This window comes from Pseudomonadota bacterium (assembly GCA_036339585.1).
In the GTDB taxonomy this organism is placed as follows: Bacteria; Pseudomonadota; Alphaproteobacteria; order UBA8366; family UBA8366; genus UBA8366.
Map to the genome: position 1 here is coordinate 1 of JAYZAS010000013.1, position 57671 is coordinate 57671.

Below are 57671 nucleotides of genomic sequence, written 5' to 3' on the forward strand. Positions count from 1 at the left end.
TTTGTTCGAATATTTCCTATTTTAGAGCAGACGCCGTCTATTTAGTACCGACAAGAGGTGCCGCACGAGACATAATCCATCAGTTACTTTGAAAACGACAAATGACGAGGCGAGTTCGACAAACATTATATTTATGGAGAAAAGGATATGGCTAAACATTTAGATTTATCTGATGCGCATTACAAAACCCATAATGTTTTTTTGCTTGAGTTGCTGAACCGTTCAACTTGTTCTTTCGCAAACCTTGGATTTAATGGAATTATTTATTCGTAAACATCCGTGTAACCGACGGTGGTACGCCACATCATACGCCGCATCGGTAATTCATAATCATGGATAGCGAGATGCTGAACCGCGCAATTATCCCACATCAAAATATCGCCCACCTGCCATTTATGTCGATAAATGAATTCTTCGCGAATAACGGTCATTGCTAGCTCGTCAATCAATGACACAGCATCCTCAGTCTCCATGCCATCAATATCAACGCACTCTCCCTTAAAAACGTAGAGCGCCTTTTTGCCCGTGTAGGGGTGGGTCCGCACAGCCGGGTGTCTTATCACCGGCACCGACTTACGTTTGTCATTATCCTGTTTACCGCTTCCTGTTTCACGACGACGGCCTAGCACGTCATGCACGACTTGCTTGCCTTTGAGGCTTTCCTTGATTTCATCGCTTAGAGACTCATAAGCCCTAACGCCGCTAGCAAATAAAGTATCACCTAAAATCGTGCCATCTTCCGTTACCGGCACTTCCTTTGCGTGCAATACAGTCGCCCGCGGCGGATTTTTTTCGAATGACATATCGGAATGCCAAACTACCCCAGCATCGGCGTGGCCAATGTCCCTGCCGTCTTCTTGAATGTTTGAGACATATAAAATTTCGGGATGACCAGGCATGGCGTAGTTATTTAGGTACAAGTTTTGGGGCTCACCATAGCGACTGGCATAAGCAACAAATGTCGTAGGATCCAAATTCTGATTGCGAATACAAATAACGGAATGCTCGTTGAAGGCTGATTCAATTGCCAAAAAGGTTTCATCAGCTAGTGGTTTGGACAGGTCAACGCCAAGCACTTCTGCGCCCAACGCATCACCGGAGGGCACAATTTCAATTAAGGTTTCTCCCACTATGATCTCCCAAGATAACGTCCTAAAAACTTGCGCATCCATAACCAGGATACCATAGAATGGTAATCAAATCGCGTTTTTTATTATGAGTGTTAACCACCTACTAGACAAAATGTACAGCGAGAAGGATGGACATATAAAGAAGAAGCCGAAAGGATATTACCTAGCGACGTGTCATTTTTTTGTAGTCGCTCTCTTTAGCCTTGCACCCGTCTTATCCAGTTTGGAAGAAGCACACTTCACCAAAATCGCCACCATCCATAAAGCTTCCAAGGTTTCCACCATGGGACAGAAATATTCATCATCTTTTGAGCTCCATAATGCCCCTGTTCTGCCGCAATTTTCCAATACTTTCTCGCCATTATTCTGTCCGTTGGAAAGTCGCCTCCTCCGAGTGCTCCAATGTAAATACCACCAAGTTTATAAGCAGCATCCTTATCACCATTATCAGCAGCAATTATAAGCTTCGCATCTGAATGACCCTGTTCAGCAGCAAGCTTGTACCACTTCATTGAAATCTTATTGTTTTTTGGTACACCGAGGCCGTGTCTGTACATTAGGCCCATTTTGCCTTCGGCAGCGGCATCTCCCTTTTCAGCAAGTGGTATCCATTCACGCAAGGCAGCAGCAAAATTACCGCTTCTATATGCATCAAGCCCTTTTTGGAAATCAGCACCTGCAGACAACCCCACACTTCCAAAAAGCACGGCAATCGTCAAACAGAGTATTGTGGCGTATTGTCCTAAGGATGATTTGTTCACAATTTCATCTCCTTCAGGCGAAGTGGACTTGGTCAACTATGTCCGCAGTCCTAAAACGAAGACTATCCACAGTGGTTACAAAAGCAACAGGAATTATGGGCTCCCATAGATGTCCTTAAGAAGGGGAGCCAGCAGGAAAACACGATGCTAAACGGCCAATTCTGGTTTATTGAACCCGAATATGAAGAAGATATTCTCACGGAACTCAGACGACGTGGGTTGAAGGTTTTAAAGAGAGATGATCTCTTTTTCTATTAAGGATTTTTGCGATGGTAAATGCTCAATAATAAAAAATGAAATGCAACGTGTGATTCAAAATAGCAATATACTTGCTGGAACATTAAAAAATCCGCCGCGATGGGAGAGGTAAAAGATAAAAAATTTTTAAATTGGCAAAAATGGCTGAATAGTTTTTATTTTCCCATTTACTATATTTGGTCTGTTATCTTGTGTTAACGTCGGTGGTATTGGCAAGGCCATTCAGGGTAATGGCCCTCAGTGGAGTAAAATGTCATGGCAAAAAACACGAATTAACTTTTGATGTTGGAAGTGGCATATGAGTGACACTTGGATGATTTATGGTGTTCAGTTGTTTACAATATTCGTATCTTCAGGCTTGGCACTCTCATCTGTAGCAGTATGCGGACGTTGGTGGGTTGGTTTTCAACTTAAAAGAAATGCCAAAAATAAAGAACCGGAACCTTTGGATGAGAACATAAAAGATTTTGTTCTCACCCCGCCACAGATGGTTCTTGCTACAATTGGTTTTACTTTTCTGTATATCTTTCTGGCGCACAAATACATTGAACCATACATGGTCAGTCTTATCTTGGGTCGATAGTTGGTCACATTTGTCCTTTTTTGATTAAGGTAGCAGGAGATTCGATTAATGAATATCTCCCTGAAATTATCAGGATTACTATTGCATGCGTTTTAGATGCGATAAATCATGAAAAAACGGGTAATTTTGATTAAGGTCGGAAGTTACCAGATAGTAAGAATTATTATGATCTCGTTGAAACACAGGAAGACTAAATGGCCGTCATTGTTTTGACTTCTGCCATTATCTTTCTAAATTTTTTTATGAGATAAATGAGAACCCCAATCCAAAAAAGTATTGATACGATTTTTAGGGGGTCGCTGGCATTGTGGTGGTCAAAAGTCATAAGAGGCCAATTATACAAACCATGAATGATTATCGGGAGAATTAAGGCTCTTTTTATTGTCTCCCAAGTGAAGTACTTTTTCTTGAGTGTTTGTTTGCCCCTCTTCAGCAGGCCGTAACCTAATATCGCTCCACAAATTGCATGCATCGGAACCGCTGTAAATGCTCTCGCAATGCCGACCTCAAGGCCGTATTGATAAACATACATTACGTTTTCTATGGCAGCGAAACCGATCGAAATCATTGCTCCGTAAAATATAAAATCATAGGGCTCATCTGCTTCTTCTGAATTTATATAACGTCTCAAGAAGACAAATTTGAAAAATTCTTCGGGTATGGCTGCCAAGAAAAATGCAAAGATAAAACCAGAAACCAACGAATTGTTTTGAAATATTCCGCCAAGTATCGGCGTTAAGAGAAGCAATGGCGCTAAAAATAATCCAGCAATTAGCAAAACGGGGAGACAAACTAAGGCGCCAGACAAAATTGCCTTGACCGTATGAAGCATCGGTTCGGGGTTCTTATCATTCTTATAAAACCAGGCAGCCACTATTATAGGCGGACCTAAAGCTAAAAGGAGATATATCAAATCCCGGATCCCTCTGGTACGAGCTCTGCAAGTCCTGCAGAAATATGCTGGAGTATAGACCCTGATCAGGGTTGTACGAAAGGTCAGATAGAAGATAAAAAAACATGCCTTAGGAACCCCTGAGAAGCGATACCCCTACTGAAAACAGTAGGGGTTCGATCACGATAATTATGTTGGTCCTTTTGGAAAGTTTGATTTTCCCGCAGCTTTATTCTGCCGGATCCTAATGCGTCGATGGCACTGTTTAATTACTCTGCATCAAGTTCCTTGAAAACCAAATTGGCAATGCGGAAACACGAAACCGCCGCTGGAACACCACAATAGATACCAACAACGTGAATAAGCGAGCGCACTTCGTCGCGGGTAACTCCTGTACGCACTGAACCGCGTAGATGCAATTCCCACTCGTCCATTCGGTTCAGAGCTGCGATCATCACCAGGTTCATTATCGAACGGGTTTTCTTGTCGAATGTATCGTCACCCCAACCAAAACCCCAACACCATTCGGTCATTGCCTCTTGAAATGGCTTGTTGAAATCATTTGCCTCCATGAGTGCTCCTTGCACTCGCTCCTCTCCTAGCACTGCGGTACGTTGTTTAACGCCGAGATTAAATCGTTCCTTATCCATAATAAATTTCCTCTTGTTGAAGTAAATTATTGCATTCCAAAAAAATCGTCGAGACATTCGGCGCTTGGTTGCGGAATGTCAATCGCGCGAAGTCGGAACCGTACTCGTTTGATTAAGGGTTGGTTTCTTTGCCTGAAAAAAACACATTTATACAAAACTCTCTTTAATAGCAGTCTCATTTTTGCAAAAGGGTTAGCAGCATAAGACGATGACATACCGTGCTTGGAGTGATGTAAAATAATTGCTTGATCCATTATAGGTTTGCAGGCTTAGAATAAGGACATATTGGTAATGTTCTTAGAGAATGGAATGGAGAGGTTCATGTCTGATCCTGTGCGCTGCATGATCCTTCGCGGAGGAACGAGCAAAGGCATATATCTAAGGGAATCGGATTTGTCTTCAGAGCCTGGTGAGCGCGATAAGACTATCCTGAGGATATTTGGCTCACCAGACAAACGTCAGATCAATGGCCTTGGCGGTGCTGACCCTCTTACAAGTAAGGTTTGTGTTATTGGACCGCCCCCTATAGATAACCCACGGGCAAACGATGCTCAGCTTACCTATACTTTTGGTCAGGTAGAGATTGATAAACCAGAAGTGGATTATCGATCACTATGCGGTAATCTAACCTCTGGGGTCGGTGCGTTCGCTATTTGGGAAAAAATGGTGGAAGCTGTCTCTCCTGTAACAACACTGCGTATTTACAATACTAATCTGGACCGGATGTTGTACGTTGAGGTCCCTGTTGAAAATGGTTGTCCAGTTGAAATAGGGAACTTCTCTATTCCCGGCGTGCCCGGCACCGGTGCGCGCATACAAGTGGACTTTTCTGACACTGCTGGTGCTAGTGCTGGGGCACTCCTGCCGACAGGTAATTCAATCGATGTATTGGACGTGCCCGGTGTTGGGAAAATCGAGGTTTCATTGGTCGACATTGGAAATGCACATGTTTTTCTGCGTGCCGTTGACTTAGGGTTAACAGGAGCCGAAACGGCGGCTGAAATAGATGCTAATGTAGAGCTGACCGATAAGTTAGAAAATATTCGTGCCCATGGGGCAGCTATTATGGGAATGATTAAGGGACCGGAGTATAGTCGAGAAGAAAGCCCCGCGACGCCCTTGATCGGTATGATTGGCGTGGCCCAGGATTACGAAAATGTGATTGGTGGCGTTACGGTCATGGCCCATGAGTGTGACTTTGTCTCCCGCTTGATGTTCATGCAGCAGATGCACAAGACGTATGCAGGCACCAGCACAGTGTGCACCGGCGTTGCAAGCAGACTTCCAGGCACAATCGTTAATGAGGCGTGCAGACCTGAAACATTAGATAATAAAACTGTACGTATCGGTCATCCCGCAGGTGTTATCGAAACCGAAACAGAGGTGGAGGTAAAGGGCAATGAATACGTGGTCAAGCGGGCAACATTAGGTCGTACCGCAAGACGAATTATGGAGGGCCATGTTCATCTGCCTTCGCAGAATTATTAGTTGTTTATAGGTGCTGAGATAGTTGTGGGTGCGCAGCATCCCATTAATTGTCTGCTGTTAGTAGCAGTATTCTGAAGCGAAGGCGGCACAATGGGTTTGTCTTGAAAAAATAGCCGTCATTAAACTAATATTTATTATTTTGTTTCAGTAATATACTGGCTAAACCTATTAAAATAGTTAAAGCGTTTTGTTTAATGCCCTCCCACATTTGTGGTGTCATCGGTGAGCCCCCTGCTGCACAGTTTGGTGTAATAATCAGAGCACTCGCTTTATTTTCCTCTATGGTGTTGAGATGATTTAGCCATTCAAAGCCTATTAAAAATATCTTTCTAAAAGTATGAACCTAAATGGATCTAATTGAACTATTTCTAATCTATTGAGTTGTGAGACGTGCCTAGATAAAGGCTAGAATCTACATGGCGGGAATGAGGATCTTCTTCCCATTTATGACAAGGAAATCATCTATTATTTGAATTTTGTGTGCCTGACGATCCCCCAGCAAAACTTTGCCGACTTTGTTGAGGTGAAGCCTTTTTTTCTGTGATTTGTCGATTTTTGGATTTGAATATTTGGCAAAATTTTGTGCGGTGTTTTCCTTTAAATAAATTTCTTCAGTTACTTTTAAGATCAAAAGCGTTCCAAATACTCCGGAGCCTCCGCCGTTTTCGTTTACCTCTAAAAAATACAAGCCATTAGTTGTTCTACCGTGAAATATGTACGCTATCCAGCCACCCCCGCTATGATCAGCTTTTACGGAAGTTTTACCATCTGCATTTACTTGGAGAGTAACATCGGCATCACAACAATACCTATCAGCTCCCTGCGAGTCCTCAAGGTTAATTGCTACTACCTGGTCCCCATTATCAGACAACCAAGTCATTAGATCCTGAATAATTTTTGGATGAACAGGACGACCCTTAAAAACGAAATATCTCTCGAGGCAGTGTCTTTGTATGGCAATGTTGTCCGATTTTTTTTGGCATGAAGGATAAATTATTTCCTTCCCTGCACCCACACTGATACTCCCAAGAATCCACGTAGGTACAATACAAAGCGTCAAGATGAGTTTTTTCATTTCAATATAGTACCCAATTAAAAAGATTTTGTTTAGGGGAGGGGCCTCATGTGATTCTGCGATAAAAAGTTTGGAACGATATGACGTTATAGAGAGTTTGCAGCTCCACATCTGGCATCTCATGCTTGGGGAGCAAGGATGCGGGTGACAGCATCAACATATACCTGGGCTCCAAGTGCAATATCTTCATCTGACGTGTTTTCTGCATAGTGATGGCTTATTCCTCCAATACTTGGAATAAACATCATCGCTGCGGGTAATACCTGGGCAATAGTTCTCGCATCATGACCAGCGCCGCTAGGCATTCTTACGTGTTTTCCAGAGGCAGAAGTCTCGGCTGCAGCTTCAATCTCACATTGCATTCTCTCGTCCATTAAAGCTGGATTACTGCGCCCCCGCATCTCTATCGAAATTTCACAGGGACCATTGTTGTCTTCGGCCTGGATAATTTTCTCAAGCAGTGACTTAAGGTGTTTTAGAGTATTTTCATCGGCATCACGGAACTGAAATAGCATCTCAGCTGTTCCCGGTACGATGCTCGGTGCACCAGGATAGAGTGTAATTTTACCGATGGTCCATACAGTTCTCGATCCTGCGTGCAACGGAAATTGTTGTTCGATTTGGTTATAAATGCGCATCAGAGCTGCACCTGCATCTTTACGCATATCCATACGCGTTGTGCCGGCATGGTTTTGCATCCCGGTCGCAGTAATTTGAAATCGCCAATTCCCAACGATACTAGTGACAATTCCAATTCGGTTTCCGTCTACCTCTAAAGAACTTCCTTGTTCAATGTGAGCCTCAAACATACCGACATACCGTTCCCTATCAATTAGGGTTCTGGGTGCCGTTGCAAGTCCTGCTCGTGCAAGAGCCTCACGAAGAGGGGTTCCATCTGTGCGATTACGTGCTTTATCCAACATTTCATCAGTTAAATTACCAACTAGAGAGTTGCTGCCAATAAGTTCCCCAAAGTGTCCTTCCTCATCAGCAAACGCCATCACATCCACACCGACATCCGCTTTGTTGGATTCTGTCAGACACCTTGCAGCTTCAAGTGCATATACAATACCGAGTGCTCCATCCAACCAACCAGCATGATTCTGCGTTTCTAGATGAGAACCACAGAGTAGTTTTTTTCCTGGTGTTGGTGAGTAGCCAATGACATTGGCAACGCCATCTATATGAACATCATAACGAAGCTTCGAAAGTTGTTCTCTGAGCCAGTACCGCGTTTTCATATCGTCATCAGAGAGTGTGGGGCGGTGAACGCCAGTTTTGTATTTTCCAATCTCCCTAAGGGTGTAAAGGTCTCCCAATACACGTTTTACATTTACTTGTGGCATAAATAACCATAACTCCGGGATGCTAGGGTTGTCGGGCATGGAGAAAAATCGTCTGTCTTCATTCAAGTTTTAAATGAAGTGATTGAATTTTCCCCTTTATAGCGGAAATTTTCTAGTGACCATATTTTTGAATTTTTTTTGTGTCTTATATTGAATCCTTAGTGCTCGCTTTATGGTTTGTAACTCCGTAATTCGTTCCACTGGTCCGTAAAAGAGGAGGCCATAGCCGGACTTTTGATAACGATTACATTTTCATGGTTCCCCAAAACCGATTTGGTCACAAAGTTGTAACTCCCACTAACGACGTATAAATCATCAATCACCATAAATTTGTGATGCATGTGTGCCTTCTTCGAACCCATACGGACAGAGTGCACCGCAAGTTTTTTGTATTTCCTTTTTTTAGCCTTTTGGTAATCGGTTATGACTTGCACCTCCACTCCTCGGTCAACGGCCTTTGCCAGGGCATCGTAAATTGGATTTGGATATTTTTTGGATCCAACACTTATGCTCCATACAGCGACCAAAATTCTTTTTTGAGCTGCTGTAATTGATCGTTTTATTAGTTCCATTCCGGCGTCATTAAAACCAGCAGAAAAATATCCGTCTGCTACTTCAATCGAAAGACGCGCTGGTAAGCTATGGAAGACTTTTGAAAAGGCATTGGCAAGTTTTGTACTTTCAATATAGATCAAATTTTCGAAGTTGAGATCGGTAGCACGTTCAGTCCAATTGAAACTGCCTGTTAAAATGCCGTCACCCTGCTGACTTCGCAAAACGACAAATTTGTGATGCATCACAAACCACTTACGTTTCCGACTAGATTTATAAACACCAAGCATGATTGGCTCCACATTAGGAGTGTCATCAAAAACTTGAGAGCATTTGCCAGTACAATAATTACCGTCAAAAACGCCGGATGCACTGCGGTGTGATGTCAAACTTTTTACTATTTCTTCATGAGTTGGCTTATAGCTAGCCCATTCGATCGTTTGTGATAGCTCTATCCGCGATAACAAAAGATCCTTCGGATCGGAGTCCGCTCCGGGTCGGTCGAAAGCCCAAGCGACGCGTCCAGCTAATGGACCTTTAGCGATTGCCCAAAAGGCGACCCCATTATTAGAAAAACGTGTGGCTTTTTCGGTCGCGGCTATCGGATTACATGGAAGGCACCAAATTAGAAGTGTCGCTGTTGCAAGAAGGGTATAGGTTTTCAACACATAAAAGAATGAAAATAAACACCGACACCTAGGGTAATTATATGGATTAATTTGGGTGTTTTGTTTGTTTGTTCGCACGATATTTCTCGAATCTGCATGGGGTCATGAACAGGGACACAAGGTAACATGCAATTGTTTGTAATACTCCAATGATTCGCGAACGGGATAGTTTGTTAATAATTGCAGAGATGAGGCAAATTCGGTTCTGTTGTCTATTATTAAAAATATTTTGTCAAAAAATGATGTGGATGTTCGTTTAAAGGATCAAATACCCTTTAAATGATTCTCTGACATCTACTTTTTTATTTTAAATATCCGGAAAATTTCTCTGTGACGAGTGGTCTAAAATGAAGTAAGGAAAGCGTAACAGGGTAGGAGTGTTACAATGATCAAACATTATTTTAAAATCGCGACTTTATTTCTTTTACTATTAGGTGGTCCTTCTGTAGTGCAAGCAGAAACTGACTGGATAGTTTATAAGCCTGGCGTTGTTGAAGCAGCTGTATCTAAAGGGGATAGTGTTCTTCTTGGTTATCTATCTACTTGGTGAGGAACCTGCGCGCAGCAAAAAAGCGCACTAATGGAGCTCCGTGAGAGCCATCCGGAATATAATAAGTCTATAAAATTTGTTCTCATCGACTGGGATGATTACGGTTCACACTCTGTTACGACCAGTCGTGATATCCCTCGACGGTCCACCCTTGTCTTAATAAGAGATAGGAAAGAAATCGGTCGTCTGGTTGCGGAGACCAGTGTTGAAAAAATAAAACTGCTTTTAGACAAAGGCTTAAAATAGGGGTTTTTTATATTCCGCTGTCGTAAATACTGTTAATTTTTTAACACCCTTTGTATTGTTTTTTAACGCACTCGCGAGCAAGCTCTTGTGCTTTTTCAAGTTGGGACGCAGTCATCCTTTTGGCGATTACGTCCCTGTTTGCGGTTGCGTTTTTGTGTCCTGACGACGCGGCTATATTTGACCATAAATGTGCATACACATGGTCCTGTATAATGCCGTGTCCCAATGCATACATAAGACTGAGATTATATTGTGCAGAAACGTGACCCTTCTCAGCCAGCGGTTTCCATTCCTGTAGGGCAATCGCATAATTCCCTGCTTTATAGGCCGCAACGCCCTTAAAAAAGTCGCCACTCCAACCCGTACTCGCGCTTGAAAGAAACACGGTTATAGTGAAGCAGAGTGTTGTGAATATTTTATTCATTTTTTATTTTGCCAATTTAGAAAAAATTTTATGAAGTGTTATGGAGACGTCTTCCGTTTCTTCACTTTATCACTTAGCGTTATCACCGACTAACCAATATTCTTCTGAAAACCCTATTCGGTAGGCCTGCCTACTTTTCCAAGTGCCAGAATCTGCTCCATGCCAGTCAACACATACCAAACCAGGCCACCTCAATTGATTTTTGTCTCCGTTATACCTCCCATATAATTTACCATTCATGTCAGACCAAGACCGCACTGTTCCAAATTGCTTGGTTGGTGGATGGATTTCTTTGTCGCCCCAAGCCTCATTCCAATTTGGGTTTTTAAAAACATACATACCTTCATAGATATTTCGGGTGGTGAGAAGTACAAAATCGGACTGCTTAGCGCAACCTCTGAGCCTTTTGTGCACGCATTCCTGCGCTAATTCTTTGGCAGATGCGAGATCTGCCGGGGTCAGATATTTTTCAAGAAGATCTCTGTTTGCAGCAGCATTTTTATTTCCGTTTAGTGCAGCTAAATTCCACCACATATGGGCATAAATATAGTTTTTAGGAATGCCTTTCCCTTTTGCGTAAGCGTGCCCAAGATTATACTGAGACGGGACATATCCCTGTTGAGCCGCGAGTTGAAACCATTTAAATGAAGCCACCAAATTCTGTGTTTCAGCATTACCGGTTGAGATCATTACACCAAGGTTATGCTGCGCGTTAGCATTTCCTTGTTTAGCAGCGAGCTCATACCACTTTCTTGCAGCTTTAAGGTCCTGTGGAACACCCAGCGCCCGTCTATACATTTGGCCAAGATTATACTGGGAAGGAGCGTGCCCCTGTTCGGCAAGCGGTTCCCATAATTCGAATGCAGTTTTGTAATCACCGACGCCGTAAGCGGTTAAAGCTTTTTCGAAGTCATTACTCCAACACGCATTGTCGGTGCCAAAAAGTAGAAATATTACCACAGAGATTATTTTGGTTAATTTTTTGAACACTTAAACCTGCCAAAATTCTTATTTAGATGAGAGATTGAGAGATCATGAGAAGCCGTTTTCAAATTACTCTTTCTGGGTGGCGTCTTGCTTATTGTTAGCCTAATGCATCATAATGCATCGTTCCAGCCATCCTATATTCAGTGTTAAATTTCGGTAGGGTAGAAAATAACACTTGGGGAGATCTATGCCAGAGAGCAAACAAACGCTTAATATTTGGATTGCGTCGTGTGCGCATGTACATAGTGACCTGCTTCATAATCGGCGTAGTTTCGCTGAAGCAGTCGAGCAAAGTGAAAACGGGGGCAACGAGGGTGGACCATCTTTCGATTGGGATATAATGCTTTATCTCGGCGACTTCGTGGGGACACATCATCCGCCTACAGATAAAGAGGCTGAAGCCGTTTTGGCCCAACTTAATGCAGTACAAAAACATAAAACATCGCAAATTTATTCAATTGCCGGCAATATAGATGCAAGTGGGCCGGATGAAAAAACACAATGGTGGTTTCGTAAATATATTGATCCGGCGGGCGAATGTCCGGAAACATCCGGTGTGAAAAATGAAGACAGGCCTTATCCGGTTGTTGGCACATGGGAACGCTATCGGTTTAACATTGGAAATGTCACTGTCTTAATGATGGGTGACCGGAACGATGGAGGCCCACCTCAAGGTCGTGCCGAAAAAGGCGGATGGCCGGCGGGAGCAATTACTGATGAAACATTTGCTTGGTGGCGGGATGCAGTAGAGAATAATGATGATCAGATAATGATTACTTGTGCACATCATCTCCTCCGGAATACAACAACGGCAACGGCACCATTTGAGGGAGTTAATGGCGGTTACCACAAGCGTTATGACGACGCAGAGGGTGCCTCTTATTTATATTTTGTTGGTAACGATCCTAATACGGACCAATTCGAGGATGTATTGAAGGCTAATTCAGGGAAACTCTCCTTTTGGTTCGGAGGTCATACCCATACTCATCCCGACGATTGCTACGGTGATAAAAGTCTAGTTGAGGAACGCTGGGGCACAACCTTTTGTAATGCCGCTGCGCTTACGCGACATCACGGCAGTTTTGACCGGAATTTCACTCAGGAAGGCCAGCCTTTACGAACAGGTACACCAATGAGTAGATTGTTAACCTTCACCGAGGGATCTCAAGAGGCAACTCTTAAGTGTTATTTACATACATCAGATCACGCGCCGCAGGGCTGGTATGAGCCACAAGAACGCATAATTAATCTACCGCAGTCATTTAGCTTTGAGAATAAGAGCATTGGCTAAGGGGAATATATTGATGTTTGTTTTGGAAGGGGTTACCTGCTTGCGAACACCCGCCGTGTTCTGTTGAACCAATGAATTGAACAAAAGGAAAAGGAATATGTTGTTACATGGATGACCCAATTGGCAGTCACCCTACCAGGGAAGAACAATTAGATATTTTAGCGACTATGATCACAGACCAAGCAAAACCAAATGATCATGTGCTCGATCTTGGTTGTGGAACTGGCTACGTTGCATCGCTGATTCTCAATAAACGCAGTGACCTTCACCTAACTGGTGTTGATATTAAAGCAGAGTCGATAGCTGAAGCTAAAACCAATCTAATCTCTCACGAAGAAAGGACTGATTGGTTTGTTGGCAACCTTGAAGCAATTGAAGAGATCAAAATTCCGGATGTATCTTATCAATTTATCATCACAGCTTTAACTTTCCATGATTTACCTGATAGCGCTAAATGGGATGTAATCTCGTTTGCTTCAAAACGTTTGTCTCCCGGGGGATTTTTCTTTCTTTATGACCGACTTCGCCTCACAGAGAAAAACTTCTTTTCTTTGCAGAAGTCTATTTGGAATAGGATCGAAAGAGTTTATGGTCGGGGCATGCGCTCAGCAGAGAGTTTTGAGGCTTACGAGGCAGATATAATGCCAAACAACAGGCCCGGGCGTTTAGGTGATTACATGGAATGGTTCGATAAAGCAGGTATGAAAGCCCAAATTTTGCACCTGCATGGCAACGTAGCACTCTTAGGTGGTTCGAAGGTAGGTTGATGTGTCTATAGAAATAAATAAAGCTTCAGATGCAATTGGCGCTGAGATAAGTGGCGTAGACCTATCAATGCCTATTGACCCTAAAACTGTTTCTGAAATTCGCCAGGCATTTTTGGATCATTGTGTGATTTTCTTCCGCGATCAAAACTTGACAGATGCTGATCTTATGAGAGTAGGGCGGTATTTCGGCGAGCTGCAACCGTTGCCGCCACACCGTCAATTCCCTGGCATGTACCCTGAGTTGTTAGTGGTCGAGAAAAAACCAGAAGATGTGATTAACTTTGGTTGGGAATGGCACTCCGATACCAGCCACCTTCCTATTCCGTCTTTGGGATCAATTTTGTATGCATTAGAAGTTCCTAACAACGGTGGTGATACTTTATTTGCCAACCAGTATATTGCGTATGAGACACTCCCAGATGACATTAAAGAAAAGATAAACCCTCTGAATGCAATTCATGCGAATGGCCGAATTCACAACACGCTAAAGAATAATCGTATCCCGGAAAAGGGCGAAGAGGTTACATCGGCTGGTTACTCCGATGCGTGGTCGACGCATCCCATTGTCCGCACACACCCCGAAACAAAAAAGAAGGCTCTTTATGTAAATTTAACGCATACTGAGTCTATTGAAGGCATGACGGTCTCTGAAAGTCAGGATTTACTGCATTTTCTTTATGAGCATTCGACTCAGGACAAGTTTACGTGTCGTTTCAAGTGGACAAAAGGGTCCATTGCTTTTTGGGATAATCGCTGTTCTCAACATGCAGCACTCAATGATTATCCTGGGGAATACCGATTAATGCACCGAGTGCAGATTAAAGGCACAAAGCCCGTTTAGTTGGAAGATACTAGTTGGGCTTTAGCGATCGCTAGCTCAAGTGTGCTCTGAATATAATGGCGGGAGGAGAGCCCGCCGCAGTTCCCAGAAATCCAGTGTTTACGGCGGCAACTAAATCTCAGCCCAAATTTTCTCTGGCGCAGTCTTTTTCATATTTGGATTGTGGTTAGTAGAAAAGCAAAAAGTGTTTGGCAAAGGTACAGTTTTGTTGGGTAGCTTTTTGTAAGTATTTACCTTTTTAAAATTGGTTTGTTTACAAAATAAGGTATCACTGCTTGATGGGTACAGCCTTGTTTTATATATCTATTGGCAGTTTTGTAGTGTAAATAAGTTCTTCCATCGAAAGCAACGCCGTAACATTAAATATGTCAATGTCTCTTGTTAACGATTGATAGAACCGATCATAGGCGGCCGCGTCGGGCACCCTTACCTTAAGGATATAGTCAATATCTCCGGCTAGCCTGTGTGCTTCCAAAATCTCCGGCCTCCGTCTTAGAGCCTCCAAAAATCTTTTACTCCACTCAACTTCGTGCTGTGAAGTTTTTATAAGAACATAAAAACACATACCAAAGCCCAGCAGGTCTGAATCTAGCAGGGCTACTTGCTTGTTAATAAATCCATTTTTTTTAAGTTTTTTGATACGGTTCCACACAGGTGTTTTGGACGATCCCACTAAGGTTGCGATATCCTCCAAGGACTGTGAGGCGTCTTCCTGCAGAGCAGAAAGTATTTTTTGATCAAGGCTATCAATATTATTCATCGTTCAATGAAGTCTGGGTTTTCTAGTAATTAATTCTAAAAATATGAATAAATGTAAAATATAATCCCTTTTATACGAAAACAAGGGTGTTTTTGTGGAAAAATATTCTACATAATAGGAAAAAGGCTGTATGGTAGCGATATGATGAATCATTTTCCTATTTTCATTAACATGCACGAAAAATTAGTGATTGTGTCAGGGGTCGGGGAAACGGCAGTTGCAAAACTTCGGCTTTTATTGAAAACGCCCGCGCATATCAAGGTTTTTGGCTCTGAACCGACCGCAGATATTGAGGCCTGGGCTTCAATCGGGAAACTAGATTTGGTCCGCCGATCAGTTGCAACGCCAGACGTCATTGGTGCGCAACTCGTTTACGCGGCGAATGACGATCATATCGAAGATAGACGGGTAGCTGACATAAGCAAACAACAAAACGTTTTGTGCAATGTGGTGGACAATATTAAAGACAGTGTTTTCATAACGCCAGCAATTGTCGATAGAAGTCCTGTCGTAGTAGCAATAGGAACAGAAGGGTCTGCTCCCATGCTTGCACGTAAAATCAAAGCTTCTGTCGAACAACTTTTACCGGTGTCCACAGGTTTACTAGCGAGTATTGCGAGGTCTTTTCGCGGTGCTGTAGCCGAAATCTCTTGCGCTCGCGCTCGCAGAAGTTTTTGGTCCGAATTCTTTGACAAAACTGGTCCAACTGCTTTTTCAAATGGTGGCACGAGTGCTGTTAAAACCGCAATAGACGAAATGCTGAATAAGGCTAAACATTCAGAGGGTTCAGGTAGCAAAAGCACTGGCGCGGTTTGGCTCGTTGGGGCGGGGCCAGGAGATCCAGAACTACTAACACAGAGGGCGGTTCAGCTTCTGGACAAAGCCGATATCGTGGTTGCCGACCGTTTGGTAAGCGTTGAAATATTAGAGCTTATTCGGCGGGAAGCAAAGCTTGTTAAAGTTGGTAAGGTACCGGGGGGGCCAAGTTGGGCTCAAGAAGATATAAATAAGCTTATCATTGCTCACGCAAACAGTGGGGAAATAGTTGTGCGCCTTAAATCAGGTGATCCCGCTATTTATGGGCGTCTTGATGAGGAAATGGACGCACTAGATTTAGCAGGGGTGCCATATCGGATCGTACCCGGCATAACATCTGCGTTGGCTGCTTCAGCACAAAATAAGGTGTCATTGACACGTAGGGGCAGGAACTCCGATTTCAGGTTTTTAACCGGGCAAGATATAGATGGCTTCGCTGAGCATGATTGGCATGCTTTAGCCAAGAGCAATGTCGTAGCGTCAATATATATGGGAGTAAGATCAGCCAGGTTCTTGCAGGGCCGCCTTCTCATGCATGGTGCCGATCCTATGACCCCATTGATCGTCACTGAAAATATATCACGCGTAAATGAGAAAATTATCGCAACAACCCTTGGGGAACTATCTGAGGAAATTGTCAGAAATAAAATCACGGGCCCTAGCATTATTACTATTGGTGTTGAGCCGAGACCTAACAAGTCTTACGCAGTTCAGGACAAGAAAATCCCGAACAGCGCAACGCAACTGTCTTTCGGGGCCGGTGGGTAAGAAATGGAAAAATATGACGCTCATATCGTGACTGCCAATGATTTAAGGCATGGTAATGTGGTCTATTTAAATGCCTCCGGAGAGTGGACAGGAAATCTAGCAGACGCGGCAGTTGTGTCGGGCGATGTCGATGATAGAGCCATCTCTGAAGAAATGCAGGTGCAGCGGAATTTGGTGGTAGATCCTTATCTTTTAGAGGTGTCTGTAGAGAACGGCACCCTGACGCCAAAGAAACTGCGCGAACGCTTGCGAGCCCAAGGTCCTTCTATTCAATTTGATATGTCGCCCAAAAAACAGTTCGTGCAATCCCGTACGCATTATTCAGTGCATGATTTGAGTGAGAAGGAATAGGTCGTTGTATCGGTATGACGAATTTGATGAAGCATTTGTTCGCGATCGTGTTCACCGCTTTAGATCTCAGGTTGATAGGCGAATAACAGGACACCTTACCGAAGATGAATTTAAACCTTTAAGGCTTCAAAACGGCCTTTATTTGCAATTGCACGCTTACATGCTGAGAGTTGCAATCCCTTACGGGACACTCAATGGTCGACAACTTCGTCAGCTTGCCATGGTTTCTGAACGTTGGGATAAGGGATACGGCCATTTTACGACCCGACAGAACATTCAGTTTAATTGGCTTAAGCTTCGTGATGTTGGAGATGTTTTAGAGGCATTGGCAGATGTGGGCATGCACGCGATACAAACGTCCGGTAATTGTATCCGTAATATAACGGCAGATCACTTCGCCGGTGCTTCCTGCGACGAGATTGAGGATCCGAGACCAACTGCAGAAATTCTTCGGCAATGGTCAACAGACCATCCCGAATTTGCATTTCTACCTCGAAAATTCAAAATAGCAGTAACAGGTTCGCCATTCGATCGTGCAGTTACAAAAGCACATGACATTGGTCTTCGGATGGTAAGAGATAGCGGCGGTCGGCCTGGATATGAGGTTACCGTTGGAGGAGGGTTGGGACGAACACCTATGGTCGGCAGGGTTGTCAGAGAATTCCTGCCAAAGGAGAATCTTTTAAGCTACGTAGAAGCTATAATGCGTGTTTATAATTTAAACGGACGTCGGGATAATAAATACAAAGCGCGGATAAAGATTCTAATTCATGAAACCGGCTTTGACTCATTCGTTGAGTCTGTTGAGAGAGAGTTCAAGGCCATCTCGTCGAGTGAAAATAGAGATTTGGCACAAATTGATCCTGAGGTGTTACATCGTATTGAGCAGTATTTTCAGCAACCTGATTTTACACCAGACCACGAAGGTGGAGGGGACTTCGAAAAACGTTTTGAAGTGGATAAGGATTTCCAGACCTGGGTTAAACAGAACTTGGAGGAACATCGTCAGCCCGGTTATAAAATAGTAACTATTTCGCTTAAGCCAATTGGAGGAATACCCGGAGACGCATCTGCGGAGCAAATGCGCGTTATTGCTGATTTAGCAGAACGGTTGGCACATGATGAGATAAGAATTAGTCATGAGCAAAATGTTGTTTTGCCTCATGTCCCAAAACAAAACCTGCCCGAGTTATATGACGGGCTGCGGGTGGCCGGATTGGCTACAGCAAATATAGGTTTAATTAGTGACATTATTGCTTGTCCGGGAATGGACTATTGCTCATTAGCTACTGCCCGATCCATACCTGTCGCGCAGGATATTGCAAACCACTTTTCAGATTCTGAGTATGCCAGAACTATTGGCGAAATGAAGATTAAAATTTCCGGTTGCATTAATGCGTGCGGGCATCACCATGTTGGTCACATCGGTATACTAGGTTTAGATAAAAGAGGCGTCGAAAATTACCAAATTACACTGGGTGGCGATCATACAGAAAACCTCTCGCTTGGTGACAGGATAGGCCCCGGTTTTGGCCGCGAGGAAATAGTCCCTGCTCTACAAAGGCTTATTGACGAGTATCTTGCAGTGCGTGTCGGTTCAAAAGAAACATTTCTTATGGCTTATAAACGTTTAGGTTTAGAACCGTTTAAGGCAGCCATCTACAGGAAGGATGCGACTGTAAGCTAATTGGGTCCTGTTAATAAAAATACCATGTCATTCTCTTCCTGAGGGGCTTCAGTACAAAATTTTAATGAAAGTTAGTGGCAGTGCCAATTGTAACTAAATCAGGGCTTATATCTTCAGGGCGAAATGAAAACACAGGGATGTCCTCCGAGGAATGCCTTTCAGACCCAACCCAGCTCACGGTGTATCCGGATGCTAGTCTCAATGGGCTGGAAGAAAAATTATCCTCCCTAAAACTAATTACGATAATTTTCCCTACCTTTTCTGATGGCCGTGGTTTTTCAATTGGGCGATGGTTGAGGCAATTGGGGTACAAGGGACATATGCGTGCCAGTGGACATTTAATATCCGATCAGTTTCGCTTTTTAGTGGAGTGTGGATTTGATGACGTTGAAATAAGCGAAGAGGTAGTGGCTAGGCAACCTGAACAGGATTGGTTGGAAAATTTATCAACGGATGGAACTTATCGGATAAAATTAGCAGGAAAGCCTCCCAGCAGGCATTCTTGACTTTTTGAAAATTTCTTCAGAGAAAGATTAGGTTTGTCATTTAAATAAGCATGTCTACTTTGTTATTTATGCAAATTTAGATATGGCGCTTTTACGTATTGGCTTAATGGGCTATTATTCTATTTTTGCTCTAAGGCTTATGGCGGAGAGAGGGGGATTCGAACCCCCGATAGGTTTAACCCTATGCTGGTTTTCAAGACCAGTGCATTCAACCACTCTGCCACCTCTCCGTTCTAGGTTTCGTCTTGTGGTTGCTGTTGATTTTACTGCGTATTCTTATTCTATGGAAGTTTCAAGGAAGTTGTTAAGATTCGAAGAGCAGGGACTTCGGTAAAGTTCATTGAAGATCACTATGCACATCTCGACCTGTCGAAATTAATGGATAGTGCAACACGGACATTGAAGATTTCTAAGGACGGTTTCATCGTCAGGGAAGATTAGTCCATAGACGTTTCTGGGAGTAAGTATGTCTTCCATGAAACTATTTATAAGGGTTAGTATCCCAGTTGTTCTGAAACAGGTGATTTAAATGCGGAAACTTGTTCTCATACTGTCACTGATGTTCATAGTGACCCTCTCACCGAATGTGGTGATGAGTGAGACGGTGAAGTATGAGGATTTGGTGACGAGAAAAGGTCTTTATTACCAGAAGTCCAGTGATGTTCCGTTCACAGGTAAGACCACGGGGAAAACGCAGGGGACATTTAAGAACGGTAAGAAAGACGGTCCTTATGTACGTTACCACAAAAACGGACAGTTATTTCTTAAAACAAATTACAAGGACGGGAAGAGGGATGGTCCTTATATCCGTTACTACGATAACGGACGTTTATCTTCTAAAGGAAAACAGAAGGACGGGAAGCAAGAAGGTCCTCATGTCACTTACCACAGAAACGGACAATTACAGACCAAAGGAACCTTCAAGGACGGGCAGAATGAGGGTCCTTACGAGCAATACTGGGAAAACGGACAGGTAATGTTCAAAGGAACCTACAAGGACGGTAAGGAAGAAGGTCTTGGGGTCACTTACTACAACAACGGACAATTATGGTTCAAAGGAACCTACAAGGACGGTAAGCAAGAAGGTCCATGGGTCTGGTATAAAAAAGACGGAACTGTGTGGGAGAAATATACCGGCACCTTCAAGAACGGTGTGAAGGTCAAATAGGTAATGAAGAAACTCACTCTCATACTGTCACTGATATTCACGGTGATTTTGTCATCCCCGTCCCACGCGAAATGGACGAAAGTAACTAAGAATAGCACAGCAACGTTCTATGTCGATTTTGAGAGAATACAAAAAGTTGATGGGTATGTTAATTTTTGGGTTTTGATTGATTCCTTAAACCCAACCAACGGTATTTTGTCTACCACAATGAATTACCAAGTTGACTGTAGATCTCTGAGATATTCTATTTTGAGTGGTTCGAGGTATCCCGAACCAATGGGTAATGGAAAATTTAGGTCAACTCGCACTCTAAATCATCCTCAGTGGTATACTCCTCAAACTACCTCAGAGACTGAAAGCACCCTCAAAGCAGTCTGCAAACACTAAACCCTATTTCTCAGTCTTTCCGGCAAAGAGACAGATTTTGGAGAAAATGATTTTGATTAGTAAGTGGAAGCGGCAGCACCTTGGCACCAACAATCGGGTATGGTTGGTTTAAAAATCCAAAAGAATTTAAAAAAGTACACCGTTTGCAGTCTTATAAAACCCTCGGTTTTACATCAATCTACATGCCAAAAAAACATTCGAAATGTTACCATTTGAGGCGACGGATTTTACAAATTTGAATGAAAATCCGTTTTTACAACTAATAGGAAACTTTCCTGAAAATATTTCTAAAGTAATGGAAACGAGCATGTATTTTAAAACATCTAGCACGAGGTTCGCAAATCCACTCAAATTATGAGTAGTTAAAACTATCACCTGTTATGACTGGTTCTACAGATCGTTCAAAATGTTATTTTCCATAGTAGGATGATTATCGGCGATATTTGTTCTGCGCAGAATGCGAGGATATTTATCAATCGGGTAGGGGCTTGCCCGGTGCAAACAGGAACGGTTATCATACATTACTAAATCGCCGACCTGCCATTTGTGATCATACGTAAATTTTTTTTGACCCGCAAATCTCAGCAGCCTTTCCAATTCTTTACAGCTTTCTATTTTATCCTCCCCCTCGATGTAAGCTGCATATGAACTTATATAGAGGGCTTTTTTTCCGTTTGAAGGATTCACCCGCATCATTGGGTGCCGTACGGGCGGGAATTTTTTTGCCTCTTCATCACTTAGAAATTTAATATTCATGTTGCGACGGGAATGTGCGTAGTGATGGACGGCCGTTTGATTTTGAAAGCGCTTTTGGTCGTCCTTTGATAGCCCATTCCACGCAGCTCTAAGGCTAGCAAATTGTGTATGGCCGCCCTCAGGAGGAACGATACATGCCCGAAGAATTGAGGCAATTGAGGGGATTGATTTATAGGACCCATCGGTGTGCCACATTCTTTGCCCTTTACGGAAGCGGGCGCGAGGTTCGTTAGCTTTATATAAATTTCCCTCCTTGTCATAGTTTATTACCACATTGATATTTGGTTTGTGGTGATAACTCCCAAAGCTTTTGCGTGGTCTTTCAGACACACCAAAGTATTCGGTAAAAGCTACATGTGCCTCATCTGTGATGTGTTGGTTTGGAAAAAAAAGCAACGAATGCTCCTCGAATGCTTCTTTTAGTGTATCGATGATGCCGCAGTTAAGTTTCTGTGACAGATCAATGTCATGTATTTTCGCTCCAAATACTGGAGTTAATGGACTAATACTGGGCCGCACTGTCTTCCTCCTTGTAAGTATTTATATATAGTAACGACTGGATGCTTGATAATACAAGACAGAGGCTAGGCTTCAGATGCTGAGTACGGAAGGGTTGCTATAGATTATTTACAAAAGTGCAGTAACGGAAAAATGATCATTGCCAACTTGCATTTGTTACAGCGAATACGGGCTTAACGACAAAGGATAAACTATGGAAACAAAGTACATCGGTGGTCCCGAAGGGCTTAAGGTATCTATTGTTGGAGTGGGATGTAACGCATTCGGCAAACGAATTGATGAAGCAGCTACACACGCTGTAATTGATGCAGCGCTGGAAGCCGGCATAAATTTTTTTGACACTGCCGAAACGTATGGAGGAGGGCTTTCGGAAGAATTTATTGGAAATGGTCTTAAGGGGAGAAGAAATGAAATGATTCTCGCCACTAAATTTGGTCACAGTCATTCTAACGTTGAAGGGAAAAAAAAGGGATCGCCTGAAAATGTAAAGGTAACAGCTGAAAAGGCTTTAAAAGCATTGAAAACAGATCGAATTGACTTGTTTCAGCAGCATAGGCCAGATCACGAAACGCCTGTATCTGAAACTTTGGGAGCTCTTGAGAATTTAGTTCAGGAAGGAAAGATACTATTCTATGGATGCTCATATTATACGGGCCGAGAAATGCAGGAAGCAGTTGATGAAGCTGCAAGGTGTAGTCTGAAAGGTTACGTTACAGCTCAAAATAGTTGGAATATTCTAGCGCGAGACATAGAGAAAGACCTTATTCCGGTGTGTGAAGATAATAATATTGGTCTTCTTCCTTATTACCCAATTGCAAAAGGACTTCTGACGGGACGTTATAAAAGAGGTGACAAACCCGAGCTAGGAAGCAGAATGGATGGTACTAATGATATTGAAGCAGCGGATTTTGACTTGTTGGAACGTCTGGAAATATTTGCGCGGGACAATGGCTATGATTTATTGACACTTGCTATTTCTTGGCTTGCAGCTCAGCCCTGCATAGCATCGGTTATTTCCGGTGCATCGAAACCCGAGCAATTATTAGCCAATGCAAATGCTTCACGTTGGAAACTCAGTGCTTCAGATATGGAAGAGATTGACCGACTATTGGCATCGTGACTAATTTGATAGTCAAGTGTGATAAGCTTGTAGCATAAATATCGTTTTCAAATCGTGGGCTTTTTGTGCGAATTGGAGGTACGAATGGAAGAGACCGGCGCCTGGGAATTGCCCCCTGAATTAGTTTTGCTTCGGGACAACATCAAAAAATTCATGCGAGAAGAAGTATGTCCTGCGGAGGAAACGCTGGAACATGACTCCTACAGGATGCCAAACGAATTATTGGAACCTTTGCAAAAAAAAGCAAAGGAGGAACTTGGTGTTTGGTGCATGAATACCCCAAAAGAGTATGGCGGCAGTGAACTCTCACTGCTGGCTCAGGCAGTAGTGGCTGAGGAGGCTGCTCAATGTAGAATGGGTGCTTACGTTCCCGCTTGCGGCGCCTTCGGTGTTGATCCGCCGAACGTTATTTTCGATGGCTCTAAGTTGCAGATTGATAAATATGGCACACGCACCATTGAACAAGGATTGAAGGCATTTGTTGCTATCTCTGAGCCTGGTGGCGGTGCCGATCCTGCTAGAGCAATTCAGTGCAAGGCTGAGTTAAAGGGCAATCAATATGTTTTAAACGGCACAAAGCTTTGGATAACCGGTGCTGAAGCTGCAGAGTGGGGAATTGTGTTCGCTCGTACTGATAATGGAATAACGTGTTTCATTGTTGATAAAGAAATGGAGGGCATAGAAACCCGGCCAGTTCCAGTTATTCGCTCTTACTCGCCATCAGAAGTAAATTTTGTAGACTGTAAAGTGCCAGTGGAAAATTTACTTGGCGAAGAGGGTAAAGGCTTTGCTATTTGTCAGAAATGGTTAGTTCACATGCGTATTCCATATTCAGCCAACGTTATTGGTATTGCCCAGCGTGCTCTTGAGCTAGCCATAGATTGGGCAAAGCAACGCGAGACCTTTCGAACAAAGCTCGCTGATAAACAAGCCGTGCAATGGATGATTGCTGACTCAGAAGTTGAAATTACAGCGGCACGATTATTAACTTATCAAGCAGCTTGGCAGGCCGACCTTGGGCACGATGTAAAGGTGGCTGCGTCTATGGCAAAACTATACAGCACGGAGATGGCCGGCCGTGTCGTTGATCGCTGTATTCAAGTATTTGGCGGTATGGGTGTTGCTGCGGAAATGCCTCTAGAGCGTTGGTACCGAGAAATGCGTATTAAGAGAATAGGTGAGGGGCCATCCGAAGTGCACAGAATGGTTATCGCTCGTGACTTGTTAAGAAACTAATAGGATGGACGCATATGTCGATTGATTTTGAATTGCGTAATGATGGCATTGCGATCATTACGATGAATAGGCCGGATCAGCTGAATGCACTCGATCAAGCCCATTATCAGGGCTTGTCGGAAGCTTGGCAGCGAGTGCGTGACGACAGAGATGTCGTATGTGCTATTGTAACTGGCGCAGGCGAACGGAGTTTTACAACTGGCGCTGATATTAAGAATGTGCTGACTAATCCAGACGAATTAACTGACATGTGGATAACGCAGCGTGATCAACTTTTGAACCGAGGCCTAGAAGTTTGGAAGCCAATAATTGCTGCGATCAATGGGTATTGCCTAGGTGGCGGTATGACGATGCTTTTCGCGACTGATATTCGCATAGCCGCTAATCACGCAACCTTTGGTCTATCAGAGGTCAAGCGAGGAGTTGTTCCAGCAAACGGTGGGACCCAGCGTGTTTTGAGCCAATTACCATACGCTATCGGAATGGAATTGCTTCTTACTGGCGATAGATGGGATGCGGAAACTGCTGCAAAATGGGGGCTTATTAACAAGGTTGTACCCGCAGACGAATTAATGGACGCGGCTCTTAAATATGCTTCCAGAATTGCTGCCAATGCTCCTCTTGCACTACAAGCAGCGAAAGAGCTGGCGGTGAGAGCGAGAGAAATGGATTTGACAACTGGGCTTCGCGTGGAGGCTTTGACACAGCGTCTGTTAAAGTTTACCGAGGATGCGAAGGAGGGCCCGGCGGCATTTAAAGAAAAACGGTCTCCTAACTTTAAGGGGAAATAATAAATGACAAAAGATCACCATCCTTTAGAGGGCGTGACCGTCCTTGATTTTGGGCAAGTTTACCATGGTCCGTATTGCGGTTTCTTACTTGCTATGGCTGGGGCGCACGTTATCAAGATTGAACCTAAAACTGGTGAACATCTTCGCAACAGGGGCACTGGAGATGTTATTACGCTCCCTTTTGCTATGCTTAATTCAAATAAAAAATGCGTGACACTCAATATAAAGACGGACCGTGGAAAAGAAATTTTAAAGCAGATGGCGGAAAAAGCCGACGTGCTAATGGAAAACTTTGCACCAACGGTCATGGATAGGCTTGAACTCGGCTACGACGTTATGAAAAAAGTCAATCCAAAGCTTGTTTATGCATCAGGCTCGGGTTTCGGGCGCACTGGTCCCCATCGCGACAAGCTGGCAATGGATCTCACTGTGCAAGCGGTTTCCGGTGTGATGAGTGTTACTGGCGAGATGAATGGTCCTCCATTAAAAGCAGGCGCAGCATTTTGTGATTTTATGGCTGGTATCCACCTTTACGCAGGGATAACCACCGCGTTGTTTGAACGCGAAAAAACCAACGAGGGGCGGTTGGTAGAGATTTCTATGGAAGAGGCCGTATACCAAAGCCTAGGATCAAACCTTGGTATTGTTTACAACACAAAAAAAGCGGCCCCGCGCACAGGAAATCGACATGGTGGGCTCTCACTATGCCCTTACAATGTCTATGAAAGTAAAGAGGGGCACGTGGCTATCATTTGTTCGAATGATACCCATTGGCAACGACTGTGTAGTGCAATGCAACGCCCCGATTTAGCTGGTGAAGAGAAATATAGACGAAATATGGGTCGTGTAGCAGAAATGGATGCAATTGATGCAATTATTAATGATTGGACCAAGACCTTAAGCAATAAAGAAGTTGATCAGTTAAATGATAAGTTTGGCGTTCCGTCTGAACGGATACGCGATCTTCTAGAGGTAATGAATGATCCCCACATGCATCAACGCGGAGCTCTTCAGCATATGAATCACCCCGAGATGGGCGATATCGTTGTTCCGCATTCAGCATTGCGTTTTCCTGAAACACCATTACTTCCTCTCGAACCAAGTGGGTTGATTGGAGCCCATAACGATGAAATATATGGCGACTGGTTGGGGCTGAGCATGGAAGAAGTAGATGCACTCAGAGCTGAGGAAGTGATTTAATGCAGGGCAAGGTTGTTATTGCAGGAGTAGGGCACACTGCATTTGGCAAGCTTAAAGGGCGTTCGCCCGTATCTTTAAATGTTGAAGCTTGTAGGAACGCATTAAACGATGCATCAATCTCAAAAGATGAAATCGATGCAGTGCTGGTCAAGTACCCTACATCAAATTTTCAATCCAAGTTTGGCCAGACCGTCGCTGAGGCGCTTGGTATCATGCCGCGGATCGGCGGTGTTTGGGATCAAGCAGGAGCATCCGGCATTTCGATGATCTCGTTTGCAGCTATGGCGATAGAACATGATCAATGTGAGGTAGCGTTAGTTTGCATGGCCGATAATCCGCGAACGGGCACTCGGTCTGCCTATGCCAAGCCACGAGGTGGTGCTGATGGCTCGGGAACTCATGGCTGGGTCAGTACTACGGCGGGCTATGCAATGATAGCACGACGGCACATGGAACAGCACGGCACCACAGAGGAACAGCTCGCAGCGGTTGCCATAAACAATCGTGCAAACGGGGCAAATAACCCAAACGCGCAACTTCAAATTCCAATTACGTTAGACGATTACCTTCAGAGCCGTTTAATTGTCGATCCCCTGCGGCGCGACGATTGTTGTTTGATTTCAGACGGCGGCGCAGCGGTTGTAGTAATGAGCGCCGAGCACGCCAAAAAAGCTGGGGTAGACAAGCCGGTTCCCATCCTCGGGTTTGGTCAAGGCCAGACCTCTTGGGAGGTAGCGCAGCGGCCAGATCTTACACGTACAATGGCACATAAGTCTGGCGCAACAGCGTTTAAAATGGCCGGATTGAGCCCTAAAGACATCGACGTGGCACAATTTTATGATTGCTTCACGATTACACCGATCATGTCGCTCGAAGATTACGGCTTTTGTAAACATGGAGCGGGTGGCCCATTCGTCGGCGATGGGGGTATTGGTTGGGATGGTGGATTACCGTTTAATACTTCTGGTGGTCTTTTATCAGAAACAGGTATGCCTGGCATGCAGCTTGTTATTGAGGGCGTTCGCCAGATGCGGGGCGAGGCCAATCTTCAGGTCAAGAATGCGAAAAAGGGTATCGTTAGTAATCAAGGGGGTGAGATGCATACTCATTCTACCCTGATTCTCGGTCAATAGGAGAGAAGCGAAGATGAACAACGATTTTCCACTCCCTGAAGTTGACCAGATAAACAAACCCTTTTGGGATGGACTATCAGAGGGAAAGTTGCTATTTCAAAAGTGCAACGATTGCAGTAATACTTGGCTGCCAGCTCGTCAAGAATGTCCTAATTGCTTAGCAACTGATTACACTTGGACAAAGGCATCTGGCAATGGAGTGATGAAAAGTTGGGTTGTTTATCACACTTCATTTATACCGGCCTTTAAAGATAGGCTTCCTTATAATGTGGCGATAGTAAAGTTGGATGAAGGGCCTCAGATGGCCACTAATATTGTTGGTGAAGCGGATTATTCAAAATTTAGCATCGACCATCCCGTTGAACTCGTTATCGAAAAAGAGCACGGGATCAATGTAGCCAGATTTAGGCTAATTAACGCTGAATGATAGGTATCAAAATTATTCCTTTAATGGAAAAGATCGGTGCTGAGGTGGCCGGTCTAGATCTCAGAGATACCATGTCTGACGCCCAGAGTAAGGTTGTTCGCAATGCTCTTGCTAAGTACGGTGTTATTTATTTGCGTGGGCAAAAATTAGAGCCCGAGATGCAAGTTAGGTTTACAAGAGTTTTTGGTGAGCCTGCTATAAATCATAATGCAACAAAATTTGGTATTAACGGCAGTCCTGAGATCTACCGGATCTCAAATATCGTTGAAAATGGCAAACCCATTGGAACAGCTAAAGCCGGCACTGAATGGCACTCGGATATGTGTTATGCAATGAGGCCGGCTAAAGCAACTATGCTACACGCAAGAAAAATTCCACGGCTCAACGGTTTCGCGTTAGGAGATACGTCGTTTGCTAATACTGCCGCCGCCTGGGAGGCACTGCCGGTGAAGCTAAAAAGAAAAATATCGAAATTGAGGGTAATTTACGATTTTACGCGGCGCAAACGCGGAGCCAAACCCTCTAAAGACGCTGTACAGCAATATCCCCCAGTAGCTCATCCTCTTGTACGATCGCATCCAATTACTGGTCGTAAGAGCCTTTATGTGTCTGGAGAAAGTGCCGGCATAGAGGGTAAAAGTGAGGAGGAGGGTAGAATTTTGATAGAGGCCCTCGCCAGCCATGTCGTACACCCTGCATTCGTATATAGGCACAGCTGGAGTGAGGGGGACGTCGTTGTGTGGGATAATTGTACATGTCAACACAAGGCTGAGGTAGATTACGATCTTCCACTAGAAAGGCTCATGTGGCGGACCACCGTAAAGGGTGATATTCCGAAATAAGACATATACAAATTGTAAGAGGAAATTAAAAAAGAAGGGGTTTAGACGCATGGTTGCCAAAATTCGGATTGGTTTGGTGGGGGCTAGTGTTAGCGGCACTTGGTCTTCCCGTGCTCATATGCCGGCTCTAAAGGCTAGCGAGGAATTTGAATTGACGGCGGTTTGTACGACTAAACCTGAAAGCGCTGAGGCTGCTCGGAGAGCTTTTGGTGCTAAACACGCCTTCGACGATTTTAATAAAATGGTCACATCCAACGAGATTGATGCTGTTGCTGTGGTCGTAAGGGTTCCATCCCATTTCGCGCCGGCTAAAATGGCCATTGAAGCTGGTAAACACGTCTATTGCGAATGGCCATTGGGTAAAACTACCGAGGAGGCAGAAATACTAACGGCGCTGGCTAAAAAAAAGGACATTGTCACTGCGGTTGGATTGCAAGCTCGAGCCTGTCCGGAAATTCAATACATGAAAAGACTCGTCGAGGATGGTTATTTAGGAGAAGTCCTTTCAGTTCATTGCCATGTTGTGCGCGACGGTGTTCTTACTCGTCCCTCTCATCGCACATGGCAACGAGATATAACGCTTGGTGCCAACTCATTGACAATATTGAATGGTCACACTCTTGATGCGTTACAGTATGTGGCTGGTGCAATCAAAAAAATTTCGGCTATTGTCGATACACGCGTTCCAAATTGGCTCGATACAGGAAAGAATGAAACTGTAACGGTTACCTCTCCCGACCACATTTTTATCCAAGGGGAGCTTTTTAACGGTGCGCCCATGACATCCCACACTGCTGTTATTCCCTTCGCTGGAAGCGGGTATCGAATGGCTATTTATGGGGATAAAGGCACGTTGGTTATCAAGGGTGATGATTCAGTGCAGCTTACAAAGCTCTGCCTTTTTGGTGCACAAGGGAATAACACGTTAAATGAAATGGATATTCCGGATAGTCTAAACCAGGTTTCGGCAGAGACACCGAGAGGGGAGCCCTTTAACGTTGGTCAAATGTATTTTGACTTTGCGCGTTCCATAAACGAGAAGAACCAATGTGTCCCATCATTTTCTACTGCGGTAGGCCTCCATAATTTAATTGATAAGATCCAGAATGCATCCAGTAAACGATGTATGATTTCCGTGTAAATGTAATAAATTCGTAGAAACATAAACTTGAATGCTAATGTCTAATTAACCTGTATATAAAAATTGTTGTTATAATCAATGAAAATAATTTTGGTAAAACATGTCGATATGCGCGTATAATTTTGGTTAACGCGGTTACAAATACCTGAGAGCATAAAAAATGAGATATGGGACCTTTCTTTCCAGATACAAAATTCGTCATACGAAGATAAGCTATAATGATCTCACGCCAAAGCCTGATAGTGAGGGTGCTAAATCTCTTCGGCCCGGACGAATAAAGGTTTCTCTGCGTTATGCATTGGGCCTTCTGCGGCCTTACCTTCAAACCCGCTTTATGGAACAAGTGAAAGCTGTTGTTCCTTTGGCACTTTATGCCACCTTATTTCAGATTTTTGTCTTGCAGTACCCAGTGCAGGCTGCGACGACCCTATTAGTAGGTTTGTTAGCTGTAATTGTAGGGCTGGCAGCCTTTATGGAAGGCTTGAATTCAGGTCTCATGCCCTTTGGCAATGTAATAGGGTCTAATCTTCCACAAAAAGCATCAATGCCAGTCGTTCTCATAATAATAGGGATTCTAGGGGTTGGAGTTACTTTTGCTGAACCTGCCATTGGGGCTCTTCAGGCATTTGGATCATCAGTTGACGTAAAACAGGCCCCATATCTCTTTGAGGTTCTGAATAACTGGACTGTCCCTTTGGTGTTGATAGTAGGGGCGGGTGTTGGTTTGGCTGCAATTTTTGGTACCCTCCGGTTTGTGTACGGGTGGTCTTTGAAACCATTAATATTTTTTGCGCTAGCACCGTCAGCGATGCTTACTGTTTATTTTTGGACTGTGCCTGACCTAAGAAGCGTATTGGGCTTAGCATGGGATTGCGGCGCTGTAACCACTGGGCCTGTCACTGTGCCGCTTGTTCTAGCCATCGGAATAGGAATAGCCAACTCAGCAGGGAAGGGGGGATCAACATTGTCTGGTTTCGGTATTGTTACCTTAGCCTCATTGTTCCCAGTAACGGCTGTTTTGCTGCTAACGTTGTTTGTGTTTTTCCAGATTACACCGGCAGAAATCATAGCCAATGCTAATGCCGCAAGCGCTTCGGCAGGTTCCGTTATTTCAATGTGGGAACAGACCCCGGCTGTAGAGATTGTTCTGGGTGTACGGGCCATATTGCCACTGGTCATATTTTTATTTCTAGTTCTGTTTTTAATATTGAAAGTCAAACTTTCAAATAAATTAGTTACAATTTATGGATTGGTCTTGTGCGTAGTAGGAATGTGCATTTTCAATTTAGGTCTTACTTATGGTTTGGGGGCAATTGGAACTCAGACGGGTCAATCTTTACCAGCTGCGTTTATACAACTACCAATTATAGAATCATCACCGATCTTCTCAAAAGAGATCGGGATTGCACTAGTGATTGGCTTTGCCTTAATCCTTGGTTTTGGTGCCACGCTTGCAGAGCCTGCCTTAAATGCCCTTGGGCTAACTGTCCAGAAACTCACAAATGGTGCATTCAAGAAATCGATGTTGATGTACAGCGTAGCAAGTGGGGTTTCGATTGGTATTTCATTAGGGGTTGCCAAGCTTGTCTTGGACTTAGACCTCGCAACAATCCTTTTGCCTCTTTATGGCGTAGGTGTCGTGCTCACAATTTTTTCCTCGGAGGAGTTTGTAAATGTTGCTTGGGATAGTGCTGGCGTTACGACAGGTCCTGTCACCGTTCCTTTGGTCTTAGCCATGGGGCTGGGCCTTGGTAGCGCAGTGTCCGCTGTGGAGGGTTTTGGAATTTTATCATTAGCCAGCATTTGCCCAATAATAGCCGTGCTCTCGATGGGAATTATTATCCAGATCAACCAAAGTCGAAATTCTTCAAAACAAAACGCAGAACTAGAGGAAGTTTAGAATGCCTGACCGTCACATTATAGAACTGACCGATGTAAAGCTCATTACATGCGTTTTACAAAACGGTCTAGCTGAGGAAGTGTTAGAAGCGGCAAAAAATGTTGGGGTGCAGGGGGCAACCGTAAGTTTTGCCAGAGGTACGGGCATTCGTGACCGTATGGGGTTAATGGGTGTTACAGTCGATGAGCAAAAAGAAGTGATACGGATTATTGTCTCGGAAGAGCAGGCCCCGCGCGTTTTTGACGCGATGTATTTAGCAGGAAAGCTTGACACTCCAGGAAAAGGAATAATGTACATAGCAGATCTTAATAGTGTTGCAACATATGTTCCTGAGGATGTTCTGAACACAGCGGCGGGTAAGGAGTAGAATAGCAATGCTACTCGAGATTGGATCAATGCTGTCAATCGATGCTGGTACAAAAGTATTCGATAAGCTTAAAAACCACGATAAGGTTGAGTACATCTTTCACGAAACTGGCAGAAGCGAGGATTTGTTTGAGGACAAACAATTTGGTGAGTTCGGTGAGGCATCTATTTTGACAGTCTTAGTGGACGAAACAAATAAGGATGAAATATTTGCCGAGATTTTTGAAACCGCAGGCCTGCATGACTCTGAAACGGGTGTCGTTTTTACTGGCAAGCTGGTATCTGAGAAAAATAACTGAATTTCATTCGGTGTTTATTTCTTTGAGAGCTCTGTAACAGAATTTTATACCCAAACCCATTAATAGCGTAACGCCGAAGCTCCGGCATTCTATTTCATCATGTTAAACTCCAAATTTTGCGCCTCCTTTGCCTTGTGTTGGTATAAAGCAATATTTAGGTTTAGCTATCTGTCACCAATGTAGATCCCTAACCCGCGCGCTGTTTTTACCAAGGTGCCATTTAAATCCACAGTTCTATAGTCTCGAATTCCATCTTCAAGAGAGACGTCGCTGCACTCCCGATCCGACCAAACAACGAGCCGGTCAAATTTTTTCTCTGCTATCAAATCAACCGCTTTGACACCAAAAGCAGATGCGTAAAGACGGTCACTTGCATTGGGCACGCCTCCACGTTGTACATGACCAAGAACGGTTACCCGGGTCTCAATATTCGTGACTTCCTCAATAAGGCGGCCTATCTCATGGGCAACGCCACCTAATCTATATTCTCCATTAGAACGGTCACGCCCAACCACTTCCCCAGTTGGCAAACGCGCCGCTTCAGCGACAATTACTAAAGCAAAATTCCGTGTTGCAACTCGTACGTCATTGAGTTTTTGTATAAGGCTGCTCAGGTCCCATTTGATTTCCGGCAATAGTATTGCGTCTGCACCACCCGCAATGCCCGCAGAAAGAGCAATATGACCGGCATCCCGTCCCATTACCTCAAGAACCATAACCCTGTCATGACTTGCTGCAGTTGGTTGTAGTCTATCGAGTGCCTCAGTAGCGACATCAACAGCAGTTGCATAGCCAATTGAGTTTTCAGTACGACCAACATCATTATCAATGGTTTTAGGGATGCCAATAAGGTTCATATCTCCTTGTTGAGCTAATCGTCTTAAGATAGCTAAGCTACCATCACCGCCAATTGCTATAACTGCGTCGAGGCCGAGGTTGTGATATCCTGAAATGATTTCGTCAGATCGATCTAGCACGGTGCCATCTGGCATTGGAAAAGCAAAAGGGTCACCTCTATTTATCGAACCTAAAATAGTTCCACCTCTTCTTAGAAAGTCGCCGGTAAAGAGGCTCAAATCGAGCTTATTTGTATCAACAGGTCGCTCCATAAGTCCCTGAGTGCCATATTTAATTCCAAATACATCCCATCCAAAACCATTGATGGCTCTGAATGTTATTGCTCTAATAGCGGCGTTTAGTCCCGCGCAATCGCCACCGCTTGTAAGGACACCTATTTTGGTAATTTTTTTCATTAAAGTCCCCCTCCGTAATGTGCAACAAAAATTGCAACCAAACCCCCTACTGCCGAATTAGCGGGGTACTTTTAACAAGTCTAATAAATTCTCTTTTTGTTGTTCACAAGAGGCTGTAAATCTGAGTATGCCTCTTTTCCCACCCGTATTGTGAAAGTCAGATGCTTGCAAGGTAAGTATATTTTGAAAAATAGGATACTGAATTTAAAGTTTTGAACATTGTGTCGCAGATTTTTTTGTATGTTTTAGTGCTCACGTTTTACGATGCTGACCTTTAGTTACGATATAGTGGGACGGCCACGATGGATAGACATTATTTGATATTAACTTTTGCTGGAATGTGGCGTTGATGATATTACAGATGTGTATCATTCATGAAGGTTAGATTTTATTGATTTGATCTGAATTGATTTTTGAGTCGGTTATTCATTTGCTAAATTCTGTTACGAGGTGGACCTTTGAAACAAATATCCATTTCGGAAGAAATTGAAGATAGGCCGCGTGATGAATGCGGTGTATTTGGGATCTATGGTCACTCAGATGCCGCCGCTATCACAGCGTTGGGCCTTCATGCGCTTCAGCACCGCGGGCAAGAGGCTGCCGGCATTGTAAGTTTCGATGGTTCTCATTTTTTTGCCGAGCGGCGTTTAGGGCTTGTTGGCGATAATTTCACTAAACCAGAAGTGCTGTGCCAATTGGCGGGACAGTCAGCTATTGGCCATGTTCGTTATTCCACCACAGGAGACACGATACTGCGAAACGTACAGCCATTATTCGCGGATCTTTCGAGTGGTGGATTTGCTATAAGTCATAATGGAAACCTGACAAACGCACGTACTTTGAGAAACCAGCTTGTAAATGATGGCTCGATATTCCAATCGACAACCGATACCGAAACAATAATGCAGCTTGTTGCGAATTCTGAACGGGATGGAGTCCTAAATCGAATTATCGATGCCTTGTTTCAAATAGAGGGTGCCTATGCATTTTCTATCTTAACAAATAAAAAACTCATAGGAGCGCGAGATCCTATAGGTATCAGACCTTTAGTGCTGGGTGAACTCAATGGAGCTTATATTCTTAGCTCAGAAACCTGTGCTCTTGATATGGTGGGCGCAAATTTTATCCGAGAAATCGGTAATGGCGAAATAGTAGTAATCACTGACAGTGGTATTAAGAGTTTCAATCCCTTTCCAGAACAAAGCTTAAGACCATGCATTTTTGAATACATATACTTTTCGAGACCTGACAGTATTGTTGGCGGGGAAAATATATATGACTGTCGGAAAGCGATGGGCCGACAGCTTGCGTTAGAATCCAGTATAGAAGCAGATATGATTATCCCTATACCCGATAGTGGAGTACCCGCAGCTTTGGGATACTCTGAAACATCGAAGATACCTTTCGAACTTGGGATCATACGGAACCATTATGTAGGACGGACATTTATTGAACCTCAGCAGTCAATCAGGTCGTTGTCAGTCAAATTAAAACACAATGCGAATCGGTCCTTATTTAAAAATAAGCGTGTAGTATTAATCGATGACTCGATAGTCAGAGGCACTACATCGACAAAAATTGTACAAATGGTTCGTGAGGTTGGGGCGTCAGAGGTTCACATGCGTATTGCAGCGCCTCCCATAAGGTTCCCAGACTTTTATGGCATAGATACCCCGAAAAAAGAAGATCTTATAGCCGCTAACTATTCTTTGGAGGAGATGCAAACCTATATCGGCGCTGATAGTTTAGCTTTCTTGAGCGTTGATGGTCTTTACAAGGCAATGGGGCACCCGAATGGCCGAGAAGCTTCAGCACCAGCATTCACCGATCATTGTTTCACGGGAGATTACCCCACCTTTCTTCGTGACCAGAAGAATGACAAAGAGATAAAGCAACTCTCCTTTCTTTATGAAAGTAGCTGAGCCTAAAAATGATCAAGTCGGAAAGAGTACGCTTTATATCTAAAAAGCTTAACGAGATTTATCCAAAAATTCCAATTCCACTCAGTCATCAGAACCAGTTTGAATTACTTATTGCAGTTCTTTTAAGCGCCCAATGTACCGATGAACGCGTGAATAAAGTAACTCCCAGTCTTTTTGCTCTGGCAAAAAACTCTTCAGAGATGTCGGAGTTAGCCGTTGAAGAGATTTATCAGGTGATACGTCCTTGCGGATTAGCACCACAAAAATCTAGAGCGATATCTAACCTCTCAAAAATTCTTGTCACAAATTTCAACGGTGAGGTTCCAGAGAGCTTTGAACACCTTGAGAAACTGCCTGGTGTTGGTCACAAAACCGCCAGTGTAGTCATGTCTCAAGGGTTCGGCCATCCTGCCTTTCCAGTGGATACCCATATTCACAGGCTTGCACAGCGTTGGCGGTTGACAAGTGGCAAAAATGTTACTCAAACAGAAAAAGATTTAAAACGGTTATTTCCAATGCATTCTTGGAACAATTTGCATTTACAAATAATTTACTACGGCCGCGAGCACTGTCCTGCGAGAAGTTGTTTCGGGCTTGATTGCATTATTTGCAAGACGTGTAACCCAAACAGAAAAACACCAATCAAAACAAAAAAGGCATAATTGAACTTTTTTACAATGAGTGCTGTACAAAACTTTGTGCAATCATTAGGTGGTACCAAGCTTACTAGGGTTCATTCGGCAAAAGCTTTTTCAATGACATAATCACCAGGTTTACTATTTGATCCTTCTTGTAGCCCGGCTTCCTCAACGATTGCAGCAGTATCCTTTATCATCTCCATGGAGCCGCAAATCATTACTCGGTCTGTTTCTGGGTTGAGAATATCAATATCGAGATCTTTAAAGAACTTACCCGTGTTTATAAGGTTCGTAATTCTGCCGGTATACTCATTTTCTTCTTGGGTTGTTGTGCCATAATAAGTAACGCGATCGAGGACTGTTTCAGATAATAATGGATCGGTCTTCAACCCATTAATAAGCTCTACTCCATATTGTAAATCTGCAACTTGGCGACACGTGTGGGTTAAAATCACCTGATCATAAGCCTCATAGGTCTCTGGGTCTCGTATAATGCTCGCGAATGGAGCTATCCCTGTCCCTGTCGAAAACAAAAATAGCCTTTTGCCGGGCTTGAGACAATCTAGAACGAGAGTGCCAGTTGGTTTCTTACCCAGGATAAGTTCATCACCAGGTTTGATATGTTGTAGCCGAGATGTTAGGGGCCCATCCTGAACTTTAATTGAATAAAAATCGAGCCCTTCATCCCAAAATGGACTTGCGACTGAATAGGCTCGAAGCAGCGGTTTGCCCTCCACCGGAAGCCCCAACATTATAAATTCACCTGATCGAAACCGAAAACTAGCGGGTCTAGCTGCACGGAATGAGAAAAGTGAATCCGTCCAATGTTGGATGTTTTCGATAGTGGTTAGACTTAAGGAGTCCGGTAATTTGAGTGTTTGGGCATCCATTAGAAACTCCTTGGATCGACTTAATGTTTGAAAAGCTAATAATGTGCTGAAAGTGCTCTCATAAAACTGTACCTACAGCCGAGCATTCTGTTTTACATCAGTTATGCCATAGTGAACGCTGAAAGATGTCTCCATATTTATAATAAAAATTCGTATTCAAATACTGTAGCAATTAATTGCAATTGGTTTCGTTTTTAATGAAGGATACTGATATTTTTCCGCTGATTCTAATCACATGCCGAGCAAACAGACTACACAAAATAATGATAATGAGTTGCATTTGCAATACTAATTGACCGAATCATGGTTTATGCATCATTCATAAACTATCATCATAGGCCCTCGAAAGTCGATTTAATGACTTATTTGGATCAAGGTTAGCTTTGCGCCCTTTTTTAAGCTTGTCCTTCCAGATATTTTATGATGCGTTTATTTTCGTCCAATCTTAGCGGTTCTTCTTCTGTATTTAAGTTCTTTGCAGTTCCGACGCTTTCTATCACTGAAAGGTAGCCGGCAGCTGTATTTTGCCATGTATAAACTTCCTTTACCCGACGCATGGCCGCTTGCGATAATTCGTAATGGCGCTCCAGCCCATCCATTAAACCTTGCCCGATACTGCTAGGAACAAGTGGGTCCACCAGTATACCCGACCCATCCGCAAAAATTTCCGACGGTCCTCCATTTTTTGTCACGACCGGGGCCAACCCTGTCGCGGCAGCCTCGATGGGTGCTAAGCCAAATGGTTCGTACAAGGAAGTAAGGGCAAATACAGAGCCGCGTTGAGCAAAGAAACGATAAGTCGCTGCCAACTCGAGTTGCGATCCGATATTAAGAAAATGTGTTTGCTGACGAATATTTGCAGTGGCAAGAAACTCTAATATTTCTTTTAATACGCTTTGCTCAGATTTACTAAGTTTACAAATGTCTCGTTCGGGGCATTCTATCCCTCTAACACATAAAATTAACAGTGCTTTCTCTGACAACTGCCTAGTTTCTGCAACTGCCTTTAATATCCCTATTATATTCTTTTTTTCATCAAGACGACTTGAAATCACTATACCCGGCCTAGCGTCTTCTCCGAACTCTGCTTCCAACTTTGGCTTTATTTGATTATCAAGTTCTGTTTCTCTTGTACTGAATATGCTTTCATTTACACCGGGGGGAGTTATCGCAAATCTTGACCTGTCAGAGCTATTTATCGCATTGCTATAAAGATGATGTGAGTATTGCTCTTCTTTTTCCTGTCCAGTAGAGACAATAATACGTGCGGCATTTTGCATGCTAATTCGTTCGGCCGCTATGCGCTTAGAGAAATTAAACCGAGCCTCCATCCTCGGCCAATTGATCTTATTCGTTCCCAATTTATCAAGTTTTTGTGCACCTAAGGAATGCCCGGTAAATGTAAATGGAATGCCCGTTTTTATTTGTGTTAATGCCGCCCCATAGCCGCCGTCGGCATAATGCGCTGTTACAAAGTCAGGCCTCATTTTCCCATAAAAATTGAGCATGTTTGTAATTAGTTCCGGAATATGCGGCCATAGTTGCTCTTTTTCTAGAAATTTATCCCCGCCGCATGGAAAACGTAAAATCCTCAGTGTTTCGGGAGACGATTGATACCTTTCCTGATCTGCAGCAAATTCTGGCCATTCATTGTCTCGGATGCGACGTGTAACTATGTCCACATTATGACCTAGTTCAGCCATCGCTAGTGCTAATTCTTTTACATAAACCAATTGACCGCCAAAGTCTGGGTGTTCGGTCAAGTAACTGTCTTTTTGGTCAAAATTACCTTGTGGGTTTAAAAAAATAATGTGCATTTACATCTATCTGCCTATTTTGGATTGAGATCGACGGTATAGTCTGAGTTTATAACTATATCGGCAAGAGCCCGATGTTCGGATATAATTGCGTGTTCAGTCCTTAAGATGTTCTCCGTGAATGAATCGAGTTCTGAGATATCACGATTGCGTTTTTGCCGGTGTTCTAGCGTTTGGTTGAAATCTCTTGCGATAAAAATACGAATATCAACATTTTTTAAAAGAGATGTGTATGTTCCTTCTGCAATTGCAACTTGTGCATTATTAAAATCATAAATTTCTTCGGTAATGGTGTCGGAAGAGTAGTCAATTAAAGGTTTTCTGATGTTCGATTTCCCTCCTTGGAAAGCCTCTAAATGCGAGGCGAGCAGTTCTATTTTAACCTCTTGCGGGCCTACCCATTTTTTATCCTTTCGCCTTGCTGCATCGTTAGATTTTGGAGGGTAAATGAAGTAGTCATCCTGTTGGAAAATGATACTTGAAATACCGTAGTTTTCTAGAGCACGTGCAATAGCGGTCGCTGTTTCAGATTTCCCACTACCGGACTCCCCCGCTACAGTAATAGTGAATCTGTTTACTGCTGTTTCGATAGTTTTGAGTAGAGAGGATGTTATTACTTCTGCAGCACTCAGATGATGTGCTTCAACAACGATATTATCTCCTTGCATTTTGTATCCTTTTAGAAGCGTTGCCAACGTTGATAAAGATATTATTACACTTCATTTCCAGCAGGTGATGTTTAAAAATAATATATTACGAAAATAAGGGATTGACCTGTTTTAAAATTAATTTATTCAAGTATTCATGGATTATGAAATTTCTTGGTCTAATTTAAACGCTAAATTACAGACCATAGCTATGACAAGCGGAGGTCTGAGTGCCGCACTGGATGAATTAGAAATTCATCAGAGAAAAAGCGGATTTATACAAGATGACCTGCAGAATGTTCGGCGTTTGGTATTTGGGCACCCCACAAACACGGACCTTAATTTCCGGGTCCAGCTCAATCCAAAACGCGCACAGCGGCACGGAGGCGCCGGAGTTGCACATCCGCCCCCGGGCGAGGAAAGTCTTAATAATGGGTGTTTTCTATGTCGTGAGAACATTCGGTGGCAACAAGGCCAGCGTCAAATTGGCTTTGAAATAGAAGCTAGTGGAGGTATCTATTACGCTTGGATGAATCCCTTTCCACTTCTTCCTAATCATGTTGTGGTAGCTTCGCAGACCCATATTCCGCAAGGATTACAGTTGTTCAGTAATAAGTCGGAAGACTTAAAGTTGGAGCGGGTTTTAACAGATCTTTGCGAAACAGCCATGCAACTCCCTAATCACGTTGGTTTTTATAACGGGATCGGGGCAGGGGCTTCTATACCTGGGCACTTGCATTTTCAGTTCTTTCGCAGAGCTCCTGAGGCGCCAAAATTTCCTCTTGAAGAACGATTATTTCAAGAAACAAAAAGTGATGATGCCCCAGATTTTATATTAGACTATCCGATTTCAGTTGTGCGATGGCGCGGCCAGTTAACTGCGGTAGTTTTAAAGGCTAGAGATTGGATTACGCGATGGGCTAGCGTTAACGACTTCGAACAAGAGCGTTTAACTGCCAATTTTGTTGCAACGTTCTCAAATGAATGTGACGAGCTAAATCTTTATTTCGTTCCACGTCATCGAGACAAACAATTTTGGAATGGCGACAAAGGAATTGTTGGGGGGTTAGAGGTATTAGGCGAACTGGTAATGGCAAGCAGTGACGAATGTGCTTTGGTTGAAAATGGAACAGTTGACTACGGTTTTATTGAAAATGCACTGTCTTTTGTGAGTACACCAGTATCCCTGTTAGATAGCTAATTTCTTGGTTTAACTTTTCTAATATCAGCTCGATGCCTCTGGTTTGTAACTAAGACCTTGACCCAGCATTCTCCGGTTTATAAGGGCAATGCCATTGTCGGTGATGTTGTAAGATTTTGAATCTTTTTTCGCATCAAACCCGACGATCGTGCCAGGAGGGACTTCACAGCGATTATCAAGAATAACATTTCTCAGTCTCGATCCTGCGCCTATTCGGCAACCAGGCAGAGCCAGCACTCCATCCAAATTACAGCCGTCATCCACCCTTACATCCGAAAATAATATTGATTGTCGAACCTCCGAGTTTACAATCACACAACCGCTGCTCACCATTGTCGACTCTATTAATCTGGCACCGTCCGGACAATTGAATAGGGTAGGGGCTAGTTGCCGTTGATGTGTGACCGTGGACCAAATGGGATCATAGAGGTCTAATGGGGGATTCGGTGTGACTAATTCCATGTTGGCTTCATAATAACCATCAACAGTGCCAACGTCTCGCCAGTAGGGTGGATCATCGTTTGTAGGATTTTGGAATCGATGAGCATGGAAATGATCACCACGCCGTAAACCTTCTGGAATTACATCGCGACCAAAATCATGGCTAGAACCCTGTAGTTTTGCATCCTCACGCAATCGAGCGGCCAGGTAATCTTGAGACACCACATACACCCCCATGCTAACCAGCGCCTTATTTTTTTGACCGGGGATAGTTTTCGGGTTTGCTGGCTTTTCTTCAAAATCTAAAATTCGGCCATTCTCGTTAACTCCCATTACACCGAATTGTTTTGCTGCCTGTTCTACGTCTACCGTCATACATGCTACAGTGAAATCAGCGCCTGTATTTACGTGCTCGGCAAGCATTTCTCCGTAGTCCATTTTGTAGATATGATCGCCCGCCAAAATAATAACATAGTCTGGCCCATGACTTTCAATTATGTCGAGGGATTGAAAAACAGCATCTGCTGTTCCTTGAAACCATGTTTCGTCGTCTGTCCATTGTTGTGCTGGAACAATATCTAAAAAATCACCTCGTTCGTTGTTAATTTTAGTCCATGCTTCTATGAGATGCCGAATTAAAGAGTGCGATTTGTATTGCGTTAAAACACAAACTTTATTGATTCCAGAGTGCATGCAGTTTGAAAGCGTGAAATCAATAATCCTAAATTTACCGCCAAATGGTACTGCTGGCTTGGTTCTCCAGTCAGTTAAAACGCCTAAGCGCTCACCGCGGCCTCCCGCCAATACCAACGCCATAGTGTTATTTGTTAATCGACTAACAAACCTAGCTCCGGGCGATCTCATTCCCCCCCCCAACAATACTGGTAATTAATAAATATCACTGCCCACCCACTTGTAAAATCAAGCATAACAATTCACTCTCGGCACGTCTAATTAATGTCTAACTGTAAAAAGTTTTTTTCAAATATTGCTTTATATCATAAAAATATTCATTATTTAGGCTACGACCATAGATTATGGCTAATTCTGAAGTTTAAGCTGCTATGATCTTAGAAAGATCCGATAGGCAGAGTTATCAGTTTCTCGAAAATAGAGGTAACCCAAGTTATCTAGAAATTTTCGAAATTGTGCGGCTCCATCTTCCGGTACTTGTATGCCACAAAGTACCCGCCCAACCGCAGCGCCATGGTTACGATAGTGAAAAAGGCTTATATTTCGAGTATTACCCATTTTCGTAAGAAAATTCATTAGTGCCCCAGGCCGCTCCGGGAATTCAAATCGATATATCTCTTCATCCAACATTCCGTTTGGTCGTCCTCCTACGAGATGGCGTATATGCGTTTTTGCCATCTCATTATTTGTTAAGTCGACTACCGGGTAACCTTTCTTTTTCAATAGTTTAATTATTTTCATACGCTCCCTATTTCCGTCGCTCAATTTTACCCCCAGAAATATTTGAGCACTGGTGTTATCCGTATAACGATAATTGAATTCCGTAACACTCCGCTTGCCGAGCATACGGCAAAATTTTCTGAAACTGCCCCGCTTCTCGGGAATAGTAACAGCCAATAAGGCTTCGCGGTCCTCACCTATCTCGGCACGCTCAGATATATATCGTAGCCGATCAAAATTGCTGTTGGCTCCGGTGTTGATTGCAATCAAGGTCTGACCTTTCAGACGTTCGCGCGCTGCATAAATTTTCATTCCTGCTACAGCTAAGGCGCCGGATGGTTCAGCTATAACACGAGTGTCATCAAATAAATCTTTGATTGCGGCGCACATTTGATCAACGTCTGCAATTACGATATCATCAATGCATTTCCTAGCTAGTCGAAATGTTTCTTTACCAACTTGCGCTACTGCAACACCATCGGCAAATGTGCCAACTTCATCTAATACTACGCGGCGACCTCTTTTTAACGAGTGATACATCGATGCTGCGTCCGAGGCCTCCACACCAATGACTTTTATCTCAGGTCGCACCATTTTAACGTAAGCAGCCACTCCAGCGGCGAGACCACCACCGCCGACGGGGACAAATATTGCGTTTACATTTCCCATGTGTTGACGGAGTATCTCCATGCCCACTGTTCCTTGGCCAGCGATAACCTCGGGATCATCAAAGGGGTGGAGAAAAGTAAGCCCGTTTCTTTTAATAAGCTCCATTGCCTTTCCATATGCTGCAGAGAAATCATCACCATATAGAATGACTTTTGCGCCCCGTTTGCGGACAGCTGTAACTTTAATCTCGGGGGTAGTTTGTGGCATGACAATGGTTGCCGATATTTTTAAATTTGATGCTGCTAGCGCCACCCCCTGTGCATGATTACCTGCGGAAACCGCTATCACTCCTTTTTTACGCAAGCTTGAAGGCAGGCTAATCATCTTATTGTAGGCTCCCCTCAACTTGAAAGAAAAAATCGGCTGTAAGTCCTCTCTTTTAATTAGTATGTTATTCGAGAGTCTCGCCGACAGCCCCGGTGCAGGATCAAGAGGGGATTCAATAGCTACATCATAAACTGGGGCTTTGAGAATTTTATTGAGATACTTTTGCGGCATGGCCAAAGCTACTGTTTGCGGACACGAAAGGCTTGATTTAGCTGAACCTCCCTAATCGGTGCAAGGCAATTATTTGATGCTGACATTCTTGGTACTTTAATGAGCGAAAAAATCGCATTAGTCATGACAACCCTGCATATGCCTAAATGTGGAGGAAAAAATAAATAAAAATCTACTCTTGTGACAATAAGAATGGCAGAATCCTACACTCTAGCAAGGGTCGATTATTTTACTTTTCATCTGACTGTCAGCTAAGCATAACGAGGGACCGCCGTTACTCCATTGGTATAATTCTAAATTGCCCATTGGGTGGAGGTATTACAGCGCGCTCAGCCGATGCCTCTACTTGAGGGACCCAATCGTACGGGACGCGGTAGCCTCGGAACGCGTTACTCGCAAATAATGTTTTCGAGCTAAGAAGGTTGTGCGGACTAACATACTCCCAAACAATCTCACATTTTGGTGTTACTTCAATAATTCTGCCGTGTCGCGACTCTGTAATTAATGTATTCCCGTTTGGAAGACGTTGTGCTCCGCTTTGATAGCGACTGTAAAAACGGGATTCTTCTCCCTCTGCAAAACCTTGGTCTAATGCTGTGAACTGCCAATTAATCTGCAGGGTTATGGGATTAATTTCTAAGACACGAGAATGATCTCGAAGGGTATTCCAGGTTCCGTCTGGTGCTCCTGGATTTGGAGCACCATAACCGGCAGCTCCTCCATTATCAAAAACCAAAATATTTCCCGCACCAGGTAATCCTTTTGGAATTATGTGAGCGTGATGCGGTCCAATAACACATTCAATTTTTTGCAAAGCAGGGTCACGATCGTAATATGGGCCGATTTTCCAAACTATATTGCCAGTCTTCTTTTCTATTATGTAAATCATGGTTGCACGATCATCTGTAATTATGTTTTCTGGATGAAAGCGGTCATCGCCTGCGTCAAACCACTTGTTTGGGCCAACGTATGAACAAGTGTTTTGGAAAACTCCATTTTGATTCCTACACCGTCTCATAAGGGCATTTTTTGCTTCAGCGCTCCATCCAAATTGCTCAAAATTTTCAGCGGGCATCCATTCCCAAACTATTTCACCATCCCAAGACACTTCAACCATCCGTGTCGCACGGGGGAGATAATCACGGGTCACCTCAGGCCATTCTCCAGTCCGGTAACTCAAAAATAGCGTTTTTGCGTTTCTTGTTTTCGGCGCTTGGCCTGGTACATAGTAGCCGACTGGACAACCTTCTCGAACTACATCATGGTTTTGTCGTGCTACCCAATATTTTTGGTTATTTCTCAGCATTTGATCGGCCTTAAAAAACCTCCATTCTTTTTCGCCGTCCCAATTTTCTTGAATAAGATCGTCTGCCCCAAGCATGTGATCGTATTTCTCATTTACCCGACCTGTTTGTCCCCCTAGCACGCTGCCATTTGGTAGCAGGTTCACCATGTAATTATTAAATTGAGGCCAATTTCTAAGTTCATTACCATTCATATCTATCAGGACAGCACCAACGTCTTTTTTTGCAGAAGGGTAAATCGTGAGGCCATTGAAACATTTATCCGGTTGGTAAATAGTTGTCCCTGTGGGAAATACAGTTTGCATGGAATAGTCTCACTTAGCCAGTTAACGAAAACACAAGAAAACATACCGTAATAACTTATCTACACCTAATTGGGCGTGCATTTCTAAAAATCGCAATAGTTATCATACCAATAACCGTTTTTAGTGCAGTTGTTTTGACAAGCTGCACGGGGGTAACCTTTAGTGTGCTTCCAGAACTATACTACTGCTTAATTTATAAAGGGTAGGTGCTATGTCTATGAATGGGGGCTTGGGTATGCCTTGGCACATACCCGCCGGATAAATAACATTTCGAGGTTATGCAAAAGATACCATACGCGAAACACTGATCACGTTGTATTTCATTTCCTACGATGGTGCCACAATATTGCGTGGCTTTCTGAGTGAATAGCATTATCAGTGTTCCTGCAAAACTTGTTATTAGGACCACCAAATATCGGCGTTCTTTATGTGGCTAATAGATTAACCCAAATTTCAAGCGAAATTTTTTGCCTTTTAATCCCGGCCATACTCATATGTTCAGCAGGACCACTTTTTGAGAGCTCCTTTAAGATACCTCTGGTAACCAAACTATATGTATTTTTGTTATCGATCCGAAAATGTTGAATTTATTTGAAAAACCATATTTCGCCCCGGTTTTGATCTTAAAAACAAAAATTGTACGATCCGGCGAAAACCCTCAGAAAACACTGTGTTAAATTACATTACGGGTACGTAAATCGGAGATATCCTCGGCAGTATAACCAGCTTCGGTAAGTATTTCATCCGAATGCTCACCAGCTTCCGGTGGGGCTTTCACGAAATCATGGGGTGTTCGTGACAATCGGATAGCCTGATTTACTAAACTGATATCGCCAAGTGCTTCAGAATTTACCGTTTTTTGCATCTCGAGGTGCTTCACTTGTACATCTTCAAATGTCTTGTCGATGGTGTAAATTTGCCCGCATGGCACCCCTTGTTCGTTGAGTTTTTCTACCCACTCGTCACTTGATTTATGTTTTAAGATTTCTGCTATCTCAGCGTTCAATGCATCTCTATTCTTTGATCGTGCTTCCGCTTCTTTGTAGTCTGGATGTTCGATCCATTCCTCGTGCCCAACAGCTATCGCAAAACGTTGCCAAATTAAATTACCCGCTACTGCCAAATTGATAAAGCCGTCGGTTGTTTCAAATACACCTGTAGGTATTGATGTTGGGTGGTTATTGCCAGCCTGTTGAGGAACCTCACCTGATAATGTCCAACGGGCTCCTTGAAAGTCGAGCATAAATATCATTGCTTGAAGGAGTGATGTTTGCACCCATTGTCCTTCCCCAGAGCTCTCACGTTCAAGAAGAGCGATCATAATACCTTGAGCACACAGCATGCCGGCGCATAGGTCTGCAATTGGTATTCCAACGCGAACAGGGCCATTTCCCGGCAGGCCTGTAATTGACATCAACCCGCCCATACCTTGCGCAATCTGATCGAAGCCTGGCCGTTTTGCATAAGGCCCATCCTGGCCAAATCCTGATATTGAGCCGAGTATGATCTTCGGATTGATAGATTTGAGGCTATCATAGTCGATGCCAAGGCGTTTTTTAACATCAGGGCGGTAATTTTCAACAACGACATCTGCGTCTGTCACCAATCGTTTAAAGACTTTAAGCCCATCCTCCTCCTTCAGGTTGAGTGTCAAACTACGTTTATTTCGATGTAAGTTCTGGAAGTCGGGACCATGCCTAGCACCGCCCAGGGCATTTCCTCCTTCGAGCGCTGGTGGTAGTTCGATTTTTATTACATCGGCACCCCAATCAGCTAATTGACGAACACAGGTGGGTCCCGATCTCACACGCGTTAGATCAAGAACCTTGTATTTTGATAGAGCGTGGCTAGCAGCTTCGAACGGCATAAAACTTCCTCCGGTTTTGAGACAACGGAGATCTAGCACGGGTAACCTATGTTTTGCCAGTATAGAGGTGGTTGCAGTCGCACTGTGGATGTGTTCGACTTTATTTGATTCGGGGTCTTGGGGTCCAATTCTACGATGCCATATTGTATTCAAAAGTAGTCGGAGGTCTCGCTTTGTTTTTTGCAAAACCACGGTATTGGTTTTTTTTCGCCATATTTTTTTTCGGTGTGAACAGTGCTTCAAGTGCTCAACCTACTAATTTTGATGACTGGCTAGTTGATTTTCGAGCTTCCGCCTCCGCCGCAGGAGTTTCAGAGCACACTCTAAGTCTTGCGCTGCGTGGTACGCAGCCATTGCCTGACGTTATCGCAAAAGACCGTCGGCAGGCAGAATTCACACTGTCCTACTGGCGGTATATGAAGAGGGTAAACTCAAAGCGTATTCAGAAGGGAATGGATCTTTTAAAAACGCATAAAAGTTTGCTTCAGCGTGTGACCAATAAGTTTGGAGTGCCAGCCCACTATTTAATGGCATTTTGGGGGTTAGAAAGTAATTTTGGAAAATGGTTTGGCGGATACCCAGTTATCCCTGCGCTAGCTACACTCGCTCATGATGGTCGGCGATCGAAATTTTTTCGGGCGCAACTAATCGCAGCACTTAAGATTCTTGATAATGGCGACATTACTCTTGAGAAAATGAGGGGTTCTTGGGCCGGAGCTATGGGGCATTTCCAATTTATTCCAACGACTTATCAAGCATACGCAGTTGATTTTGATGGCGATGGGAAAAGAGATATTTGGAACAATGTGGCTGATGCTTTGGCCTCAGCAGCTAACTACCTTTCTTCATTAGGCTGGGATCCCAAACAAAGATGGGGTCGAGAAGTAAAGCTCCCCCAACATTTTGATTTTTCAAAAGCAACGCTTAACGATTGGAAACCGCTATCCGAATGGAGAAGAGCGGGTTTGAAGAAAATCAATGACACTAGTTTACCTAATATTGATATCAAAACCTGGTTGGTAATACCGGCGGGACATAAAGGGCCGGCATTTGCAGTATATCCTAACTTTAGACGCATTATGCGATGGAATAAATCTATTCTTTACGCAATTTCAATCGGTCATTTGGCTGATAGGTTGAAAGGCGCCGCACCAATAAGCATAGCTCGTCCCAAAAATTATCGACGAGTAAGTATTAAAAAAGTGAAAGAAATCCAAGCAAAGCTTAATTCAATGGGGTTTTATGTAGGTAACCCAGATGGAGTTGTTGGCAAAAACACGAGGTCTGCCATAAGAGATTTTCAAAAGCGAGAAGATATACCAGCCGATGGGCATATAACGATAAATTTATGGGAACGCCTTGTTGGGAAATAATGTATCATTGCTCGAGATCCTGTCGCTGTCTACAATAGCTTCTTGCGATCGCAATAATTTGGGGAAGCGGTCAGGTGGAGATGATTGAAAATAGATCTTTAAACATAGTTATTATACTGGTGTCGTCTTTGCTGCTCGCAAACTGTTCAGAGACACAATTCGTCGCTAATTTAATGAAAGTTGGGGCCGATAATGCCCGGCCAACTGGGGGCGGACGCTACAAGGTTGGAGGGCCTTATCAGATAAAAGGTATCTGGTATCGACCCAGAATTGATTATCAATACGATCAAACTGGCATAGCTTCGTGGTATGGTCCCCAATTCCATGGCAAGCTAACCGCTAACGGCGAAATTTTCGACATGAACCTTGTGAGTGCGGCGCATAAAACGTTGCCTATGCCAAGTATTGTGCGGGTTACTAATTTACGTAACGGCAAAGCCCTGAATATTAGACTGAATGACCGGGGCCCATTTGCTCACGGTCGTATAATTGACTTATCCAAGCGCGCAGCTCAGTTGCTCGGTTTCGAACGCGCAGGGACCGCACCCGTTCGTGTCCAAGTACTCGAACGCGAGAGCAGACTACTAGCCTCTGCTTCACAAGGCGTTATCTTGCCTGGCACTCAATTGCCTAGTGAAGGTCTTGTAGGTTCCAACTCAGGCACTGTTACTCCAAAGTCTGCACCAAGTATGTCCGTTACACGGCAAGCATTACCGCCGTTTGACGGCACTCAATCTTCACGTCAATCTCCAATCAAACGGGAAGATGAGACGAACTTGTTACCTGAGAAAGAAAGCTCTCGACTGGCTGAAACAATCAAATTATCAGATGGCAAAGTATCGCGGGTAGCTGTCAAAGCCGATACTCAAATATTTGTTCAAGCTGGTGCTTTTTCGCAATTTGTTAACGCTAATCGTGTACACATTCAATTAAGTTCGTTGGGGTCTTCAACTATCAGCAGAACAAAAAAAGGAAAAGGAAAGCTTTTTAGGGTGCGTCTCGGGCCATATCGTAATGTGAAAACTGCTGATGTAATTTTGGCACGCGTCATGGGGTCGGGATTCCCTGGGGCACGTATAATAGTGGATTGAAAGTATTTTTAAGGAAGATGTTCAGGCGTATTACATTCGCCCAAGGAATGCCGTAAACATGACATAGATGGGTAATATTTACTTATGAAAAGTTCAAGAAAGGTTACAGCAACTGCAATATTTTTGCTTGCAGCATTTTTATCAGCTGTAATGTACGCACCGGTTGCGGCTCTACCAACCAAAGCAAAGCAAGCACTGGTTGTTGAGTACAGCACGGGGCGTACATTGTTGAAAAAAAATGCCGATGCTCCCATGCATCCTGCATCGATGACCAAAATGATGACTGCGTTCATGGTCTTCGATCGCCTTAGGTCAGGCACGTTATCTCTCGACACAAAATTTCGAGTCAGCAAACGTGCTTGGAAAAAGGGGGGCTCGCGGATGTTCCTTAAACCAAACGATACGGTAAGTGTTGAGGATCTCATCAGAGGTATCATCGTTCAGTCAGGGAATGATGCATCGATTGTTATTGCAGAAGGTATTTCAGGTAGCGAGGAAGATTTTGCACGTGAGATGACTGAGAAAGCCCATGAAATTGGGATGAAGGATTCAACTTTCAAGAACGCATCAGGTTGGCCCGATGAAGAACATCTCACCACAGCAAGAGATTTGGCGACATTGATTGACACCACGATACGTGAATTCCCTGATTTTTATCATTATTACGCTGAGGCAGAGTTTAAGTACGCAAATATTAACCAGAGAAATCGTAATCCTCTTTTGGGGCTTGGTATAGGAGCAGACGGATTAAAGACAGGGCACACTGAGGTTGCTGGTTACGGCTTGGCTGCGTCTGCTATTCGAAAAAATAGAAGAATAATAGTTGTTGTTAACGGCCTAGCGTCCAAGCAAGATCGTGCTCGAGAGTCTAGGTATCTTCTCAATTGGGCATATAGAACGTTTGATACATATCGGTTATTTCTCGCTGGAGAAACGGTAGCAGATGCTTCTGTTTGGTTAGGGGCTGCTAGCTCAGTGCCATTAATACTAGAACGAGATCTTTTTGTGACATTAAAAAAACGGTCTCGCAAGCAACTTAGGGTAATAGCAAAATATACTGAGCCTATTGTTTCTCCTATTCGTCGGGGAGACAGACTTGGTGTTCTTGTTGTGAATGCCCCTGGTGAAGATATGGTTCAACTGCCACTAATAGCCGGTGCTAGTGTTGCGGAGCTCGGCCGCATGGGGCGGCTAAGCGCCCTTATTAATCACTTGCTCTGGGGCAAAAGTCAGTAATGGAGCAGGTATCATTTCAGGACAGTTTATAACAATTGAAGGAGGTGAGGGTGCTGGTAAATCTACCCAAGCCAATCTACTAGTAGAGTCCCTCAAACAGTTTGGGATTGCCGCTATATCTACTCGCGAACCTGGCGGTGCGCCTGGCGCGGAATTAATACGGAGACTACTTGTAGAAGGAGAGGGAGACCGTTGGGCGCCATTCACTGAAACTTTATTGCATATAGCAGCACGTTACGAGCATATTTTAAATACGGTGCGGCCGGCTCTAGAGGCTGGTTCTTGGGTCGTATGTGATCGTTTCCTGGACTCCACAAGGGCATATCAGGGCTATGGGCTAGGTCAAAACCTAAGTATAATTGACCAAATACATGAAATAGTGCTCCCGGGTTTTATGCCTGATCTGACGCTTTTAATCGATCTCGATGTAAAGACGGGTTTAGATCGCACAAAATTACGCGGTGACCAAACAGGCACTAGATACGAAGAGATGGACATTGATTTTCACCAGCGGGTTCGAAAAGGGTTTCTGGATATCGCAGCAGGTGACCCAGATCGTTTTGTGGTGTTGGATGGTAATAATTCAGTTGAAGATATAGCGCGTCAAGTGGTCACCTCAGTCGGTCAGCATTTTAGTCTAAGCTTTTAAACGATGAACGAAGAGCTTGTGCCGAGTAGAACCTATGAACTAATTGGCCATGAGTCTGCCGAGAAACAATTTATCGATGCGTGGCAATTAGATCGCGTGCCGCATGCTTGGCTTATTTCCGGTCTCGAAGGAATTGGTAAAGCAACTTTGGCTTATAGAATCGCACGTTTCGTATTGAAAGTCGATAACACAGAGTTTTCTCACGATGCATCCTTATTTGGCAACAAAGGGGAGGAAGTGCTGACACAGCTATCTGTTTGCAAGGATTTAACACATTGCAAACAAATAGAGGCAGGTGCCCATCCCGATTTAAGAGTATTAGAGCCGGGTTGGATCAACCCCAAGACTGGCAGGGCATCACAGAAAATTGTGATTGATCAGATTCGTAAAAGTACAGGGCTTACTAATCTTACGACCGCCACTTGGAGAGTAATTATTATAGACCCTGCTGATGCAATGAATATAAATGCAGCAAATGCATTATTAAAAAGCCTAGAGGAACCACCCCTAAAAACGCTTTTTTTACTTGTAAGTCACGCGCCGGGACGGCTCCTTCCAACAATTAGATCACGTTGTCGACGTTTAGAATTGCAGCCATTATCAGTAGAACAGGTAAAATCATATTTAAGCCAGACAGAAATGAAAGAAAACTCTATAGACGGTGTCGCTAGGCTCTCGGGCGGCAGCATAGGTAAAGCAATGCAACTCATAACAGGGAACGGTTATGATCTTTATAAGGCATTTTATCGAGTGGTTTCTAGTTTGCCAAAATTAGATATTCAATCAATCCATGACCTAAGTGACCTAGCCTCGCGCAAAAAAGATAGTGGCACAGAGACTTTTCCAATGCTTGTAAATTTAATCCCTGATTGGATCGGAAGTCTAATTTTAATTTCTGCGGGTGGTAAAAGTGGCACAGAAGTTATCGAGGGTGAAAACGAATTAAAATTACGCTTGTTTGAAGGCGGCGCTTCCATTGATCGTTGGTTAGATGTAAGAGAAAAAACGCGAGTTTTACTCTCTGAAGTCGAACGAATAAATCTTGATCGAAAGCAAGTGCTTATCGAATGTTTTTCGATGTTAGCTGCTGTTTCCTCGGTAAATAAATAAAGCGGAAATAGCAAATAAGGTGTACACGAAATAGCTATGGCAAATAAAAATACATATTACGTGACTACGCCAATTTATTATGTGAATGACGCCCCTCACATCGGGCACGCATATACAACATTATCATGTGATGTACTGGCACGGTTTAAAAGGCTTGACGGGGTTCAAGTAAAATTTCTAACTGGAACCGATGAGCATGGTCAGAAAGTAGAAAAGGCCGCCGCGATTGCTGATGTTGATCCTCAAAGATTCACCGATGAGGTGTCGGCTAATTTTCGTACATTAGCTGAAGTGATGAACTTTAGTTTTGATGATTTTATTCGGACCACAGAAAAAAGGCATAGAGTTTCCGCACAGGCGCTTTGGGATAAACTTGTTGAAACTGGCAATATTTATCTCGATTGCTATTCCGGATGGTATGCTGTTCGCGATGAGGCGTTTTATACGGAAAGCGATCTGAAAGACGGGCCAGATGGAAAGAAACTTGCTCCGACCGGAGCAGAGGTGGAATGGGTTGAGGAGCCCAGTTATTTTTTTCGACTATCAGCTTGGGAACAAACTCTGCTGAAACATTATGATGAACACCCTGATTTTATCATGCCGCAAAGCCGCAGAAATGAGGTTGTAAGTTTCGTAAAAGGCGGTCTAAATGATCTTTCAATATCGCGCACTACATTTCAGTGGGGTATTCCAGTACCCCACAATAATGATCATATAATGTATGTGTGGCTAGATGCCCTGACGAATTATCTCACGGCAGTGGGTTTTCCAGATCAAAAGAGTGCTAACTTTAAAAGCTTTTGGCCAGCCGATTTACATATGGTGGGAAAGGATATTCTTCGTTTCCATGCTGTGTACTGGCCTGCTTTTTTATTAGCTGCAGGCCTCCAGCCACCTAAACGTATTTTTGCTCACGGCTGGTGGACCAACGAGGGCCAAAAGATCTCGAAATCAACTGGAAATGTTATCGACCCCTTAATTCTAGTTCGAACTTACGGTCTTGATGCGGTCCGATACTTCCTACTCCGTGAAGTTCCTTTTGGGAATGATGGGGATTTTTCACACCAATCTATGGTGAGTCGTCTTAATGGCGAGTTGGCCAACGATCTTGGCAATCTTTGCCAGAGGGTGCTTTCTATGATTGCTAAGAACTGCAGCGGTGAAGTTCCACCACACCAAGATTTTCTTCCCCACGATGTGGAGCTAATCAAAAAGGGATCTGGATTATTATCTGTCATTCGCGATCAGCTCAACCATCAAAAATTCAATCGTGCGTTGGAAGAGATTTGGAGTCTTATAGGCGAAGCAAACAGATATGTTGATGGAATGGCACCATGGGCCTTACGGAAAGAGGATCCAAACCGTATGTGCACAGTCCTCTATGTTTTGGTTGAAATAATACGCTATATAGGACTCGTCATTCAGCCATTTATGCCCGATTCCGGTTGTAAAATACTTGATCTTCTTGCCGTCGATCAAACCAAACGCGAATTTAAAGATTTTGAAGAAGCTCTTATTGTAGGCACCCCATTGCCAACGCCAGAACCTGTATTTCCAAGATTTATTGAAAACGGGCAGACGTAGCGATGCTCGTCGATAGTCATTGTCATTTAGATTACCACGAAAGAGATGGCGATATAGACGATGTTCTTGCTAGGGCACGTAAGTCTGATATTGAAACAATCGTAACAATCTGTACAAAAATTAGTGAAGCAAAATCAGTGCAGAGGCTCGCGGCGCGTTACGATAACGTTTGGTGCACTGTCGGCGTTCATCCCCATGAGGCAAGTCTTGAATGTCAGAGAAATCCATCTGAGCTTATTGATTTAGCGGAATTTGACGAAGTCGTCGGCATTGGGGAAAGCGGCTTGGACTATTACTACGAAAATGCATCCAGAGAGGACCAAGAAAAGAGCTTTCGCACGCATATTGCGGCAGCACGTTCTACTGGACTACCCATTGTTATTCATTCTCGCGATGCCGATGAGGATTGTGCCCATATCCTTAAGGATGAAATGCAAAAGGGTTACTTCCGTGGCGTGATGCATTGCTTTTCTAGTGGGCCTAGTTTGGCACAAACCGCCCTCGAACTTGGCTTGTACATATCTATTTCAGGTATAATCACCTTCAAGAAATCTGAAGAATTACGGAGTATTGTTGCAGATGTTCCTCTGGAAAGATTACTCGTTGAGACGGATGCACCGTTCCTGGCCCCCGAGCCTCACCGCGGCAAGAGGAATGAACCGTGCTACATGGCGCACACGGCAAATACTTTGGCCAACATAAAGAAAGTAGACCCCAAAATTCTGGCAAGCAAGACAACGAATAATTTCTTTTCTCTTTTTAGTCGGGCACAAGCCCCGAGGTCACCATGAGGGTTACCGTACTCGGTTGTGGAAGTTCTGCCGGTGTGCCCCAAATTAATGGTGGATGGGGTGTTTGTGACCCTGCAAATCCAAAAAATAGGCGGCTTCGTTCTTCAATCTTATTGCAGACTAAAAAATCTGATCTCCTGATAGATTGTCCACCTGATTGCCGAGAACAATTATTGAGTATAGGGCTCGAGCGTGTCGATGGAGTATTATTTACCCATGCTCATGCCGATCATTGCCACGGCATTGATGACCTTCGGTGGATTAATATGGCAATGGGCAAAGATATTCCCGTTTATGGTCGCTCCGACCACCTAGATCTTATAGAGCATAAGTTTGCATATGCTTTTGAGCCGTTGAAAGAGGGGGCTCAAAGATTCTATTACAAGCCAATGCTTTTAAGAAACGATATAGTGAACAGCTGCCAGGTCGGAGATCTTGATCTCACCGTATTTGAACAAGACCATGGCTTCTCTTCAACACTTGGGATACGTGTGGGTGACTTCGCTTATTCGACTGATGCAGTAAAACTTAACGAAGCTGCGTTTACGGCACTCGAAGGGGTGAAAGTTTGGATTGTTGACTGTTTTCGATATGAACAACATCATACGCATTCATGGCTTGAGCAAACGTTAGAGTGGATCGAAAGGGTTAATCCCGAGAAAGCGTTTCTTCATCACATGGGTAGGCAAATGGACTACGACACTGTGATGCGTGACACTCCTGAGCATGTTGAACCGGGTTATGACGGCATGATCATTGAAATATAATTCGTACAATTCTATGACCAGGATCCATTATTCCGTTAATTCTGGAAATTAGATCCTCTCCACCAATGTGTTTTTATCTGCGTGCAGATGAATACTGATACAAAAATAGTCGTGAAGACCAGTATCACCGTTGGCGCCGGTGCGCTATCAAGATAGAAACTTGCATAAGTGCCAGACAGCATCGAAAAAATGCAGATACCAACGGAAGCTAAGAGCATTGTGCTGAATTTTTTGGAGATTAAAAATGCGATTGCTCCCGGCGCAATCATCAATCCTATGGCTAATATCAAGCCCGTCGTGGCCAGTGTCACCACAACCGTCATTGTCATGGCGGCCAACAGGATGTGATGAAGAATATTGTTGGACAATCCGGCTGTTTGGACCTGTGTCGGATCGAAACTGTGTAATACGAGATCATGCCATTTAAGGAGCAAGCCAATAGCAACTGCAATTGAAACGAGACTGGTGAAAATAATTTCATCGGTTTCAATTCCCAAAATATTCCCAAAAAGAATATTATCGAGGTGAACATTGGTATTTACTGAAACGTATAAAATAATGCCAAGGCCAAACATGCCAGAAAATATAATACCCATGATTGAATCTTTTTTGACACGACAACGATCGGACAAATAACCGGTCGCGGTGGCGCACATCATTCCTGTTGCGAAAGCGCCGATGATGGGGGGGAGCCCAAAGATATATGCAATGACAACGCCCGGCAAGACAGAGTGGCTGACAGCATCTCCCATAAGCGCCCAACCTTTTACCACTAAAAAACAGGAAAGTAGGGCAGTTGGTATCGCAACGATTAATGAAATCGTGAATGCCTTCTGCATAAATGGAAATTTGAAGGGTAACAGGACTATGTCTAGGTCCATAAATGATTTATCCTTCCTCGTCCTTGCAATGAATTACGTTGCTCGACTTCGAGCATCGGATAATGCGCGTGCCCGACGGCTAGCTATGAGGCCGTATTTGCGAGCAAAAATGAAGACCGCTAAAAAAACTAATGTCTGAAGAACAACGATAATGCCGCCAGTGGCGCCATCTAAAAAGTAGCTGGCATATGTGCCTACAAAGCAGGTTACTGTGCCGATTATTACTGAGACTGTGATGAGACGAGGAAAACTATCGCATATTAAGTGCGCTGTGGCTCCGGGTGTTATGACCATTGCAACAACAAGAAATGCTCCTACAGTTTGCATTGCTGCAACGATGCAGCCTGATAGCAAAACAAAAAAAACTAATTTTAACAAACGAGGCTTGAGCCCCAAGATTTCTGCCTGGTTTTCATCAAAAAAAGTAAGCATCAGGTCTTTCCATTTAACCAATAATAAAGCGAGCGTCACAAATCCAATTATCGCAAGCTGCAGTGTATCACTTGGGGTAATTGCCAGAATATTTCCCATGATAATGGTTTGAGCTTGTATGCCGACAGGATAAATTGAAACCATAAAAAGCCCGAGACCAAAAAAAGATGTAAAAATAAGTCCAATTATTACATCTGTTTTTAGGCCCGA

The 57671-nt window shown here is 43.7% G+C and carries 55 protein-coding genes and 1 tRNA gene (1 of these 56 running past the window's edge); 34 read left to right on the forward strand and 22 right to left on the reverse strand.

Annotation, left to right across the window (positions count from 1 at the left end; translation table 11 throughout):
• Positions 1-263: 263 nt before the first annotated feature.
• Both VX941_09450 and VX941_09455 read right to left on the reverse strand, forming a co-directional pair.
• On the reverse strand, positions 264-1130 hold the full coding sequence (locus VX941_09450; protein ID MEE2933633.1) for a TauD/TfdA family dioxygenase: 867 nt from the start codon (positions 1128-1130) through the stop codon (positions 264-266).
• A 239-nt stretch (positions 1131-1369) separates the two neighbouring features.
• The gene (locus VX941_09455) at positions 1370-1891 is read right to left on the reverse strand and encodes a tetratricopeptide repeat protein (GenBank protein MEE2933634.1); all 522 of its coding nucleotides are present in this window, start codon (positions 1889-1891) and stop codon (positions 1370-1372) included.
• A 556-nt stretch (positions 1892-2447) separates the two neighbouring features.
• On the opposite strand from VX941_09455, the gene VX941_09460 reads away from it, so the two are divergent.
• Positions 2448-2732, forward strand: a complete 285-nt coding sequence (locus VX941_09460) for a hypothetical protein (GenBank protein ID MEE2933635.1) — start codon at positions 2448-2450, stop codon at positions 2730-2732.
• Positions 2733-2922: 190 nt separating this feature from the next.
• On the opposite strand, the gene VX941_09465 is transcribed toward VX941_09460, so the two are convergent.
• Complete coding sequence (locus VX941_09465) at positions 2923-3645, reverse strand: PrsW family glutamic-type intramembrane protease (protein MEE2933636.1); 723 nt, start codon at positions 3643-3645, stop codon at positions 2923-2925.
• 248 nt (positions 3646-3893) lie between these two features.
• Positions 3894-4274 carry a carboxymuconolactone decarboxylase family protein gene (locus VX941_09470; GenBank protein ID MEE2933637.1) on the reverse strand — a complete coding sequence of 127 codons (381 nt, stop codon included), beginning with the start codon at positions 4272-4274 and terminating at the stop codon, positions 3894-3896.
• Between the two features lie 321 nt (positions 4275-4595).
• Here VX941_09470 and VX941_09475 point away from each other — a divergent pair, with 321 nt between their 5' ends.
• Positions 4596-5762 (forward strand): PrpF domain-containing protein, encoded by a 1167-nt coding sequence (locus VX941_09475; protein MEE2933638.1) that lies wholly within the window; start codon positions 4596-4598, stop codon positions 5760-5762.
• A 412-nt stretch (positions 5763-6174) separates the two neighbouring features.
• Here the strand turns inward: VX941_09475 and VX941_09480 are convergent, their stop codons facing one another.
• From VX941_09480 to VX941_09490, 3 genes are all read right to left on the reverse strand, one after another.
• The gene (locus VX941_09480) at positions 6175-6837 is read right to left on the reverse strand and encodes a hypothetical protein (protein ID MEE2933639.1); all 663 of its coding nucleotides are present in this window, start codon (positions 6835-6837) and stop codon (positions 6175-6177) included.
• Between the two features lie 119 nt (positions 6838-6956).
• Positions 6957-8183, reverse strand: coding sequence for a hydantoinase/carbamoylase family amidase (locus VX941_09485; protein ID MEE2933640.1), 1227 nt, complete (start codon positions 8181-8183; stop codon positions 6957-6959).
• Positions 8184-8353: 170 nt separating this feature from the next.
• Positions 8354-9403, reverse strand: coding sequence for a phospholipase D-like domain-containing protein (locus VX941_09490; GenBank protein ID MEE2933641.1), 1050 nt, complete (start codon positions 9401-9403; stop codon positions 8354-8356).
• Between the two features lie 385 nt (positions 9404-9788).
• On the opposite strand from VX941_09490, the gene VX941_09495 reads away from it, so the two are divergent.
• The gene (locus tag VX941_09495; protein ID MEE2933642.1) at positions 9789-9953 is read left to right on the forward strand and encodes a hypothetical protein; all 165 of its coding nucleotides are present in this window, start codon (positions 9789-9791) and stop codon (positions 9951-9953) included.
• 30 nt (positions 9954-9983) lie between these two features.
• Positions 9984-10199 carry a hypothetical protein gene (locus tag VX941_09500; GenBank protein ID MEE2933643.1) on the forward strand — a complete coding sequence of 72 codons (216 nt, stop codon included), beginning with the start codon at positions 9984-9986 and terminating at the stop codon, positions 10197-10199.
• A gap of 40 nt (positions 10200-10239) precedes the next feature.
• Here VX941_09500 and VX941_09505 read toward each other — a convergent pair whose 3' ends face one another.
• Together VX941_09505 and VX941_09510 are read right to left on the reverse strand one after the other, a co-directional pair.
• Positions 10240-10623, reverse strand: a complete 384-nt coding sequence (locus VX941_09505; protein ID MEE2933644.1) for a sel1 repeat family protein — start codon at positions 10621-10623, stop codon at positions 10240-10242.
• Between the two features lie 69 nt (positions 10624-10692).
• Positions 10693-11613 (reverse strand): tetratricopeptide repeat protein, encoded by a 921-nt coding sequence (locus VX941_09510; GenBank protein MEE2933645.1) that lies wholly within the window; start codon positions 11611-11613, stop codon positions 10693-10695.
• A gap of 184 nt (positions 11614-11797) precedes the next feature.
• On the opposite strand from VX941_09510, the gene VX941_09515 reads away from it, so the two are divergent.
• The 3 genes from VX941_09515 (at position 11798) to VX941_09525 (ending at position 14509) form a co-directional block, all read left to right on the forward strand.
• Entirely contained in the window at positions 11798-12901 is a 1104-nt protein-coding gene (locus tag VX941_09515; GenBank protein ID MEE2933646.1) for a hypothetical protein, read from the forward strand.
• 107 nt (positions 12902-13008) lie between these two features.
• Complete coding sequence (locus tag VX941_09520) at positions 13009-13668, forward strand: class I SAM-dependent methyltransferase (protein ID MEE2933647.1); 660 nt, start codon at positions 13009-13011, stop codon at positions 13666-13668.
• A gap of 1 nt (position 13669) precedes the next feature.
• Positions 13670-14509, forward strand: coding sequence for a TauD/TfdA family dioxygenase (locus tag VX941_09525; protein MEE2933648.1), 840 nt, complete (start codon positions 13670-13672; stop codon positions 14507-14509).
• 295 nt (positions 14510-14804) lie between these two features.
• Here the strand turns inward: VX941_09525 and VX941_09530 are convergent, their stop codons facing one another.
• Entirely contained in the window at positions 14805-15269 is a 465-nt protein-coding gene (locus tag VX941_09530; protein MEE2933649.1) for an Lrp/AsnC family transcriptional regulator, read from the reverse strand.
• Positions 15270-15410: 141 nt separating this feature from the next.
• On the opposite strand from VX941_09530, the gene cysG reads away from it, so the two are divergent.
• The 4 genes from cysG (at position 15411) to VX941_09550 (ending at position 19397) form a co-directional block, all read left to right on the forward strand.
• Positions 15411-16853, forward strand: coding sequence for a siroheme synthase CysG (gene cysG / locus VX941_09535; protein ID MEE2933650.1), 1443 nt, complete (start codon positions 15411-15413; stop codon positions 16851-16853).
• Positions 16854-16856: 3 nt separating this feature from the next.
• Positions 16857-17204, forward strand: coding sequence for a DUF2849 domain-containing protein (locus tag VX941_09540; GenBank protein MEE2933651.1), 348 nt, complete (start codon positions 16857-16859; stop codon positions 17202-17204).
• Positions 17205-17208: 4 nt separating this feature from the next.
• Positions 17209-18891 carry a nitrite/sulfite reductase gene (locus tag VX941_09545; protein MEE2933652.1) on the forward strand — a complete coding sequence of 561 codons (1683 nt, stop codon included), beginning with the start codon at positions 17209-17211 and terminating at the stop codon, positions 18889-18891.
• A 74-nt stretch (positions 18892-18965) separates the two neighbouring features.
• The gene (locus VX941_09550) at positions 18966-19397 is read left to right on the forward strand and encodes a DUF934 domain-containing protein (GenBank protein ID MEE2933653.1); all 432 of its coding nucleotides are present in this window, start codon (positions 18966-18968) and stop codon (positions 19395-19397) included.
• Positions 19398-19537: 140 nt separating this feature from the next.
• Here the strand turns inward: VX941_09550 and VX941_09555 are convergent.
• Positions 19538-19627: transfer RNA gene (locus VX941_09555), tRNA-Ser, on the reverse strand.
• Between the two features lie 299 nt (positions 19628-19926).
• Between VX941_09555 and VX941_09560 the strand changes: the two genes are divergently transcribed.
• Positions 19927-20565 carry a toxin-antitoxin system YwqK family antitoxin gene (locus VX941_09560; GenBank protein ID MEE2933654.1) on the forward strand — a complete coding sequence of 213 codons (639 nt, stop codon included), beginning with the start codon at positions 19927-19929 and terminating at the stop codon, positions 20563-20565.
• A gap of 777 nt (positions 20566-21342) precedes the next feature.
• Here the strand turns inward: VX941_09560 and VX941_09565 are convergent.
• The gene (locus VX941_09565) at positions 21343-22227 is read right to left on the reverse strand and encodes a TauD/TfdA family dioxygenase (GenBank protein ID MEE2933655.1); all 885 of its coding nucleotides are present in this window, start codon (positions 22225-22227) and stop codon (positions 21343-21345) included.
• A 193-nt stretch (positions 22228-22420) separates the two neighbouring features.
• Between VX941_09565 and VX941_09570 the strand changes: the two genes are divergently transcribed.
• The 11 genes from VX941_09570 (at position 22421) to VX941_09620 (ending at position 32682) form a co-directional block, all read left to right on the forward strand.
• Entirely contained in the window at positions 22421-23347 is a 927-nt protein-coding gene (locus VX941_09570) for an aldo/keto reductase (protein ID MEE2933656.1), read from the forward strand.
• 84 nt (positions 23348-23431) lie between these two features.
• Complete coding sequence (locus VX941_09575; protein MEE2933657.1) at positions 23432-24583, forward strand: acyl-CoA dehydrogenase family protein; 1152 nt, start codon at positions 23432-23434, stop codon at positions 24581-24583.
• Between the two features lie 14 nt (positions 24584-24597).
• Positions 24598-25374 carry an enoyl-CoA hydratase/isomerase family protein gene (locus tag VX941_09580; protein ID MEE2933658.1) on the forward strand — a complete coding sequence of 259 codons (777 nt, stop codon included), beginning with the start codon at positions 24598-24600 and terminating at the stop codon, positions 25372-25374.
• Between the two features lie 3 nt (positions 25375-25377).
• Positions 25378-26574, forward strand: a complete 1197-nt coding sequence (locus VX941_09585; protein MEE2933659.1) for a CoA transferase — start codon at positions 25378-25380, stop codon at positions 26572-26574.
• Positions 26574-27707, forward strand: a complete 1134-nt coding sequence (locus tag VX941_09590; protein MEE2933660.1) for a thiolase family protein — start codon at positions 26574-26576, stop codon at positions 27705-27707. The genes VX941_09585 and VX941_09590 overlap by 1 nt, the downstream gene beginning before the upstream one ends.
• Before the next feature lie 13 nt (positions 27708-27720).
• Positions 27721-28134 (forward strand): Zn-ribbon domain-containing OB-fold protein, encoded by a 414-nt coding sequence (locus VX941_09595; protein MEE2933661.1) that lies wholly within the window; start codon positions 27721-27723, stop codon positions 28132-28134.
• A complete protein-coding gene (locus VX941_09600; protein ID MEE2933662.1) occupies positions 28131-28976 on the forward strand; it encodes a TauD/TfdA family dioxygenase in 846 nt (281 codons plus the stop codon). The genes VX941_09595 and VX941_09600 overlap by 4 nt, the downstream gene beginning before the upstream one ends.
• Positions 28977-29025: 49 nt before the next feature.
• Complete coding sequence (locus tag VX941_09605) at positions 29026-30117, forward strand: Gfo/Idh/MocA family oxidoreductase (GenBank protein MEE2933663.1); 1092 nt, start codon at positions 29026-29028, stop codon at positions 30115-30117.
• Positions 30118-30277: 160 nt separating this feature from the next.
• Positions 30278-32017 (forward strand): DUF1538 domain-containing protein, encoded by a 1740-nt coding sequence (locus tag VX941_09610; GenBank protein MEE2933664.1) that lies wholly within the window; start codon positions 30278-30280, stop codon positions 32015-32017.
• A gap of 1 nt (position 32018) precedes the next feature.
• Positions 32019-32384, forward strand: a complete 366-nt coding sequence (locus VX941_09615) for a P-II family nitrogen regulator (protein ID MEE2933665.1) — start codon at positions 32019-32021, stop codon at positions 32382-32384.
• Positions 32385-32391: 7 nt separating this feature from the next.
• Positions 32392-32682: a hypothetical protein gene (locus tag VX941_09620; protein MEE2933666.1), complete on the forward strand. Its 291-nt coding sequence runs from the start codon at positions 32392-32394 to the stop codon at positions 32680-32682.
• A gap of 164 nt (positions 32683-32846) precedes the next feature.
• Here the strand turns inward: VX941_09620 and VX941_09625 are convergent, their stop codons facing one another.
• Positions 32847-33935 carry an ATP-dependent 6-phosphofructokinase gene (locus tag VX941_09625; GenBank protein ID MEE2933667.1) on the reverse strand — a complete coding sequence of 363 codons (1089 nt, stop codon included), beginning with the start codon at positions 33933-33935 and terminating at the stop codon, positions 32847-32849.
• Positions 33936-34402: 467 nt separating this feature from the next.
• On the opposite strand from VX941_09625, the gene purF reads away from it, so the two are divergent.
• Positions 34403-35857, forward strand: a complete 1455-nt coding sequence (gene purF, locus VX941_09630; protein MEE2933668.1) for an amidophosphoribosyltransferase — start codon at positions 34403-34405, stop codon at positions 35855-35857.
• An 8-nt stretch (positions 35858-35865) separates the two neighbouring features.
• A complete protein-coding gene (gene nth, locus VX941_09635) occupies positions 35866-36519 on the forward strand; it encodes an endonuclease III (GenBank protein ID MEE2933669.1) in 654 nt (217 codons plus the stop codon).
• Positions 36520-36590: 71 nt separating this feature from the next.
• Here nth and VX941_09640 read toward each other — a convergent pair whose 3' ends face one another.
• The 3 genes from VX941_09640 to VX941_09650 all read right to left on the reverse strand — a co-directional run bounded on the left by VX941_09640 (position 36591) and on the right by VX941_09650 (position 39870).
• Entirely contained in the window at positions 36591-37385 is a 795-nt protein-coding gene (locus tag VX941_09640) for a ferredoxin--NADP reductase (protein ID MEE2933670.1), read from the reverse strand.
• A 395-nt stretch (positions 37386-37780) separates the two neighbouring features.
• Positions 37781-39202 (reverse strand): glycosyltransferase, encoded by a 1422-nt coding sequence (locus tag VX941_09645; GenBank protein ID MEE2933671.1) that lies wholly within the window; start codon positions 39200-39202, stop codon positions 37781-37783.
• Positions 39203-39216: 14 nt separating this feature from the next.
• Complete coding sequence (locus VX941_09650; protein MEE2933672.1) at positions 39217-39870, reverse strand: hypothetical protein; 654 nt, start codon at positions 39868-39870, stop codon at positions 39217-39219.
• 136 nt (positions 39871-40006) lie between these two features.
• Between VX941_09650 and VX941_09655 the strand changes: the two genes are divergently transcribed.
• On the forward strand, positions 40007-41050 hold the full coding sequence (locus VX941_09655; protein ID MEE2933673.1) for a DUF4922 domain-containing protein: 1044 nt from the start codon (positions 40007-40009) through the stop codon (positions 41048-41050).
• A gap of 24 nt (positions 41051-41074) precedes the next feature.
• Here the strand turns inward: VX941_09655 and glgC are convergent, their stop codons facing one another.
• From glgC to VX941_09675, 4 genes are all read right to left on the reverse strand, one after another.
• Positions 41075-42355 carry a glucose-1-phosphate adenylyltransferase gene (gene glgC / locus VX941_09660; GenBank protein MEE2933674.1) on the reverse strand — a complete coding sequence of 427 codons (1281 nt, stop codon included), beginning with the start codon at positions 42353-42355 and terminating at the stop codon, positions 41075-41077.
• A gap of 198 nt (positions 42356-42553) precedes the next feature.
• Positions 42554-44071: a threonine ammonia-lyase, biosynthetic gene (ilvA, locus tag VX941_09665; protein ID MEE2933675.1), complete on the reverse strand. Its 1518-nt coding sequence runs from the start codon at positions 44069-44071 to the stop codon at positions 42554-42556.
• A gap of 274 nt (positions 44072-44345) precedes the next feature.
• Positions 44346-45680, reverse strand: a complete 1335-nt coding sequence (locus VX941_09670; protein MEE2933676.1) for an arylsulfotransferase family protein — start codon at positions 45678-45680, stop codon at positions 44346-44348.
• A gap of 673 nt (positions 45681-46353) precedes the next feature.
• On the reverse strand, positions 46354-47547 hold the full coding sequence (locus VX941_09675; protein ID MEE2933677.1) for a CaiB/BaiF CoA-transferase family protein: 1194 nt from the start codon (positions 47545-47547) through the stop codon (positions 46354-46356).
• A 143-nt stretch (positions 47548-47690) separates the two neighbouring features.
• Here VX941_09675 and VX941_09680 point away from each other — a divergent pair, with 143 nt between their 5' ends.
• From VX941_09680 to VX941_09715, 8 genes are all read left to right on the forward strand, one after another.
• Positions 47691-48920: a lytic murein transglycosylase gene (locus tag VX941_09680; GenBank protein ID MEE2933678.1), complete on the forward strand. Its 1230-nt coding sequence runs from the start codon at positions 47691-47693 to the stop codon at positions 48918-48920.
• A gap of 80 nt (positions 48921-49000) precedes the next feature.
• A complete protein-coding gene (locus VX941_09685; protein MEE2933679.1) occupies positions 49001-50011 on the forward strand; it encodes a septal ring lytic transglycosylase RlpA family protein in 1011 nt (336 codons plus the stop codon).
• An 84-nt stretch (positions 50012-50095) separates the two neighbouring features.
• Positions 50096-51247, forward strand: a complete 1152-nt coding sequence (locus VX941_09690) for a D-alanyl-D-alanine carboxypeptidase family protein (protein MEE2933680.1) — start codon at positions 50096-50098, stop codon at positions 51245-51247.
• Positions 51248-51275: 28 nt separating this feature from the next.
• The gene (tmk, locus tag VX941_09695; protein ID MEE2933681.1) at positions 51276-51896 is read left to right on the forward strand and encodes a dTMP kinase; all 621 of its coding nucleotides are present in this window, start codon (positions 51276-51278) and stop codon (positions 51894-51896) included.
• A gap of 3 nt (positions 51897-51899) precedes the next feature.
• Positions 51900-53006 (forward strand): DNA polymerase III subunit delta', encoded by a 1107-nt coding sequence (locus VX941_09700; GenBank protein ID MEE2933682.1) that lies wholly within the window; start codon positions 51900-51902, stop codon positions 53004-53006.
• 36 nt (positions 53007-53042) lie between these two features.
• Positions 53043-54590 (forward strand): methionine--tRNA ligase, encoded by a 1548-nt coding sequence (metG, locus tag VX941_09705; GenBank protein MEE2933683.1) that lies wholly within the window; start codon positions 53043-53045, stop codon positions 54588-54590.
• A 2-nt stretch (positions 54591-54592) separates the two neighbouring features.
• On the forward strand, positions 54593-55381 hold the full coding sequence (locus tag VX941_09710; GenBank protein MEE2933684.1) for a TatD family hydrolase: 789 nt from the start codon (positions 54593-54595) through the stop codon (positions 55379-55381).
• The gene (locus VX941_09715) at positions 55378-56148 is read left to right on the forward strand and encodes an MBL fold metallo-hydrolase (GenBank protein ID MEE2933685.1); all 771 of its coding nucleotides are present in this window, start codon (positions 55378-55380) and stop codon (positions 56146-56148) included. The genes VX941_09710 and VX941_09715 overlap by 4 nt, the downstream gene beginning before the upstream one ends.
• A 35-nt stretch (positions 56149-56183) precedes the next feature.
• Here the strand turns inward: VX941_09715 and VX941_09720 are convergent, their stop codons facing one another.
• Both VX941_09720 and VX941_09725 read right to left on the reverse strand, forming a co-directional pair.
• Positions 56184-57029 carry a metal ABC transporter permease gene (locus VX941_09720; GenBank protein ID MEE2933686.1) on the reverse strand — a complete coding sequence of 282 codons (846 nt, stop codon included), beginning with the start codon at positions 57027-57029 and terminating at the stop codon, positions 56184-56186.
• Positions 57030-57062: 33 nt separating this feature from the next.
• On the reverse strand, positions 57063-57671 hold the 3' portion of the coding sequence (locus VX941_09725; GenBank protein MEE2933687.1) for a metal ABC transporter permease. It continues 258 nt past the right edge of the window; the window shows 609 of its 867 coding nt (coding positions 259-867); its start codon lies off the right edge, out of view; the stop codon is at positions 57063-57065.

Coding starts and splice junctions, on each gene's coding strand:
- VX941_09460 (MEE2933635.1), top strand. CDS start 2,448: ATGAGTGACACTTGGATGATTTATGGTGTTCAGTTGTTTACAATATTC.
- VX941_09470 (MEE2933637.1), bottom strand. CDS start 4,274: ATGGATAAGGAACGATTTAATCTCGGCGTTAAACAACGTACCGCAGTG.
- VX941_09475 (MEE2933638.1), top strand. CDS start 4,596: ATGTCTGATCCTGTGCGCTGCATGATCCTTCGCGGAGGAACGAGCAAA.
- VX941_09480 (MEE2933639.1), bottom strand. CDS start 6,837: ATGAAAAAACTCATCTTGACGCTTTGTATTGTACCTACGTGGATTCTT.
- VX941_09485 (MEE2933640.1), bottom strand. CDS start 8,183: ATGCCACAAGTAAATGTAAAACGTGTATTGGGAGACCTTTACACCCTT.
- VX941_09495 (MEE2933642.1), top strand. CDS start 9,789: ATGATCAAACATTATTTTAAAATCGCGACTTTATTTCTTTTACTATTA.
- VX941_09500 (MEE2933643.1), top strand. CDS start 9,984: ATGGAGCTCCGTGAGAGCCATCCGGAATATAATAAGTCTATAAAATTT.
- VX941_09505 (MEE2933644.1), bottom strand. CDS start 10,623: ATGAATAAAATATTCACAACACTCTGCTTCACTATAACCGTGTTTCTT.
- VX941_09515 (MEE2933646.1), top strand. CDS start 11,798: ATGCCAGAGAGCAAACAAACGCTTAATATTTGGATTGCGTCGTGTGCG.
- VX941_09520 (MEE2933647.1), top strand. CDS start 13,009: ATGGATGACCCAATTGGCAGTCACCCTACCAGGGAAGAACAATTAGAT.
- VX941_09530 (MEE2933649.1), bottom strand. CDS start 15,269: ATGAATAATATTGATAGCCTTGATCAAAAAATACTTTCTGCTCTGCAG.
- cysG (MEE2933650.1), top strand. CDS start 15,411: ATGATGAATCATTTTCCTATTTTCATTAACATGCACGAAAAATTAGTG.
- VX941_09540 (MEE2933651.1), top strand. CDS start 16,857: ATGGAAAAATATGACGCTCATATCGTGACTGCCAATGATTTAAGGCAT.
- VX941_09560 (MEE2933654.1), top strand. CDS start 19,927: ATGCGGAAACTTGTTCTCATACTGTCACTGATGTTCATAGTGACCCTC.
- VX941_09570 (MEE2933656.1), top strand. CDS start 22,421: ATGGAAACAAAGTACATCGGTGGTCCCGAAGGGCTTAAGGTATCTATT.
- VX941_09575 (MEE2933657.1), top strand. CDS start 23,432: ATGGAAGAGACCGGCGCCTGGGAATTGCCCCCTGAATTAGTTTTGCTT.
- VX941_09580 (MEE2933658.1), top strand. CDS start 24,598: ATGTCGATTGATTTTGAATTGCGTAATGATGGCATTGCGATCATTACG.
- VX941_09585 (MEE2933659.1), top strand. CDS start 25,378: ATGACAAAAGATCACCATCCTTTAGAGGGCGTGACCGTCCTTGATTTT.
- VX941_09590 (MEE2933660.1), top strand. CDS start 26,574: ATGCAGGGCAAGGTTGTTATTGCAGGAGTAGGGCACACTGCATTTGGC.
- VX941_09595 (MEE2933661.1), top strand. CDS start 27,721: ATGAACAACGATTTTCCACTCCCTGAAGTTGACCAGATAAACAAACCC.
- VX941_09600 (MEE2933662.1), top strand. CDS start 28,131: ATGATAGGTATCAAAATTATTCCTTTAATGGAAAAGATCGGTGCTGAG.
- VX941_09605 (MEE2933663.1), top strand. CDS start 29,026: ATGGTTGCCAAAATTCGGATTGGTTTGGTGGGGGCTAGTGTTAGCGGC.
- VX941_09610 (MEE2933664.1), top strand. CDS start 30,278: ATGAGATATGGGACCTTTCTTTCCAGATACAAAATTCGTCATACGAAG.
- VX941_09615 (MEE2933665.1), top strand. CDS start 32,019: ATGCCTGACCGTCACATTATAGAACTGACCGATGTAAAGCTCATTACA.
- VX941_09620 (MEE2933666.1), top strand. CDS start 32,392: ATGCTACTCGAGATTGGATCAATGCTGTCAATCGATGCTGGTACAAAA.
- VX941_09625 (MEE2933667.1), bottom strand. CDS start 33,935: ATGAAAAAAATTACCAAAATAGGTGTCCTTACAAGCGGTGGCGATTGC.
- nth (MEE2933669.1), top strand. CDS start 35,866: ATGATCAAGTCGGAAAGAGTACGCTTTATATCTAAAAAGCTTAACGAG.
- VX941_09640 (MEE2933670.1), bottom strand. CDS start 37,385: ATGGATGCCCAAACACTCAAATTACCGGACTCCTTAAGTCTAACCACT.
- VX941_09645 (MEE2933671.1), bottom strand. CDS start 39,202: ATGCACATTATTTTTTTAAACCCACAAGGTAATTTTGACCAAAAAGAC.
- VX941_09650 (MEE2933672.1), bottom strand. CDS start 39,870: ATGCAAGGAGATAATATCGTTGTTGAAGCACATCATCTGAGTGCTGCA.
- VX941_09655 (MEE2933673.1), top strand. CDS start 40,007: ATGGATTATGAAATTTCTTGGTCTAATTTAAACGCTAAATTACAGACC.
- glgC (MEE2933674.1), bottom strand. CDS start 42,355: ATGAGATCGCCCGGAGCTAGGTTTGTTAGTCGATTAACAAATAACACT.
- ilvA (MEE2933675.1), bottom strand. CDS start 44,071: ATGCCGCAAAAGTATCTCAATAAAATTCTCAAAGCCCCAGTTTATGAT.
- VX941_09670 (MEE2933676.1), bottom strand. CDS start 45,680: ATGCAAACTGTATTTCCCACAGGGACAACTATTTACCAACCGGATAAA.
- VX941_09675 (MEE2933677.1), bottom strand. CDS start 47,547: ATGCCGTTCGAAGCTGCTAGCCACGCTCTATCAAAATACAAGGTTCTT.
- VX941_09685 (MEE2933679.1), top strand. CDS start 49,001: ATGATTGAAAATAGATCTTTAAACATAGTTATTATACTGGTGTCGTCT.
- VX941_09690 (MEE2933680.1), top strand. CDS start 50,096: ATGAAAAGTTCAAGAAAGGTTACAGCAACTGCAATATTTTTGCTTGCA.
- VX941_09700 (MEE2933682.1), top strand. CDS start 51,900: ATGAACGAAGAGCTTGTGCCGAGTAGAACCTATGAACTAATTGGCCAT.
- metG (MEE2933683.1), top strand. CDS start 53,043: ATGGCAAATAAAAATACATATTACGTGACTACGCCAATTTATTATGTG.
- VX941_09710 (MEE2933684.1), top strand. CDS start 54,593: ATGCTCGTCGATAGTCATTGTCATTTAGATTACCACGAAAGAGATGGC.
- VX941_09715 (MEE2933685.1), top strand. CDS start 55,378: ATGAGGGTTACCGTACTCGGTTGTGGAAGTTCTGCCGGTGTGCCCCAA.
- VX941_09720 (MEE2933686.1), bottom strand. CDS start 57,029: ATGGACCTAGACATAGTCCTGTTACCCTTCAAATTTCCATTTATGCAG.